This window comes from Mesorhizobium sp. M0522 (assembly GCF_040321085.1).
Classification (GTDB): Bacteria; Pseudomonadota; Alphaproteobacteria; order Rhizobiales; family Rhizobiaceae; genus Mesorhizobium.
Genome location: NZ_JAMYQW010000002.1, coordinates 56,241 through 113,711, shown reverse-complemented (window position 1 = coordinate 113,711; position 57,471 = coordinate 56,241). Strand labels below are relative to the sequence as shown.

General features: G+C 63.6%; 50 protein-coding genes and 1 pseudogene (2 of these 51 running past the window's edge). 18 read left to right on the top strand and 33 right to left on the bottom strand.

Annotated features, from left to right (window positions below; all coding sequences use genetic code 11):
• On the top strand, positions 1-919 hold the 3' portion of the coding sequence (locus NKI58_RS03300; protein ID WP_352697114.1) for a lipopolysaccharide biosynthesis protein. 545 nt of this gene lie to the left of the window's left edge; only the last 919 of its 1,464 coding nucleotides appear in the window; its start codon lies beyond the left edge, outside the window; its stop codon occupies positions 917-919.
• 222 nt (positions 920-1,141) lie between these two features.
• On the opposite strand, the pseudogene NKI58_RS03295 reads toward NKI58_RS03300, so the two are convergent.
• A pseudogene (locus tag NKI58_RS03295) lies at positions 1,142-2,194 on the bottom strand (polysaccharide pyruvyl transferase family protein); the annotation flags it as partial.
• A 301-nt stretch (positions 2,195-2,495) separates the two neighbouring features.
• Between NKI58_RS03295 and NKI58_RS03290 the strand changes: the two are divergent.
• The 6 genes from NKI58_RS03290 to NKI58_RS03265 all read left to right on the top strand — a co-directional run bounded on the left by NKI58_RS03290 (position 2,496) and on the right by NKI58_RS03265 (position 10,104).
• A complete protein-coding gene (locus NKI58_RS03290; protein WP_352645380.1) occupies positions 2,496-3,668 on the top strand; it encodes a glycosyltransferase family protein in 1,173 nt (390 codons plus the stop codon).
• 11 nt (positions 3,669-3,679) lie between these two features.
• Positions 3,680-4,672 (top strand): glycosyltransferase family 2 protein, encoded by a 993-nt coding sequence (locus tag NKI58_RS03285; RefSeq protein ID WP_023676317.1) that lies wholly within the window; start codon positions 3,680-3,682, stop codon positions 4,670-4,672.
• Positions 4,672-5,622 carry a glycosyltransferase family 2 protein gene (locus NKI58_RS03280; RefSeq protein ID WP_352782159.1) on the top strand — a complete coding sequence of 317 codons (951 nt, stop codon included), beginning with the start codon at positions 4,672-4,674 and terminating at the stop codon, positions 5,620-5,622. The genes NKI58_RS03285 and NKI58_RS03280 overlap by 1 nt, the downstream gene beginning before the upstream one ends.
• Positions 5,612-6,562, top strand: coding sequence for a glycosyltransferase family 2 protein (locus NKI58_RS03275; protein ID WP_352681431.1), 951 nt, complete (start codon positions 5,612-5,614; stop codon positions 6,560-6,562). The genes NKI58_RS03280 and NKI58_RS03275 overlap by 11 nt, the downstream gene beginning before the upstream one ends.
• A 75-nt stretch (positions 6,563-6,637) precedes the next feature.
• Positions 6,638-7,534: a UTP--glucose-1-phosphate uridylyltransferase GalU gene (galU, locus tag NKI58_RS03270; protein ID WP_352568344.1), complete on the top strand. Its 897-nt coding sequence runs from the start codon at positions 6,638-6,640 to the stop codon at positions 7,532-7,534.
• Between the two features lie 149 nt (positions 7,535-7,683).
• A complete protein-coding gene (locus NKI58_RS03265; RefSeq protein ID WP_352703237.1) occupies positions 7,684-10,104 on the top strand; it encodes a polysaccharide biosynthesis tyrosine autokinase in 2,421 nt (806 codons plus the stop codon).
• 15 nt (positions 10,105-10,119) lie between these two features.
• Here NKI58_RS03265 and NKI58_RS03260 read toward each other — a convergent pair whose 3' ends face one another.
• Both NKI58_RS03260 and NKI58_RS03255 read right to left on the bottom strand, forming a co-directional pair.
• On the bottom strand, positions 10,120-10,821 hold the full coding sequence (locus NKI58_RS03260) for a metallophosphoesterase family protein (protein ID WP_352697111.1): 702 nt from the start codon (positions 10,819-10,821) through the stop codon (positions 10,120-10,122).
• 193 nt (positions 10,822-11,014) lie between these two features.
• Positions 11,015-12,922 (bottom strand): propionyl-CoA synthetase, encoded by a 1,908-nt coding sequence (locus tag NKI58_RS03255; protein WP_352703240.1) that lies wholly within the window; start codon positions 12,920-12,922, stop codon positions 11,015-11,017.
• A 170-nt stretch (positions 12,923-13,092) separates the two neighbouring features.
• Between NKI58_RS03255 and NKI58_RS03250 the strand changes: the two genes are divergently transcribed.
• On the top strand, positions 13,093-13,884 hold the full coding sequence (locus NKI58_RS03250; RefSeq protein WP_352703242.1) for a DUF2259 domain-containing protein: 792 nt from the start codon (positions 13,093-13,095) through the stop codon (positions 13,882-13,884).
• A gap of 283 nt (positions 13,885-14,167) precedes the next feature.
• Here NKI58_RS03250 and dhaK read toward each other — a convergent pair whose 3' ends face one another.
• The 14 genes from dhaK to NKI58_RS03180 all read right to left on the bottom strand — a co-directional run bounded on the left by dhaK (position 14,168) and on the right by NKI58_RS03180 (position 26,874).
• Positions 14,168-15,154, bottom strand: a complete 987-nt coding sequence (gene dhaK / locus NKI58_RS03245; RefSeq protein WP_352454687.1) for a dihydroxyacetone kinase subunit DhaK — start codon at positions 15,152-15,154, stop codon at positions 14,168-14,170.
• 26 nt (positions 15,155-15,180) lie between these two features.
• Complete coding sequence (locus NKI58_RS03240) at positions 15,181-15,603, bottom strand: hypothetical protein (RefSeq protein ID WP_023676327.1); 423 nt, start codon at positions 15,601-15,603, stop codon at positions 15,181-15,183.
• Between the two features lie 8 nt (positions 15,604-15,611).
• Complete coding sequence (gene ptsP / locus NKI58_RS03235) at positions 15,612-17,228, bottom strand: phosphoenolpyruvate--protein phosphotransferase (RefSeq protein WP_352703244.1); 1,617 nt, start codon at positions 17,226-17,228, stop codon at positions 15,612-15,614.
• Complete coding sequence (locus tag NKI58_RS03230) at positions 17,212-17,514, bottom strand: HPr family phosphocarrier protein (RefSeq protein ID WP_023676329.1); 303 nt, start codon at positions 17,512-17,514, stop codon at positions 17,212-17,214. The genes ptsP and NKI58_RS03230 overlap by 17 nt, the downstream gene beginning before the upstream one ends.
• Positions 17,515-17,536: 22 nt before the next feature.
• Positions 17,537-17,926 (bottom strand): dihydroxyacetone kinase phosphoryl donor subunit DhaM, encoded by a 390-nt coding sequence (gene dhaM / locus NKI58_RS03225; RefSeq protein WP_352703246.1) that lies wholly within the window; start codon positions 17,924-17,926, stop codon positions 17,537-17,539.
• A complete protein-coding gene (gene dhaL, locus NKI58_RS03220; protein ID WP_352703249.1) occupies positions 17,923-18,525 on the bottom strand; it encodes a dihydroxyacetone kinase subunit DhaL in 603 nt (200 codons plus the stop codon). The genes dhaM and dhaL overlap by 4 nt, the downstream gene beginning before the upstream one ends.
• Positions 18,526-18,606: 81 nt before the next feature.
• Positions 18,607-20,250, bottom strand: coding sequence for a dihydroxyacetone kinase subunit DhaK (locus tag NKI58_RS03215; protein WP_352703251.1), 1,644 nt, complete (start codon positions 20,248-20,250; stop codon positions 18,607-18,609).
• 67 nt (positions 20,251-20,317) lie between these two features.
• Positions 20,318-21,331: an ABC transporter ATP-binding protein gene (locus NKI58_RS03210; protein WP_023676332.1), complete on the bottom strand. Its 1,014-nt coding sequence runs from the start codon at positions 21,329-21,331 to the stop codon at positions 20,318-20,320.
• The gene (locus NKI58_RS03205; protein WP_023676333.1) at positions 21,324-22,436 is read right to left on the bottom strand and encodes an ABC transporter ATP-binding protein; all 1,113 of its coding nucleotides are present in this window, start codon (positions 22,434-22,436) and stop codon (positions 21,324-21,326) included. The genes NKI58_RS03210 and NKI58_RS03205 overlap by 8 nt, the downstream gene beginning before the upstream one ends.
• 3 nt (positions 22,437-22,439) lie before the next feature.
• Positions 22,440-22,640, bottom strand: coding sequence for a hypothetical protein (locus NKI58_RS03200; RefSeq protein WP_023676334.1), 201 nt, complete (start codon positions 22,638-22,640; stop codon positions 22,440-22,442).
• Positions 22,637-23,587: a carbohydrate ABC transporter permease gene (locus tag NKI58_RS03195; RefSeq protein ID WP_023676335.1), complete on the bottom strand. Its 951-nt coding sequence runs from the start codon at positions 23,585-23,587 to the stop codon at positions 22,637-22,639. The genes NKI58_RS03200 and NKI58_RS03195 overlap by 4 nt, the downstream gene beginning before the upstream one ends.
• Positions 23,584-24,531: a carbohydrate ABC transporter permease gene (locus NKI58_RS03190; RefSeq protein ID WP_031211681.1), complete on the bottom strand. Its 948-nt coding sequence runs from the start codon at positions 24,529-24,531 to the stop codon at positions 23,584-23,586. Before NKI58_RS03190 ends, NKI58_RS03195 begins: the two co-directional genes overlap by 4 nt.
• Before the next feature lie 109 nt (positions 24,532-24,640).
• Positions 24,641-25,972 (bottom strand): ABC transporter substrate-binding protein, encoded by a 1,332-nt coding sequence (locus NKI58_RS03185; RefSeq protein WP_352454682.1) that lies wholly within the window; start codon positions 25,970-25,972, stop codon positions 24,641-24,643.
• Positions 25,973-26,184: 212 nt separating this feature from the next.
• Positions 26,185-26,874: a PIG-L deacetylase family protein gene (locus NKI58_RS03180; RefSeq protein WP_352591132.1), complete on the bottom strand. Its 690-nt coding sequence runs from the start codon at positions 26,872-26,874 to the stop codon at positions 26,185-26,187.
• Between the two features lie 27 nt (positions 26,875-26,901).
• On the opposite strand from NKI58_RS03180, the gene NKI58_RS03175 reads away from it, so the two are divergent.
• The 5 genes from NKI58_RS03175 (at position 26,902) to nhaA (ending at position 33,813) form a co-directional block, all read left to right on the top strand.
• Entirely contained in the window at positions 26,902-27,792 is an 891-nt protein-coding gene (locus NKI58_RS03175) for a DMT family transporter (protein WP_352703255.1), read from the top strand.
• Positions 27,793-27,867: 75 nt separating this feature from the next.
• Positions 27,868-30,486, top strand: coding sequence for an ATP-dependent helicase HrpB (hrpB, locus tag NKI58_RS03170; RefSeq protein WP_352703257.1), 2,619 nt, complete (start codon positions 27,868-27,870; stop codon positions 30,484-30,486).
• 89 nt (positions 30,487-30,575) lie between these two features.
• Positions 30,576-31,901, top strand: a complete 1,326-nt coding sequence (locus NKI58_RS03165) for an ActS/PrrB/RegB family redox-sensitive histidine kinase (protein WP_352448476.1) — start codon at positions 30,576-30,578, stop codon at positions 31,899-31,901.
• Between the two features lie 63 nt (positions 31,902-31,964).
• Positions 31,965-32,528, top strand: a complete 564-nt coding sequence (locus NKI58_RS03160) for an ActR/PrrA/RegA family redox response regulator transcription factor (RefSeq protein WP_023676342.1) — start codon at positions 31,965-31,967, stop codon at positions 32,526-32,528.
• Between the two features lie 91 nt (positions 32,529-32,619).
• Positions 32,620-33,813, top strand: coding sequence for a Na+/H+ antiporter NhaA (gene nhaA, locus NKI58_RS03155; RefSeq protein WP_352703259.1), 1,194 nt, complete (start codon positions 32,620-32,622; stop codon positions 33,811-33,813).
• Positions 33,814-33,830: 17 nt separating this feature from the next.
• Here the strand turns inward: nhaA and NKI58_RS03150 are convergent, their stop codons facing one another.
• The 7 genes from NKI58_RS03150 to NKI58_RS03120 all read right to left on the bottom strand — a co-directional run bounded on the left by NKI58_RS03150 (position 33,831) and on the right by NKI58_RS03120 (position 41,467).
• Entirely contained in the window at positions 33,831-35,258 is a 1,428-nt protein-coding gene (locus tag NKI58_RS03150; protein WP_352568331.1) for a gamma-aminobutyraldehyde dehydrogenase, read from the bottom strand.
• Positions 35,259-35,283: 25 nt separating this feature from the next.
• Positions 35,284-36,099 (bottom strand): ABC transporter permease, encoded by an 816-nt coding sequence (locus tag NKI58_RS03145; RefSeq protein ID WP_023676345.1) that lies wholly within the window; start codon positions 36,097-36,099, stop codon positions 35,284-35,286.
• On the bottom strand, positions 36,089-37,039 hold the full coding sequence (locus NKI58_RS03140; RefSeq protein WP_352454675.1) for an ABC transporter permease: 951 nt from the start codon (positions 37,037-37,039) through the stop codon (positions 36,089-36,091). The genes NKI58_RS03145 and NKI58_RS03140 overlap by 11 nt, the downstream gene beginning before the upstream one ends.
• A 14-nt stretch (positions 37,040-37,053) precedes the next feature.
• Positions 37,054-38,049: an ABC transporter ATP-binding protein gene (locus NKI58_RS03135; protein ID WP_352703261.1), complete on the bottom strand. Its 996-nt coding sequence runs from the start codon at positions 38,047-38,049 to the stop codon at positions 37,054-37,056.
• A 189-nt stretch (positions 38,050-38,238) separates the two neighbouring features.
• Positions 38,239-39,393 (bottom strand): ABC transporter substrate-binding protein, encoded by a 1,155-nt coding sequence (locus tag NKI58_RS03130; RefSeq protein WP_352703263.1) that lies wholly within the window; start codon positions 39,391-39,393, stop codon positions 38,239-38,241.
• Between the two features lie 292 nt (positions 39,394-39,685).
• A complete protein-coding gene (locus NKI58_RS03125) occupies positions 39,686-40,612 on the bottom strand; it encodes a LysR family transcriptional regulator (protein ID WP_023676350.1) in 927 nt (308 codons plus the stop codon).
• A 78-nt stretch (positions 40,613-40,690) separates the two neighbouring features.
• Entirely contained in the window at positions 40,691-41,467 is a 777-nt protein-coding gene (locus NKI58_RS03120; RefSeq protein WP_352782157.1) for a DeoR/GlpR family DNA-binding transcription regulator, read from the bottom strand.
• Between the two features lie 435 nt (positions 41,468-41,902).
• On the opposite strand from NKI58_RS03120, the gene NKI58_RS03115 reads away from it, so the two are divergent.
• A complete protein-coding gene (locus NKI58_RS03115; RefSeq protein WP_352591294.1) occupies positions 41,903-42,787 on the top strand; it encodes a phosphotransferase in 885 nt (294 codons plus the stop codon).
• Complete coding sequence (locus NKI58_RS03110; protein ID WP_352703265.1) at positions 42,784-45,237, top strand: GcvT family protein; 2,454 nt, start codon at positions 42,784-42,786, stop codon at positions 45,235-45,237. Before NKI58_RS03115 ends, NKI58_RS03110 begins: the two co-directional genes overlap by 4 nt.
• An 18-nt stretch (positions 45,238-45,255) precedes the next feature.
• On the opposite strand, the gene NKI58_RS03105 is transcribed toward NKI58_RS03110, so the two are convergent.
• Entirely contained in the window at positions 45,256-45,888 is a 633-nt protein-coding gene (locus tag NKI58_RS03105) for a class I SAM-dependent DNA methyltransferase (RefSeq protein ID WP_352568327.1), read from the bottom strand.
• A 103-nt stretch (positions 45,889-45,991) separates the two neighbouring features.
• Between NKI58_RS03105 and NKI58_RS03100 the strand changes: the two genes are divergently transcribed.
• On the top strand, positions 45,992-46,894 hold the full coding sequence (locus NKI58_RS03100; RefSeq protein ID WP_352568326.1) for a phosphotransferase: 903 nt from the start codon (positions 45,992-45,994) through the stop codon (positions 46,892-46,894).
• On the opposite strand, the gene NKI58_RS03095 is transcribed toward NKI58_RS03100, so the two are convergent.
• From NKI58_RS03095 to ilvD, 3 genes are all read right to left on the bottom strand, one after another.
• Positions 46,891-47,811, bottom strand: a complete 921-nt coding sequence (locus NKI58_RS03095; RefSeq protein ID WP_352782155.1) for a DMT family transporter — start codon at positions 47,809-47,811, stop codon at positions 46,891-46,893. The genes NKI58_RS03100 and NKI58_RS03095 overlap by 4 nt on opposite strands.
• 115 nt (positions 47,812-47,926) lie before the next feature.
• A complete protein-coding gene (locus NKI58_RS03090) occupies positions 47,927-49,201 on the bottom strand; it encodes an amidohydrolase family protein (RefSeq protein ID WP_352469954.1) in 1,275 nt (424 codons plus the stop codon).
• 231 nt (positions 49,202-49,432) lie between these two features.
• Positions 49,433-51,277 carry a dihydroxy-acid dehydratase gene (gene ilvD / locus NKI58_RS03085; protein ID WP_352784022.1) on the bottom strand — a complete coding sequence of 615 codons (1,845 nt, stop codon included), beginning with the start codon at positions 51,275-51,277 and terminating at the stop codon, positions 49,433-49,435.
• A gap of 281 nt (positions 51,278-51,558) precedes the next feature.
• Here ilvD and NKI58_RS03080 point away from each other — a divergent pair, with 281 nt between their 5' ends.
• Positions 51,559-52,032, top strand: coding sequence for a VOC family protein (locus tag NKI58_RS03080; RefSeq protein ID WP_352784025.1), 474 nt, complete (start codon positions 51,559-51,561; stop codon positions 52,030-52,032).
• Between the two features lie 166 nt (positions 52,033-52,198).
• Here NKI58_RS03080 and NKI58_RS03075 read toward each other — a convergent pair whose 3' ends face one another.
• The 4 genes from NKI58_RS03075 to NKI58_RS03060 all read right to left on the bottom strand — a co-directional run bounded on the left by NKI58_RS03075 (position 52,199) and on the right by NKI58_RS03060 (position 56,031).
• Positions 52,199-53,797: a peptide chain release factor 3 gene (locus NKI58_RS03075; RefSeq protein ID WP_502897037.1), complete on the bottom strand. Its 1,599-nt coding sequence runs from the start codon at positions 53,795-53,797 to the stop codon at positions 52,199-52,201.
• Between the two features lie 83 nt (positions 53,798-53,880).
• Complete coding sequence (locus NKI58_RS03070; RefSeq protein WP_352458662.1) at positions 53,881-54,243, bottom strand: hypothetical protein; 363 nt, start codon at positions 54,241-54,243, stop codon at positions 53,881-53,883.
• A 266-nt stretch (positions 54,244-54,509) separates the two neighbouring features.
• Positions 54,510-55,436, bottom strand: coding sequence for a haloalkane dehalogenase (locus tag NKI58_RS03065; protein ID WP_352784030.1), 927 nt, complete (start codon positions 55,434-55,436; stop codon positions 54,510-54,512).
• Positions 55,437-55,440: 4 nt separating this feature from the next.
• Complete coding sequence (locus NKI58_RS03060; protein WP_352784034.1) at positions 55,441-56,031, bottom strand: TetR/AcrR family transcriptional regulator; 591 nt, start codon at positions 56,029-56,031, stop codon at positions 55,441-55,443.
• A gap of 117 nt (positions 56,032-56,148) precedes the next feature.
• Here NKI58_RS03060 and NKI58_RS03055 point away from each other — a divergent pair, with 117 nt between their 5' ends.
• Positions 56,149-57,225, top strand: a complete 1,077-nt coding sequence (locus NKI58_RS03055; protein ID WP_352784042.1) for an NAD(P)/FAD-dependent oxidoreductase — start codon at positions 56,149-56,151, stop codon at positions 57,223-57,225.
• On the opposite strand, the gene NKI58_RS03050 is transcribed toward NKI58_RS03055, so the two are convergent.
• On the bottom strand, positions 57,219-57,471 hold the 3' portion of the coding sequence (locus NKI58_RS03050) for an amidase family protein (RefSeq protein ID WP_352826582.1). It continues 158 nt past the right edge of the window; the window shows 253 of its 411 coding nt (coding positions 159-411); its start codon lies off the right edge, out of view; its stop codon occupies positions 57,219-57,221. The two genes, NKI58_RS03055 and NKI58_RS03050, sit on opposite strands and share 7 nt — an antisense overlap.

Here is a 57,471-nt window from a genome sequence, read left to right as displayed (position 1 = left end):
TGCGGTATCGGCTGTTGTCGCGCTGGCCGCGGCATGGCAGGTGGCGCGCTGGACGCCGTCGCGGCCGGACCTGAAGGTCGATACCGACATATTGTCCTTCGGCGCCAATCTGACCGGCTTCAATCTGGCCAACTTCTTCTCGCGCAATCTCGACAACATCCTGATCGGAAAATATTCGGGCGCGATCGAGCTCGGCTATTATGACCGCGCCTACAAGCTCCTGCTGTTTCCGCTGCAGAACATCAACCAGCCGCTGACACGCGTGATGGTGCCGCTGCTGAGCCGCATCCATGAGGACAAGGCGCGGTTTCGCGACATCTATGTGCGAACCAATTGGATGCTGGCGGCCATCACTATGCCCGGCATCGCGGCGCTGACGCTGACGTCGGACCAGGTCGTCGGGCTTCTCTTCGGCGAGCGCTGGACAGCGGTGGCGCCGATCTTCGCCTGGCTGGGCATCGCCAGCCTGATCCAGTCCGTCTCGAGCACCACCGGCTGGATCTTCATCTGCCAGGGCAAGACCAAGACCATGTTCCACTGGGGCATCTACTCGTCGCTGACGACGGTCGCCGCCTTCATCATCGGCCTGCACTGGGGCGCCGTCGGTGTCGCGGCGGCCTATGCGATCAGCGGCTATGTGCTGCGCGTCCCGGTGCTTGCCGTTCTTGTCCACCGGGTCGGCCCGGTGACCGCAGCCGACTTCCTGGTCATGCAGGGACTTTTCATCGCGTCGTCGCTGCTTGCCTGGTCCGTCTACCGCGAGTTGCCGGCATCGCTGACCGGCCAGTCAGACCTGCTCGCGGTGGTCCTGGCGGTTGCCCTCAATTATTCGATCGGCCTGGTCCTCATGCTTGCCCTTCGCCAGTCGCGCAGCGCCCTGTTCACCACGCTTTCCAGCGCCATGCGCAACGCCCGCTAGGCCGGCAATCACCGGCCTCAAAAGCTCACCTGCCGACATCGCCGACGCATGCTCCTCAAGCACTGCCTGAAGGCTCGTCCTGCGATAGAGGTCGAGATTGGCGGTAAGTCTGCCGAGCTTCTCGCTCGCTTCCTCGGGCGTCACCGTGTCGATGTCGAGCAGCAGGTCGGCGACGCCGATCCGCTTGGCGAGTTCCTTGGTCTTGAATTCATAGGCGATCGGCAGCACCGGCGTGCCGACGCAGAGCGACATGATCATCATGTGCATGCGCGTTGCGACAACGAAGTCGAAGCCTTTCACCAGTGCCATCAGTTGCTCCGGCGTGTGGAACGAAGCGTCCACGCTGACATGCTTGGCGATCTCCGGATCGAGTTCGGCAACGATAGCCCGCGCCGTCTTGGAATCATCATGGGCGTATTCCGGCACGCCCTGGCAGGTGGAGACGAAGGTGACCTCCTTGGCGTGGTCCCTGACCAGGATGGTCGCGATCGCGCGGATCGAGTCGATGTAGCGGCGCATGCCGCCCTCGCCGTCGCTGACATAGTTCCAGTGACGGACGGAAATGGCGACGCGGCCGGTGACGGTCGCCGACTGGCCGGAGGCCAGAATTTTTCCGATCCTGTCGGTGTCGGCCAGGGCAAAGACGGCGTCGGCCACGACGTGGCATTTGCCGGGGTCTTTCACCATGTCCACAATGTGGCCTCGCGAACGTTCGTCGCGCAGCAGGATGAGCGGGCTCCGATCGAAGATTGGGCTCAACTCCTGGCGATTGTAACTTTTGTTGAACGGGCCGAGCGATTGCGTGAAGAAGACGGGGTCCTTGCCCAGAATCGCGTCGATCCGGAATTGATTGAGTCGCCGTTCCAGATTGTAAGTCTCGACAAGATAGGTTCCGCCTGTCGTGACCACGAGGTCGGCGTCTTTGTAGATCTCGAGACCACGGCGATTGCTTGAGCTGAACAAACGCCCGAGAACGCCGCGGATGCCGAACCGCCGCAGGGCATTGAGGACGAGCCGATTGTAGATCGGCTTGAACAGGTTCTTCAGCCCGCTGCCATATTTGTAGCGGAACAGCGATTCCGACAGCAGCTTGTGGAATTCGAGATCAGGATACTCTTTCTTCGTGTAGAGCCTCGCCGCCACCTCCGGCTGGCTGTCGAAGACGTAGAACTGGATATCGTCTTGCACGATCGTCTTGAAAACATGGCGGATCGCCAGGAGAATCGCTGCATCCCCGGTATTCAGGCAGACGGTGTTTTCAACCGCGATCTTCATGGAATGACCTCATTTCGTGAGTAGTCCCGTGCTTCCATCGACGGGTGCGAAGGGCGGATTGCAGGCGGGTTGGCCGAAAATGCTGCACGCCAAGGATGGTCCTCGCGTCGTGATTATTGGCGCGCAGCCCGATGGCAGGCCAACGCGCGGTCCATGTGGCCCAAGCAGAGCGAGATTAACCCATCGATTTTGCAGTGCAACAAAAAACGGGGATCTTTGCTACGCTGCAACCAAAAATGTTGCGATGCAGCAAGAGCTGTACTAGCATTGTTGCGGGCGGGCCAACAGCGGTCGAGTTTTCATGCTGCATGTCTTGTACTTGGTACACGACGTCTCCGACCCGGCAGTGCGCCGGCGGATCATAATGCTCAAGGCAGGCGGCGCCCAGGTTACGCTGGCGGGCTTTCGTCGTACGGCAAGCGCAGTTGCTGATGTCGAGGGCTTGCAGCCGATCGATCTCGGCCCGACTCGTGATGGCCGATTCGCCCAACGTCTGGCCGCGATCATGAAGGCAGTCGTCTCGACCGGCTCGAAGCTGGGCTCAATGCCACGGCCCGACCTCATTATCGCGCGCAATCTGGAAATGCTGGCGCTTGCCCGCCGCGCCAGGTCGGCTTTCCAGGCAACGGTGCCGATCGTCTACGAGTGCCTGGATATCCATCGCCTGCTGCTTCGCGACGATCCGCTGGGCTGGGCGATGCGCGGCGCAGAACGCTTCCTGGCCAGGGATGTGAAGCTTCTGGTGACCAGCTCTCCGGCCTTCATCGCCAACTATTTCAAGCCGTTCGGACAGATTGCCGCCCCGGTCGAACTGCTCGAAAACAAGTATTTCGAGCCAGCCGCGGCCTCGCTGGATGACCGCGCGGCGCCGGAGAACCCCGTAGCGCCGCCTTGGCGGATCGGCTGGTTCGGGGCGCTCCGCTGCCGCCGTTCCCTGGAGCTTCTGGCCGAATTTTCGCGCCGCCTCGACGGCCGCTTTGAAATCGTCCTCAGGGGCCGCCCGGCGCTGTCCGAATTTCCCGATTTCCACGGTTTTGTCGAATCGGAACCCTGGCTCTCGTTTGGCGGGCCCTACCGCAATCCCGAGGACATGGCGGCGATCTACCGCGAGGTTCACTTTTCCTGGGCCATCGACTTTTTTGAGCAGGGCCTGAACTCCGAATGGCTGCTGCCCAACCGGCTCTATGAGGGCTGCCGCTTCGGAGCCGTGCCGATTTCGATGGGAGCCACCGAAACCGGCCGGTTCCTCGACCGGCAAGGCATAGGGGTTCTTTTGCCAGAAGCCACGCCCGAGGCGCTCGAAGCCGCCGTCGGCACGATGGAGCAGCATCGGTTCGAGACATTGAGGGCGCGTGTTCTCGCCCGCAATCCGCGCACCTGGAGCTACGACCGCGCCGATTGCCGGGCGCTCGTCGAAAAGCTCCGCGGGCTGACTGCGGCTCCCGGTCCATATGCTGCCGAAGCATTGGCATAGAAGGACTGCCGATGACGCAAACCGAAATTCCATCCTGCATGATCGTGGTTCCGTGCCTGAACGAAGCGGCCCATATCGGCGCGTTGCTTCGAGAGCTCCGCCCTGCGGCCGAGAGGCTGGACGCCGTGATCATCGTTGCCGATGGCGGCAGCACGGACGGCACCAGGACGATCGTCGCGGACATCGCCGCAAAAGATCAGCGGGTGATCCTGCTGCACAATGAAAAGCGCTTGCAGAGCGCGGCAATCAATCTCGCCGTCGCCAGGTTCGGGGAAGGCGTCGACTATCTCATTCGCATCGACGCGCATGGCGGCTATCCTGCGGATTATTGCGACCGGCTGGTCGAAGAAGCGCAGGCCACCGGTGCGGATTCGGTCGTCGTCTCGATGCTGACCAGTGGCAGCGGCATGGTTCAGAAAGCAGCGGCAGCGGCGCAGAACTCCAGGCTCGGCACCGGCGGCTCCAAGCACCGGCATCTTTCGGCGGGAGAATGGGTCGATCATGGCCACCACGCACTGATACGGATATCGGCCTTCACCGCGGTCGGCGGCTATGACGAAACCTTCAGCCACAATGAGGATGCCGAACTCGACTATCGGCTCCGCCAGGCCGGCTACCGTATCTGGATGACCGGCAAGACGCAAATGGTCTACTACCCGCGCTCCTCGCTGAAGGGCCTCTATTTTCAATATCTCGGCTATGGCCGTGGCCGGGCGAAGAACGTTCTCAAGCACCGCATGATCCCGAAGATCCGGCAGATGGTGCCGCTTCTGGTGTTCCCCGTGGTTCTTCTCGCCGCCTTTTCCTTCGTCCACTGGCTGGCGGCCGTGCCGCTTTTGCTATGGGCGTCGGTCTGCCTCGGCTACGGCTTTTGGACCGCCGTCAGCCAGCGCAAAGCCGACATTGCGCTTGCCGGGGTCTCGGCAATGATCATGCATTTCGGCTGGTCGGTCGGTTTCTGGCTGCAACTGCTCGCACCGCGACCGCAGCGCGGGGTAGCGTGATGGACCCGGTCAGGAAAAATCGAAGCATCGATATCTGCGTCTGCACATTCCGCCGGCCGGAGCTTGCCGACACGCTTCGCTCCATAGCGGCCATGGACATGCCCGCGGGGTTCGACGTCGGTATCGTCATCGCCGACAACGACGATACGCCGACGGCCGAAACGCTGGTCGCCAAGCTGGCGGGGGAGTTGAAGCTGCCGGTGACCTACCGGCACGCCCCGGCCCGCAACATCTCGATCGCGCGCAACGCTTGCCTCGATACCAGTGCGGCGGATTTCGTCGCCTTTATCGACGACGACGAGACGGCCACCGCTGGCTGGCTTGCCGAACTGGTGGCGACGGCGGAAGCAACAGGTGCTGCGACGGTGCTTGGGCCGGTGCAAGCCCGTTACCTGCCGGATGCGCCCGCCTGGATGCGCAAAGGCGATTTCCACTCGACCTTGCCGGTCTGGGTGAGCGGCGAAATCCGCACCGGCTACACCTGCAACGTCCTGCTCAGGATTGGCGCTGAGAGCCTGCGCGGCCGGCGCTTCAGCCTGGCACGTGGCCAGACCGGCGGCGAAGATACGGAATTCTTCGACCAGATGGTCAAGGCCGGCGGCCGCATCGCCTTTTCGCCGGAGGCTTGGGTCGACGAAGCGGTGCCACCTGCCAGGGCGGCATTCGACTGGCTCGGCCGCCGCCGGTTCCGCGTCGGGCAGACGCACGGTCATCTTCTGGGGCGCAACGCACACGGCCTTGCCCGGCTCAAGCAGGTCGGCATTGCCGCGGCAAAGGCCGCCTACAGTTTCCTGTCGGCAATTCCGGTCGCCATCGACCCCGTACGCCGGAACCGCAGCCTGCTTCGCGGCATTATGCATGTCGGCGTCGTCAGCGGCCTCGTCGGGGTTCGTGAAATCCGCCAATACGGCCTGTCTTCGCCGGAGCAAGGGGGCAAGCGTGCAGCCTGACGTGAGCTTCGTGATTGCCGCCTACAATGCCGAGGCGACCATCGATCGGGCGATTGCCAGCGCCGTCGCCCAGCGCAATATCAGCGTCGAGGTCATCGTCGTCGACGACAAGTCGCGCGACCGGACGCTCGACCTGGCGAGATCCTACCCCGAAGACATCGTACGCGTTGTCGCGCTCGAGCAAAACCGTGGCCCCGGCGGCGCCAGGAATGCGGGCCTTGAGCTTGCCCGCGGCAGGTGGGTCGCGGTCCTAGATTCGGACGACGCGGTCTATCCCGGGCGAATCTGCACCATGATCGAACGCGCGGAGAAAGCGGGCGCCGAGATCGCGGTCGATAATCTGCAGGTCGTTCGCGAGGATGGCGTTGCCGAAGAGACGATGTTCCCGGCCGACTATCTGGAAGGGCTCGGTTCAATCTCGCTGGCGGATTTCATCGGCGGCAATGTCCTCTTCGAATCGAGGTTCAATCTCGGCTACCTCAAGCCGATCTTCCAGCGCCGGTTCCTGAACGAGAACGGGCTGCGTTACGATGAAAGCCTGATCATTGGCGAAGACTATATCCTCCTGGCCAGTGCTCTGGCCAAGGGGGGCAAATGCGTGGTCGAGCCGACGACGGGCTATATCTACCACATTCGCACCGGCTCCATCTCCCGGGTGCTCGAACTTCATCACGTCGAGGCGATGCGCAGGGCCGATGCCACCTTCGCCGCGACCCATTCCATGGATGCTGCGGCCGAGGCGGCGTTCGCCAGGCGCGCTCGCAGCCTGCGCCGGGCGGCATCATTCCTGTCGCTGGTCCAGCACATCAAGGCGCGATCCCCGCTCAAGGCGATATGGACGGCGCTCAGCGATCCGGCGGCGGTTCGGCATATGAGCATGCCGATCGCCGTCCGGCTGCGAAGGGTAGCGGCACAGTTTGCCGTGGTGGCGGGGAGGTGAAGGGCTGCAGGTGAATGAAGACAGTTTCGCCGCCTGCGACAGGGTTGAAATCGATCTCCTCAGAAGGAACATGCAATGAAAAAAGTCAGGAAGGCAGTCATACCGGTGGCGGGGCTCGGAACGCGGTTCCTGCCGGCGACCAAGTCCATGCCGAAGGAAATGCTGCCGGTGGTCGACAGGCCTGTCGTGCAATATGCGGTTGACGAGGCGTTCGAGGCCGGCATCGAGCACATCGTCTTCGTCACCGGCCGCAACAAGGCGGTGATCGAGGACTATTTCGACCTACATCCTGAACTGACCGGAACCCTGGAGCAGAGCGGCAAGAAGGCGCAACTCGAATCGCTTGAAAGCCTGCTTCCCGTCGCCGGCGCGACGAGCTTCATCCGCCAGCAGTCGCCGCAAGGCCTCGGCCATGCCGTCTGGTGCGCGCGCGAAGTCATCGGTGACGAGCCCTTCGCATTGCTTTTGCCGGACATGGTGTCCTTCGGCGGGCGCGGGTGTCTCGCCGAGGTCGCCGATCTTTATGCGCAGACTGGCGCAAACGTTATCGCCGTCGAGCGTTGCGATCCGACCGAGACCAGCAAATACGGCATTGTCGGGCGCGGCGCTGATGTCGGCACGGGCTTCGAGGTGACGGCCATGGTCGAAAAGCCGGCTCCTGCCAACGCGCCATCGAACTTCTACATCAACGGCCGCTACATCCTGCAGCCCGAGATATTCTCGTTGCTGGCCAGCCAGCAGCGCGGCGCCGGCAACGAGATACAACTGACCGACGCAATGGTGCGTCTCGCACAGACCCAGGCCTTCTTCGCCCAGCCTTTCGACGGCCGCATGTTCGACTGCGGTTCGAAGGAGGGCTTCATTCAGGCCAATGTCGCTTTCGCGCTGGCGCGGGAGGACATGAAGGGCCCGATCTTCGAGATGCTGCAGGAATTCGTCCGGTCGCATCAGCGTCGGGAAGAAGCCGCATAATGTCCATTTTTTCGAGGCATTGTGGGTGCGGCTGATGACGCAGGACAGGCCGTTGCGCCGCGCGCGACGCGCACTGTCCGGCGCAAGGTTTGCACCCTATGTCCCGACCTTCGAGGCGGTAGCGCCTGCAAACTAGAATTGGACCGAAGATGAACTATGCCAATTTTCCTGTCGACAAGAGGACGCCATTGCCGGCTTCTAATGCGGCAAACGCCGAAGATTTCATCGACATCGAGCGCCTGCTTGGCATGGCCGCGCGGCAGGCGAAAGTGGTTGCCGCCTGCGCCGTCATCGGTCTCTTTCTCGGCGTGCTCTATTTGCAGACGACGCCTCCTACCTATGTGGCGACGAGCAGCGTGCTGATCGACGAAGGATTGAACAAGGTCGTCGACGACATTTCGGCGGCGTCGGTCAGCATGCAGACCGACTCCGCCGTTCTGAGCCAGATCGAAATACTACAGTCGGCCAGGCTGGCTGGGGTGGTCGTCGACAAGCTGAAGCTCGATCAGAACGACGCTTTCATGAACCCTCCGACATCGGCCCTGTCGAAGGTTGCTGGCTTTGTGCGCGGTATCGTCCAGTCTGTCCGCCCCAAGCGCGCCGCTAGCACAACCGATGTCACTCAGCTTGATGCTGCGACGCGTGACGCGATCACCGCATCCTCATCGCCCCGTGACTACGCAATCTTCAAACTGCAGACCCAACTCGATGCCGAGCGGATCGGCCGGAGCTTTGTCATCAGCATCTCCTTTCAGGCGACCGATCCGGCGCTTGCGACCGCCATCACCAAGGCCTATGCCGATGCCTATCTAGCCGATCAACTTGATGCCAGCTTCGACGCGACCGAGCGGGCGGCGGTCTGGCTGCAAGGCCGGCTGACCGAGCTTCGTGAGAGCTCCCAGGCGGCTGCACTGGCGGTCGAAAAGTTCAGGGCCGAACACGGATTGGCCGTCAATGACGGCCAGCTGATCAGCGACAAGCAATTGTCCGATCTCAACACCCAGCTGATCGTCGCGCAGGCCGATACCGCACGTGCCGGCGCCCGCTATCAGCAGTACAAGTCGATCGTCGAAAGCGGCTCGGACAATGCGTTCAAGGACGCTGCGATATCGAACGACCAACCGAGCAGCTCGGTCATCACGACGCTGAAGAACCGCTATCTCACCGTATCCAAGCGGCAGCAGGATGTCGAAGCCAATTTCGGCCCGCAACATCCGCAGGCCGTCGCGCTCGCCAAGGAGAAGGTCGACATATCGGCGCAGATTTTCGGCGAGCTGAAGCAACTGACCGAAAGCTACCGCAACGAATACGAGGTCGCTCTGGCGCGCGAAACCGCGCTCCGCGCAAATGTCGCCTTGGCGGCTGGCAAGAGCTCCATCGACAACCAGTCGCAGGTCAAGCTGCGTGAGCTGGACCAAAAGGCGACGGCGCTGTCGACGCTCTACCAGACGTTCCTGAACCGCTATGAGGAGGCCGCCCAGCAGCAATCCTTCCCGGTCGGCAAGATCCGGGTCATCTCGGACGCGACGATGCCGCAGTCGGCCGCAACCCCGCGCACAGCCATCGTGCTGGGGCTTTCGCTGGCGCTTGGCATGATGCTGGGGGCAGGGGTTGGTGGCCTGAATGAATTCAGGGAACGCTTCTTCAGGACCGGCGAGGATGTCCGCGACCGTGTGGGCCTCAAATTCCTCGGCTACCTGCCGGTCATCGGCAAGGCTGGCAAGGATGACCAGCGCAATGGCGGTCAGCCTGACGTCAAAGTCGTTGAATCCAAGACCGCCAAGTCCTCCAAATCCCAGCCCTCCAGAACATTGTCGGCAGCCGAAAAACGTGCGCGGATGCGGGTAACCGTCGATGCCCCGGCATCGATGTTCTCCGAGACGCTGCGCAACGCCAAGATCGCCTTCGACGTCGTGATGGAAGGCCAGGGCAGCCGGGTCATCGGCGTGGTCTCGGTGCTTCCCGGCGAGGGCAAGTCGACCGTGGCGGCCAATCTTGCCGGGCTGCTTGCCGTCAACGGATCGAAAACGCTGCTGATCGATGGCGACCTGCGCAATCCCGGCCTCAGCCGCAGCCTCGGTATGGAGGCCGAGCAGGGCCTGATGGAAGCTGTGGTGAGCGGGCAGACATGGCAGTCGGTCGGCAAGATCGACCGGCAGACCAAGCTGGCTATCATCCCGGCCGTCCTGCGTGGCCAGTTTTCGCATACCAGCGAGCTTCTGTCTTCAGCCGGCATGCGGCGTTTCATCGATAACGCCAAGGAAACCTTCGAATACATCATCGTCGATCTGCCGCCGCTCGGGCCTGTCGTCGACGCCAAGGCCTTCGCTCCGCTTGTCGACGGCTTCGTGCTGGTCACCGAGTGGGGACGCACGCCGCGTGCGATGGTGCAATCCATGCTCAGCTCGGAGCCCTACATCGCCAAGAAGATCATTGGCGCGGTGCTGAACAAGGTCGAACTGAAGAAGCTGGCCAAATATGGCGCGATCGGCGGCTCGGAAAAATTCTTCGACAAATATTCGAGCTACTATCTGGAAAAATCGGAAGCGCGCACCAAGGCAGCCGCCTGAGCGACGACATCGCGCTCAGGAAAATATCAACCTGGCGCGGTTGTCGACGATCCTGAGGGCGGTCAGCTGGCCGGTTTGGAAGGCGCCGGTGTCTATGCCAAGCCGGCGTCCCTCGAGCTTCGGAGTGTCGACCGGCGTATGTCCGTGCACGACATAGCGGTCGAGAAGATGCGCTGCTTCGAAGAACTCCGAGCGGATGTTGAGCAGGTCGTCCTCGTCTTGTGCGGCTAGGTCGATGCCCGGCCTGATGCCGGCATGAACGAATACGAATTTCGCCGAACAGACCATGACCGGCAGCGCACGCATGAAACTGACGTGGTCGGCGGGGATGATCTCCCGAATGCGCCTGTCGACCTCCTCGTTTGAACCGTAGAGATCGGCCATGCGCTCCGGGTCGACGCCGTAGGAAAACAGCGTTTGCAGGCCGCCTATTGCCAGCCACGACTCTCTCGAAATGATCCCGTCGAGATAGTTCAGCATCACGACTTCGTGGTTACCGGCAAGGCAGATGCGCTGGAAGCCTTGGAGTGGCGGCGCCAGCAGATGATCGAGCACGCGCGCCGACTGGGGGCCACGATCGACGTAGTCGCCAAGCATGATTATGAGCTTGCGCCCTTCGAAGGGCGCCGAATCGAGCAGGATCTTCTGCTCCAGGGCGCGGAGTTCCTTGTAGCAGCCATGCACGTCGCCGATCGCATAGACGACTGCGCCCCGCATATCGATCTCCAGCCGCTGGCGTGCCGCGGCCTGGGGCTTTCTCGATCGCTGGAACAGGGTCACGTATGGCGTCTCGCATGGCTGTGGGTGCGTCTCGATTCCGAAACAACATGACGACACCGCGCGTGGATACCACGTCCGGCGCCGGTCGTTCCATACCGGAGCTTCGGACGCAACTCGGCTTCGGCGCCCCTTACAGGCCGATGCCGCGCCGGTTCAGCGCGGCGGTGATCTCGTCGAGGATGGCCGGGTCGTCGATCGTTGCCGGCATGGCCCATTCCTCCTTGTCGGCGATCTTCTGCATGGTGCCGCGCAGGATCTTGCCGGAGCGCGTCTTCGGCAGGCGCTTGATCGTCACCACAGTCTTGAAGGCAGCGACCGGGCCGATCCGTTCGCGCACCAGGGTGACAACCTCATTTTCGATGATGCCGGCGTCGCGGTCGACGCCGGCATTCAGCACGACGAAGCCGAGTGGAACCTGGCCTTTCATAGCATCGGCAATACCGACGACGGCGCATTCGGCGACGTCGGGATGCGCGGCCAGAACCTCCTCCATGGCGCCGGTCGATAGCCGGTGGCCGGCGACATTGATGATGTCGTCGGTTCGAGCCATGACATAGAGATAGCCGTCCTCGTCCATCATACCGGCATCCGCGGTTTTGTAGAAGCCGGGGAACTCGTCGAGATAGGCTTGGCGAAACCGCTCGTCGGCATTCCACAGCGTCGGCAGGCAGCCGGGGGGCAACGGCAATCTCACCACGACATTGCCAAGTGTACCACGCTTGACCTCATGCCCGGCATCGTCGAGCACGCGGATGTCATAACCGGGCATCGGCACGCCGGGCGAGCCGTATTTGACCGGCAGCAGGCCCAGTCCGGCGGGGTTGATGGTCATCGGCGAGCCGGTCTCGGTCTGCCACCAATGGTCGATCACCGGCACGGTCAATTTCTGCTCCGCCCATTTGATGGTTTCCGGATCGGCGCGCTCGCCGGCGAGGAACAGCGTCCGGAATTTGGACAGGTCGTATTTCGGGACGAATTCGCCCTTCGGGTCCTGTCCTTTGATGGCGCGAAAGGCGGTTGGCGCGGTGAACAGCGCGACGACGCCATGCTCGGCGATCACACGCCAATAGGTGCCGGCATCGGGCGTGCCGACCGGCTTGCCCTCGAACAGGATCGTTGTGCAGCCATGCAGCAGCGGGCCGTAGACGATATAGGAATGGCCGACCACCCAGCCGACGTCGGAAGCCGCCCAGAACACTTCGCCCGGTTTGACGCCGAACTCGTTTTCCATCGACCATTTCAGCGCGACCATATGGCCGCCATTGTCACGCACGATTCCCTTCGGCTGGCCGGTCGTGCCCGACGTGTAGATGATGTAGAGCGGATCGGTGGCAAGCACCGGAACACAGTCGACATTGGCACCCGCGGCCCGCTCCCGCGCCACGGCGTCGGCATAGTCGATATCGTGGTTTTCCCTGAGTTCGCAGCGCAGTTGGTCGCGCTGCAGGATAAGGCAGCTTTCCGGCTTGTGCCGCGACATCTCGATCGCCTTGTCGAGCAGCGGCTTATAGGCAACCACGCGCCCTGGCTCCAGGCCGCAGGAAGCGGAGATGATCAGCTTCGGCTTGGCGTCGTCGATGCGGGTGGCGAGCTCATGCGAGGCAAAGCCGCCGAAGACCACCGAATGCACGGCGCCGATCCGCGCACAGGCAAGCATGGCGAAGGCTGCTTCCGGTACCATCGGCATGTAGATGATGACGCGATCGCCTTTTTGGATGCCACGATTCTTGAGCACCGAGGTCAGCGCGACCACCTCGCGCTTCAACTCGGCATACGTGAATTTCCTGATTGTGCCCGAAATCGCGCTGTCATGGATCAACGCGATCTGGTCGGCACGGCCGCCCGCCACATGACGATCGACGGCATTGAAGCAGGTGTTGCACGAGGCGCCAATGAACCACCTGCCATAGACGCCGGCATTGGCGTCGAACACCGTCTCGAAGGGCGAGAACCAGTCGATTGCGCCGGCGGCATCGGCCCAGAATTTTTCCGGGTCGCGTTTCCAGCCGTCATAGACCTCGTGGTAGCGTGACGCCATCCAGCTTCCTCCCCAGGAATGTTTGCTGTCCTTGAAATAGCGTATGCTGGTTTGTGTAACCATGTATTTGTGCGTTTCGTTTGCTGTCGTTCTAACTTGGCCGCAAGTGCGGGTCATGGTGGTCTGGGGGCCGGTATCGTTCGAATTTTCGGCATTAGGGGCAGGGCGAGATGAAATTGCGATATGAGCTTGGGTTTGCCGCGGTTGCGACGCTGGCGGTGGTGCTCGCTTCAGCTGCTCAGGCAGGCGACGCGGCGGCCCGGCGCGTCATCGGCTTTTCGCCAGACGGCAACTACTTCGCCTTCGAACAGTACGGCACGCTCGATGCCGGTGCTTCGGATTCGGGCTGGTCGGAGATCGACATCATCGACACGCGGACCGATGAGTTCGTCGGCGGCAAGCCGATCGTCATCGCCGACGAGACGGAGGATTCGACATTGACGCTTGCGCAGGCGAGGGCACAGGCCGCCGAACTGGCGGCGCCCTTGCTGGCCAAATATGCCATCGCGCCGCGCGGCGAGCGGACTGCCTTGGACAGGTTCACCTTTCCCGACGACATGGTCGCCTACAATGACATTGCGCGCCTCGAGCAGGTTTCGCAAAAATGGCTTTCGCCGGCCTATGACGAGCTTGGCACCATCCAGCTCGAGCAGATCCGTGCCGACAGCACGGCGGATTGTTCAGCGAGTTTCGACGCGACGCAGCAAGGCGAAACGACCGGCAAGGCGCTCGGCTTTCGCCTGACGCTGCGGGGTCAGGATGGCAAGCCGATCAAGCTGCTGCATGAGGACAAGGCGGTGCCCGGTTCGAGGAATTGCCCGACTTCCTACAGCCTGTCGGAATCTTACGCATTCACCCCGGATGGAAAACCGGGCGTGCTTGCGGTGCTCGTGCAGCGCTTCAGCCAGGGATTTGAAGGGCGCGACCGCCGTTTCATCGCCGTGACTGGCCAGGCGCACTGAGGCAACGCGTGAGACGTAGTCCGCTACCCGAGTTTGTTGTCCCTAAAGCGGGAGGGCAGCGAGCATAAGTCCGACCCCGCCGACGATCAGCAAGGCGGCTGCCAGCACCTTTCCATGGCGCTCGAAACCCGTCGGCGCCCGATCCCAATTGTAACGCATGCTCGAACTCCCCAAACCCGCAGATTCTTTATCTTGCGCAGGGTGAGGAGGGCAACTGTCTGGCGATGCGCGGCGTTGCCGATACCGGTCTTGTCACCGACTATTTCTGGGGCATTCTCCGCTGCTACATGCCCCAGCGCAGCGCGGCCGTATGTACCGGTGCATCCCACCAAACAGCCGCCTCGTCGTCGAGCATGCTCAGCGTGATCGAACAGCCGGCCATGTCGAGCGAGGTCACATAGGACCCGACCAGCGACCGGATCACCGTCACGCCGTGCTTCTCGAAGATTTTGCGGGCGCTGTTGTACATCAGATAAAGCTCCATCAACGGTGTGCCGCCAAAGCCGTTGACGAAGAGTAGCGCCTGGCCTCTGGCACCGTCGCCCAGGTCACCCAGGATTGCGGTACAGATCTCCTCGGCGATAGCATCGGCGCTTTTCAATGTGTCGCGCCGCCTCCCAGGCTCGCCGTGGATGCCGACCCCGAACTCCATCTCGCCGTCGCCGATATCGAAGGTCGGCTTGCCCGCCGCCGGCACGGTGCAACTGGTCAGCGCCACGCCCATCGAGCGCGTCGCGCCGTTGACGCGCTCGCCGAGCGCCTTCAACGGCTCCAGTGCCATGCCTTGTTCGGCCGCCGCGCCGACGATTTTCTCGACCACCAGCGTGCCGGCGACGCCGCGCCGGCCGGTGGTGTAGGACGAGTTTTCGACCGCAACGTCGTCATTGGTCACGATTTGCATCACGCCTTCCGACATTTCAGCGGCCATGTCGAAATTCATCACGTCGCCCTCGTAGTTCTTGACGATGAACAGGCAGCCGGCGCCCGTATTGACGACTTCGGCCGCCGCCATCATCTGGTCAGGCGTTGGCGAGGTGAATACCTGGCCGGGGCAGGCCGCATCCAGCATGCCGTGCCCGACGAACCCGCCATGTAGCGGCTCGTGACCCGAGCCGCCGCCGGAGATCAGCGCCACCTTGCCCGGTGTGAGCAGCTTGCGGCGGACAAATTTGTGTTCCTCGCCAAGCGCCAGGATATCGGCATGCGCGGCAACGAAGCCGTCGAGGCTCTCGGTCAGCACCGTATCGACCGAATTCAAAAATTTCTTCATGGCCGTCCTCCCGAAATAGCCCAGCGTCAGCTGCCCTTGCCGGCGATGCTGGTGATCTTCTGGATGAAATCGTTGACCGCCCGGTCGAGCGCCGCGTTCTGCTTGTCGTCGCCGAAATCGGGAACGATCAGCGAGACATGGCGTGTCTTGCGCAAGCCTGCGGCCAGCGACATCTTTCCCGGATGCGCCCGATGGTAGGCCTCAAGGAAATGATCGCGTTCGGCCGGGCTGAAATGGCAGACGGAGAAGATAGCCGGCAAATGCTTCGACGGGATCGGCGTCGAATAGGCCGGGCTGGAAATCTGCGTGACGAAGCTGCGATGCTTGCCCAGCGCATCAGCGAGGCGCTGGCGCATGCCGGACGGGCGCTGGTCGATCACCTGCGACAGGATCGTCTTGTAGGCGCGGATCGCCTCTTCGGGGCCGGATTGCGACGCCTTGTCTGCCATACCGGGGCCTAGATCGAAACGTCCGCGATGGCCGCCTTGGCCATCGCGAGTTGGGCGGGAGCGACGGAGAGGTCACGCAGGCCGGTTTCGAGCAGCGCCGGGATCGAGGCGGGGTCGCCGCCGGCATCGCCACACAGGCTGACCGGGATATTATGCTCGCGGCCGAAGGCGGCAACCGAGGCGATCAGCCGGAGCACGGCTGGGTGCCTGACGGAATTCAGATGTGCGACCGACGCATTGTCGCGCGCGGCGGCCATCACGTATTGGGTCAAATCATTCGAGCCGATCGAGAAGAAGGCGGCCTTGGCGAATGCCTCCGGTGCGATGGCCACCGACGGCACCTCGACCATGATGCCAAGCGGCGGCATTTTGTGCGCGATGCCGCGCGCCAAAAGGTCAGCCTGCTCCTCAGCGAACAGCGCGGTGGCGTGTTCATACTCTTCCGGAACGGCGATCATCGGGAACATCACCTTCAGATTGCCGTGCATGGCAGCACGTAGCAAAGCGCGGATCTGCACACGAAAGACCGCCGGACGCATCAGTGACAGCCTGATCCCGCGCAGGCCAAGGAATGGATTACCTTCCTCGACGGTCAGGCCCGGCACAGGTTTATCGCCGCCCGCATCGACAGTACGGATCGTCACCGGCCTGTCGCCTGCCCATTCCAGCACCGTACGGTAGGCGCGATATTGCGTCTCCTCGTCCGGCAGCGTCTTGCCGAACAGGAATTCGGTCCGCATCAGCCCGACACCGTCGCACGCCGCAGCATCGATGCGGTCGACATCGGACGGATCGGCAATATTCACCTGCACGTGGACCGCTATGCCGGTCTTCGTTGCTGCCGGCCTTGTCAAATAGGCTGCCGCATTGTCGCGATGCGCCGCGAAAGACGACGACGATCGCCGGAATGCCTCGATCTCCGCTTTCGAAGGCGCCAACACGATGCCGCCATGTTCGGCATCGAGCAGTGCGATTCCGACAAGCTGAGCCGGCGAAGCACCGGGCCCGGCTACCCCACGCGCTACGAGCCCCAACCCCACCACCATTGGCACGCCGCGTGAGCGTGCCAGCATTGCGACATGACTTGCGGCACTTCCGGCCGTAAGTGCTATGCCGCCGCCGGCACTCCAGTCGGTTTCGAGGAAGCGCGTCGGTGCGATATCCTCGCCGTAGAAGATCGCACCTGCCGGCGCGGCAATGTCGCCGCCCCCGGCAAGCGCGCGTAGCACCTGGTCGCGTATGTCGCGCATGTCGGCCGCGCGCGCCCGGAAATAGTCCTGCTCGGATGTTTCATAGCCGGCTATCTCGGCGTCGAGCCCTTTTCGCCAAGCCACATCAGCAGCCATGCCCTCGGCAATTCGCGCAAAGGCCGGGCCGGTCAGCGCGTCGTCCTCCAGCATGGCGAGCTGGAATTCGAGGATCCCGGCCGCCTCGCTGTCGCTGGTTTCGATCAATGTCGCGAGCCGGCCTGCGGCAATGGAGATGGCGGCCTCAAGCGCCGCCTTCTCGTCCGCGGCAGTCGCCTTGCGGACATAACGCACAGCAGCCTGGCCCAGATCGAACAGCGGCCCCTCGGCATAGCCGGCCGATGCCGAAATGCCCTGCAGCCTAAGCGGTTCGGGCATGGTCCTTGCCTTCGTCGAAATCGCGCCGCACCAGCTCGACCAGTGCGCCGACCGCCTCGCCGGCGCCGTCCCCTTTGGCTCTGATATGCAGGACAGTGCCTTTCGGCGCTTTCGCCGCCATCACCTTGACGATGCTCTTGGCGTCGAACCATGGCCCGTTGGCGGCGAGCGCAATCTCGACGTCGGCCGAAAACGTCTTGGCAAGCTTGGTGAACTTCACCGAAGGACGCGCATGCAGTCCCACCTCATGGGTGATCAGGACGCTGGCTTCGGCTGCTGCGGACATGCTTGTCAAAATTCCCGTTCGTTCACGACGGCGACAATTCGTGCGCCGTCGCCACCACTTCCCTGAGCGAGGCGCCGCCGGAAGCCTCGGTCGCCGCCATCACCGCGCCTTCGACGATCGGCGCATTGCAGACGATGATCTTCTGGGCGCGTGGTTCGCCGATCATCTCGACCGCTATCTCGCTATTGGTCTCGGCACCGCCGAGATCGACGAGGATCGCGACCCCCGCCTCCGACCAGGCCTTGTCGATGGCGCCCATGATCGCCTCGACATTGGTTCCCAGCCCGCCATGGCCGTTTCCGCCGCACCATGCAAGCGGCACTTCGTTGCCGACCATCTGCCGCACCATGTCGGCGGTGCCTTCGGCGACCAGCGGCGAATGCGATACGATGACGATGCCGACATTGCTCATGCGCGCCTCTCGATTGCCTCGGCTACGGCCCGCACCAGAAGCGCAGTCGAGCGTGCGCCGGCATCCATATGACCGACCGAACGGTCGCCAAGGAATGAGGCGCGCCCACGCAGCGCCTTCATCGGCACGGTCGCGTCGGCCGCGTTGTCGGCGATCTCGACGATGTCCGCTGCCGTCTTTCCCTGCAGCAGGGCCTCATGCACCGGCTGCAGCACGTCGAGCATGGTTTTTTGCCCGGCCTGCGACTTGCCTCTGGCGGCAACCGCTTCGATCGCCTTGCCGAAGGCCGCCGCCAGGTCGGCGCGACCCGGCGCGGCGGAAATCTCCTTGCCGAGCGCCATGAACAGCGTGCCGAACAAGGGACCGGAGGCTCCGCCGACGGTCATCACCAGTTTGGTGCCGATCGCCTTCAGCGCCTCGGGCAACGGCTTTGCCGCAAACGCGCCGGCCTCGGCCCGCACTGCCTCGAAGCCGCGTTTCATGTTGAGCCCATGGTCGCCGTCGCCGATGGCCTGGTCGAGACTGGTCAGCTCTTCGGCATGTGCGGCGATCGCGTTTGCCGCCGCCTCGATCAGCCTGGAAATATCCGCTGCCGCCATATCACCCATGCTCCTGGCCCCTGCGCTGCCGGCAGTACGAGAAAATTGCATATCCGGCAATTGAAGCATTCTTTTCCCCAGTCAAGCGGGTTCGAGCAACGCAGCGAGGGCAGTGAAGACCTCGGCGACGGCAAAGGCGCCGGGGTCGACCACGCCGTCGAGCTGGCTGCCAATATAGGCGGACCGCCCGGCCTTGGCCTTGCGCATGGCAGCGGTGGCCTCGGCTCCGCGTTGCGCCGCGACTGCCGCATCTTCCAGACTCCCCCTATCCAGCGCCCTCAAGGCGGGTTCCAGGGCATCGATCATCGTGCGATCGCCGACCCTCGCTCCACCATAGAAGGACATCCGATCGAGGCCGGCGAGAAGCGCCTTGGGAAGCGTTTCGCCAGACTCCAGCGCCTGCGCGGCGGCGGTGAAGAAGATCGACAACAGCACGCCGCTAGAGCCGCCCATGCTGGCGCTCAGGATGTCGCCGACGGCGGCGAGCGTTGCGGCAGGGTCAGCGAGCGGCAGTGTCGCAATGCGGCCAAGCACGCTGCGCGCACCGGCCGCCACAGTCGATCCGGTGTCACCGTCTCCCGCCTTGGCATCCAGTCCGTTCAACGCGCCTTCAAGCGAGATCAGCCGTTCGCAGACCGCGACAACCAACCGGTCGGTGCGTGCGTCCTGGCTGGCTTTCGACGCGTTGTTCGGGCCGGCGGCTTTGGCCATCGGCACGACGCTGGCTTGGCGAACGGCTCTTGCCGGCAGCCAGGCGTGAGGGCCTACCGGCGCCCGCAACGCCGCTTCGCGCGACGCATCGAGCCGGATCAGCGACAGGGAAAAGCCGTTCATGTTGAGCGCGGTCATAAGCTGCCCGGGCCCGATTGTCAGCGTCACCTTTTGTGCCAGCGGTGAAGCCAATACCGCATTGGCGACAAGCAACATTTCCAGCGGTGGCACCGAACCGAGATTATTGATCAGCAAGGCGTAGTCGCTGACCGGATCGAGCCGCGCGGCAAGGCGCTCCGACATGATCGCAACCAGCCTTTCGGCACTTTGCACCGCAATCCGCTCAACGCCCGGTTCGCCATGGATGCCGAGGCCGAGTTCAGCGTCGTTGGCGCCAAATCTTTCGTCATGGCTCTGGCCGGGGATCGAGCACGATGACAGCGATATGCCGAGTGAAATGATATCCGCCGCGGCCGCCCGCGCCGCAGCGGCAACCGTCGCCAGATCGTTGCCGGCTTCCGACAGGTGGCCGGCGATCTTGTGCACGAACAAGGTGCCGGCAACGCCACGCGGCTGGGCAATATCAGGCAGGGCAATGTCGTCCGCGACGATCACCATCTCGACGCGGAAGCCTTCGGCGCGCGCCTTCTCGGCGGCCAAGCCGAAGTTGAGGCGATCGCCGGTATAGTTCTTGACGATCAGCAGGCACCCGGTGGGACCGGTCACCGCGCGGATGGCGGCCAATACCGCTTCCACGCTCGGCGAAGCAAAGATATCGCCCGAAACCGCCGCCGTCAGCATGCCAATGCCGACAAAGCCGGCATGGGCAGGTTCGTGCCCGGCCCCGCCGCCGGAAATGACCGCGACCTTGGTCTTATCCCAGTCCGCGCGGAGAATGACCTTGATCTGGGGATAGCCGTCGAGGCGAGCGAGATCGCCGGCGCCGGTCGTACCGAGGAAGCCGTCCAGGGCCTCAGTTACGATCGTATCCCTGCGATTGAAAAAATGCTTCATCGAATTGGTCCAGTCCGGTGCCCGAAATTGCCGGTTGAAAGGTGCCAGGAAAACACTCGCGCAGCGCTCACATCAGCCGTCGCCCATCGGGGCCGAAATACAGCGGCGAGCGATAGCGGATCATGATCTTGTCGCCCTGCGCCAGGTCGGTGTCGGGGTCGGTTAGCGTCACCAGCTTCCTGGTCCCCACCGTCACATGCAGATGGTTCTGGTCGCCGAGATGCTCGACCCAATCGACGACGCCGTCGGCATGGCCGTTCGCCGCCTTCTCGATCGAAAGATGTTCGGTACGAGCACCGATCGTCTTTGTTCCCGCCGGCGCGCCACCATCCGGCAGCAGTCCGACCGGCAACAAATTGATTGCCGGTTGGCCGAGCCTTGCGGCGACGTGAAGGTTTGCCGGCTCAGAATAGATCGTGCGCGGGGAACCGATCTGCACCAGCACGCCGTCGGCGAGAATGCCGATGCGGTCGGCCATGGTCATCGCTTCGATCTGGTCGTGCGTGACGTAGAGCATTGTGGCGCCGAGTTCCGCCTGGATGCGCTTCAGCTCGAGCCTGAGATCAGCGCGCAGCTTGGCGTCGAGCGACGACAGCGGCTCGTCCATCAGGTAGATCGACGGCTTGCGCACCAAAGCGCGGCCGATGGCGACGCGCTGCATCTCGCCGCCAGAGAGTTTGGTCGAGCGATTATTCAGCTTGTGGTGGATGCGCACCATCTTGGCCACGTCCTCGACGCGGCGGCGGATCTGATCCTCCGGCATTTTCCGTGCTGGCGAGCGCAGCGGAAAGGCGAGGTTGTCGTAAACCGACAGATGCGGATAGAGCGAATATTGCTGGAACACGAAAGCGGTGTCCCGCTCGGCCGGCGACAGCGTCGTCGTGTCGTGGCCGGCAATATGGATCGAGCCCGCTTCCGGACGCTCCAGCCCGGCGATCAGCCTGAGCGTCGTCGTCTTGCCGGCGCCGGTCGGCCCGAGCAGCACGACGAATTCCCCGTCGGCGATATGCAGGTCGAGATTGTCGACGGCGACATGCTCGCCAAAAGCCTTGGTCACGCTTTTGATGTGAACGTCAGCCATGATGTGCTCGCCCCTGGGAGGCCGAGTCATGGATTTCGGTGCGCACCGCACGGCCGGATCCTTTTGCGAACAGCGACAGCCGCGCGCTGCTCAGCGCCAGGCCCACATGATCGCCCGGATTGAGCCGGATTTCGGCCGGCACCCTGGCCTTGATGATGCCGTCTGCTGTCTCCACCGCCACGATCTGAGTGGTGCCGAGATATTCCGTGCCGTAAATAGCACCGCGCAGCTTCGAAGCGTCGTCGAAGCGGATGTGCTCCGGTCGGATGCCAAGCGCCATCTCGGCCGGCGCGACGTCCTCGCGGATCTCCGGCACGGCCACCTTCGCGCCTTGCACAACAATTTCCCTGGCGCCCTTTGAAAGCCCGCCGCCGAAGCCGAGGAAATTCATCGGCGGCGAGCCGATGAAGTCGGCGACGAACATCGTCGCCGGCCGGTCGTAGATCTCGCGCGGCGTGCCGAACTGCTCGATGACGCCGTGGTTCATCACCGCGATCTTGTCGGCCATCGACATCGCTTCCATCTGGTCATGCGTGACATAGACGGTGGTGGCGTGGATGCGGTTGTGCAGTTCTCGCAATTCATGGACCATCAGGTCGCGGAATTCGGTGTCGAGCGTGCCGAGCGGCTCATCCATCAGGAAACATTTTGGCCGCCGTACGATGGCGCGGCCGAGCGCCACGCGCTGGCGATCGCCGCCGGCAAGCCCGGAGACCGATTTGTTGAGCAGATGGTCGATCCGCAAAAGCTTCGCCGTCTCCTCCACTCGGCTCCGGATTTCAGCGCCTGGCATGCCTTGCGCCAGCAGTGGAAAGCCGATGTTCTTCCGCACATTCATGTGCGGATAGAGCGCGAACAGCTGGAAGACGAAGGCGATGTCGCGCTCGCGGGCACGCCGCATGGTGACGTCCTCGCCGCCAAGCAGGATCTTGCCGCCGGTCGGTAGTTCGAGCCCGGCGATCATGCGCAACGTCGTCGTCTTGCCGCAGCCGGACGGCCCCAGCATGACGAAGAATTCGCCGTCCTCGACGACGAAGTTGGAATCCTGCACGGCGACGAAATCGCCGAATGCCTTCCTCAGATGTTCGACCCTGATCTCGGCCATCGTCTACTCCGGAAATTTCGAGACGATGATGAACATCGCCGTGCCCGCAAGCATGGTGATGAAGGAATAGGTGTAGAGCACCAGTGCGAAGGGCTGGAACAGCATCAGGAAGCCGATGGCGATGATCGCGGTGGCGACGTTTTCCATCAGCCCGCGCCTGGCCCAGACGGGCCAGCGCGATTTGCGTTTTGCGGTCATGCTCATTTACGCACCGCGCCAAAGGTGATGCCGCGCAGCAATTGCTTGCGAAGCAGGATGGTGAAGACCAGGATCGGCACCAGGAAGATCGTCGTGCCGGCCGCGACCGCCGGCCAGTCCTGACCGCCTTCGCCGATGATGGTCGGGATGAAGGGCGGCGCGGTCTGCGCCGTGCCCGAGGTCAGTAGCGCAGCGAAGGCATATTCGTTCCAGGCAAAGATCAGGCAGAAGATGGCGGTTGCGGCAATACCGGTGGTCGCCTGCGGCAGTACCGTGCGCCAGAACGCCTGCAGCCTGGTGTAGCCGTCGATCATCGCCGCTTCTTCATATTCGCGCGGGATCTCGTCGATGAAGCCTTTCAGCAGCCACACCGCCAAGGACACGTTGACCGCCGTATAAAGCAGGATCATGCCGAGAGCCGTGTCCGACAGGCCAAGCTCCCGGTACATCAGGTAGATCGGGATGGCGACGGCGATCGGCGGCATCATCCGCGTCGACAGGATGAAGAACAGAAGGTCGTCGGCGAGCGGCACCTTGAAGCGCGAAAAACCATAGGCCGACAGCGTGCCGAGGAACACCGCGCAAAACGTCGAGCCGAACGCGATGATCAGCGAATTGACGAAGCGCGGCATGAAGTTGGACGGGCCGGCGATCACCATGTTGCGCTTGCGCACCGTCTCGTCGCACAGGCCCGTCGCCGGTCCCAGCGAGTTGATGTATTCCGGTGTTTGCCGAGTCCGGGTCGAGAACAGGTTGCAGTAGCCCTCGAGGCTGGGCTGGAACAGGATCTTCGGCGGATAGGCGATCGAATCCGGCGGCGTCTTGAAGCTTGTGGCGAAGATCCACAGCAGCGGCACGATCGAGATCAGCGCGTAGGCGACGATGATCGTGCCGGCGACGCGCTTCGACGTGGCCGACGGCGCGACAACGGAATGGGCTGACGTCAGGCTCATCTCTGCTTCACCTTGTTGAGCGCCTTGACGTAGATGTTTGCGAGGCCAAACACTGCGACGAACAGGATGATGGCGAAGGCCGAGGAATAGCCCGTCCGCCAGCTTTCGAAGGCCTGCCGCTTCAGCGTGATCGAGGCCACTTCGGTGGTCGATCCCGGCCCGCCGCCGGTGAGCAAATTGACCATGTCGAACATCTTGAAGTTCTCGATGCCGCGAAACAGCACCGCCAGCATGATGAAGGGCAGCGCCATCGGCAGCGTGATCGACCAGAACTGCCGCCAGTTGGAGGCGCGGTCGACCTCGGCCGCTTCGTAGATGTATTCGGGGATCGAGCGCAGGCCGGCGAGGCAGATCAGCATCACGTAAGGCGTCCACATCCAGGTGTCGACGATGATGATCGACCATGGCGCCAGTGACACGTTGGAGAGCATGCTGATTTCGGTTGCCGGAATGCCGGTGACGAACGAAACGGCGTAGGCGAACAGCCCGATCTGCGGCTCGTAGAGGAAGCGCCAGAAATTACCGACCACCGCCGGCGACAGCATCATCGGCACCAGGATGATTGTCGTCCAGAAGGCGTGGCCGCGAAACTTGCGGTCGATCAGCCAAGCCAGCGTGAAGCCGATCAGCGTCTGCAGCAGGATGGTCCAGAACACGAAATGCGCCGTCGTCTGCATGGCGATCCAGATGTCCTGGTCGGCGAGGATGCGCTTGTAGTTTGCCAGCCCAAGGTTCTTCACAACCTCGTTGGGCCGATTGGCGCGAAAATTGGTGAAGGACAGATAGATTGCCCAGAACAGCGGAAAGATGTTGATAGCTAAAAGCAACAGGATCGTCGGCGAGATGAACAGCCAGGCGAGGCCCTTGTCGCTGATGCCCCGGACCTTGCGGGCCAACGGCTCGGGCGTAGCCCGGGCAACGCTGTCCGCCGTCCGATTGAGCATGGTCAGTCCTGCTTCGGTCACTTGCTCGTCTCGACAATGGAATTTATCTGAACTGTGTCCCGTGCCAAGTGGCACGGGACGGTTCGGTCATGGGCTCGGGAGGAGCCGTTTACATCTTGCCATCGTCCTGGAAGACCTCGGTCCAGTCCTTGACGAGGCCGTCGAGCGCATCCTTGGCCGAGCCTTGCCCGGCAACGACATAGTCGTGGAAGCGCTTCTGCGATGCCTGCAACAGCGGGGCATAGCTCGGCTCGGCCCAGAAGTCCTTCACGATGGCCATCGAGTCGAGGAAGGTCTGCGCGTAGGGCTGGCTGGCCGGGAAGGCCGGGTCCTTGACGACCGCGTTGAGGCAGGAATAGCCGCCGAGCGACCACCATTTGGACTGCACGTCCTTGTTGGCGAACCATTTGATGTATTTGAGCGCGGCTTCCTGCTTGTCGGAATAGGAGACCACCGAGATGCCCTGGCCGCCGAGCTGGGCGAACTGGTCCCCGTCCGGACCTTTGGGATTGACGAAATAGCCGATCTTGTCGCCGCCGACATTCTCGTCCTTCTGCAGGCCTGGCCAGGTGAAGGCGAAGTTCATGTGCATCGCCACCTGGCCGGATTTGAACGCATCGACGCCTTCGCCCATGTAGCTGTTCGAGGCGCCGGGAGGGGTGCAGCAATCGTAGAGGGCTTTGTAGAACTCCAGGCCCTTCACCGATTTATCGGAGTTGACGAAGCCTTCCATCTCGTAGGGCTTTTTCGGGTTTTCGTACTGGAAGCCGAAGCTGTAGAGCACGTCCATGGCGCCCATGGTGATGCCTTCCGAGCCGCGCTCGGTGTAGATCGACGCGCCATAGACGGTCTTGCCGTCGATGTCGCGCTTCTGGAAGAATTCGGCGATCTGCTTCAATTGGTCGAAGGTCGTCGGCGGGCCGAGATCCCAGCCGTACTTTTCCTTGAATTCCTTCTGCAGCTCCGGCTTGGAGAACCAGTCCTTGCGGTAAGTCCAACCGACGACGTCACCCATGGCCGGCAGCGCCCAGTAATTCGGCGAGTTCTTCGGCCATTCCGAATAGCCGACGACGGTCGCCGGCACGAAATCGTCCATGCTGATCTTCTCCTTGTCGAAGAAGTCGTTCAGCTTGACGTAATGGCCGTTCTCGGCGGCACCGCCGATCCACTGGCTGTCGCCGATGATGAGGTCGCACAGCTTGCCGTGCGAATTCAGCTCGTTGAGAAAGCGATCGGCATAGTTGGTCCACGGCACGAATTCGAATTTCATGCCGATGCCGGTTTCCTTGGTGAAGTCCTTGGACAATTCCACAAGCGCGTTGGCCGGGTCCCAGGCTGCCCAGCAAAGCGTCAGATCTTCTGCCTGCGCGACATTCGAAACGGCTGTCGACGCAAAGAGTGTCGATGCCAGTCCCAACGCCAATTTCAAGGTCGATTTCATGCCTTCCTCCCATTTGCGAAACGCGTCCGGATGACGGTTTCAAGAGCCCGCTAAACCCCTCCTCGGGGGCCTAAACACAACGACGCGGCGCCGCACCGGATGTTTAGTAATTTGTTTAGTGATGCAATTTTTACTAAACAAGGCAAGCGAATTCGTTGCTGCATCGCAGCATGCTGGATAGGAAAGCAACGTGAGAAGTTGCGGCGACCTGCCTAGGTCACCGTCTTGTTGCTGACGGCCACCGGACGGATCACTGGGGCCGGCGGCAGCAGCGCGCGGATATCGGCGAAGGGGAAGACTGGCTCGAAGCGGAAGGCCTCGGCGAACGATCCGGCTGGGCCGTTGCACTGGCCGGCGCGAAAGGCGTTCTGCGTGCGCGCCGCGTCGACGAAACGCTCGGGATCCTGCGACTGGTGCGCCCGGATCGCCTCCGCCTTGAGATCGAAATGCCTGGAGGTATCGACGTAGTGCGTTGGCGAAAACCCGGTGCCGCCGAACGTGTCGGCATGTAGCACCGGCACCGAGAATGACGCTGCGATGCGCACGCCATCCGACAGCGCGCGGTGGTCGCCATGATAGTCGTTCGGCGCATGCGTTATCACCAGATCCGGCCCTATCTCGCCGATCAGTGCTTTGAGCGCCCCGATCAGCGCGGCATCCGCGACCAGCCCGCCATCGGGAAAGTCGAGGAAGCGCGGCGTCACGCCAAGCAGGCCGGCCGCCGCCGTCGCCTCCTTGCGGCGCGTGCGGGCAAGTGCGGCCGGATCGCCATAGCCGCCCCTGGTGCCATCCGTGGCTATGGCAAAAAAGAGTTCTGCGCCTTGCGCGGCATAGGCCGCCATCGTACCGAACATGAAGATCTCGATGTCGTCCGAATGCGCGCCAAGCGCCAATATCTTCACTCTCATCTCTCCCGGAAATGGAAAAACGTGCCCAACGGAATTCTGCTCGCGCTCATCGCCTATGCAAGCTATTCGTGCAGCGACGCTGTTGTCAAAAGCCTGGGCGGGCAGTTCAACGTCTTCGAGATCGGCTTCTTCTCGACATTGTTTGCCGGCTGCTTTCTGCTCTTTACCAGGCCGGCAGGCGAGCGCTGGCTCGATTTCTGGCGCACCAACCGGCCCTGGGCGGTACAGGCCCGGGCCTGGGCCGGCATCGCCTCGGGCGTGCTCAGCGTCTATGCCTTCACCACCATCCCGCTGGCGGAAGTCTATGCGCTCATCTTTCTGGCGCCGCTGTTCGTCACTATCCTGGCCACGCTGGTCCTCAAGGAAAAGGTCGGCCCATGGCGGTGGCTGGCGGTCGTCGCCGGCTTTGCCGGAGTCATGCTGGTCGTCAGGCCTGGTTTTCGCGAGTTGCAGCTTGGCCATCTGGCGGCGTTCATCATCGCCTTCCTGGCCGCCACCAATGTCATCCTGATGCGTTCGCTCGCCGCGCAGGAAAAGCGCACAACGATGCTCGGCGTGCTGATCGGCTACGGCCTGCTCTTCAACGGCGTCGGTGCGGCGGCTACCTCGTTCTCGCTGCCGGATGGCAGGCAATGGGCCTGGCTGGTGCTGGCCGGCGCCTTTACCGCCGGCGGCCAGCTGCTGCATCTGCTGGCGGTCAAACACGCGCCGGCCAACCGCATCGCGCCGACGCATTACTCGCAGATCGTCTGGGCGGTGGTTCTAGGTGCGCTGTTCTTCAGGGAATATCCGGATTTTCTGTCGCTGGTCGGCTTGGCCGTGGTCGGCGGTTCCGGCCTGCTAACGATGGTGCGCGAGGAGGTGCGGCTCGGCACGGTGCGCTGGAACCCGTTTTTGCGGACCAGGCTTTGAGTCGGCGCCGAGGTTGCGCCGCGACCGCCACCGCTGATATGCGGTCGCTGCCAACTGGCTGCACAGCATAGCACAATGACGACAAAACCCTTGCCGGACCTGCCGGTCTCCGTTGTCTTGCCGGCGCTCAATGAAACGCTGAGCCATGGTAACAGCGCCGTGCTGGTGGCGCCGCCCGGTGCCGGCAAGACGACGCTGGTTCCACTGGCGCTGCTCGACGCTGAATGGCTCGGCGGCGGAAAGATCATCCTGCTCGAGCCTCGCCGCCTCGCCGCCCGCGCTGCCGCCCGCCGCATGGCCGAATTGCTCGGCCAAGAGCCCGGCGAAACCGTCGGCTATGCCATGCGCATGGAAAACCGCAGTTCCGCAAAGACCAGGATTCTCGTCGTCACCGAAGGCGTGCTGTCCCGCATGATCCTCGACGACCCGGAACTGCCTGGTGTCGCGGCGGTGCTATTCGACGAGTTCCACGAACGCTCGCTCGACGGCGATTTCGGGTTGGCGCTGGCGCTCGACGTGCAGGGTGCGCTGAGGCCCGAACTCAGATTGCTGGTGATGTCGGCAACGCTCGACGGCGCGCGTGTCGCAAAATTGCTGTCCGGCGCGCCGGTGATCGAGAGCGCAGGCCGCGCCTTCCCGGTCGACATCCGCTATGACGAGCGGCCGGCCGGCGTCACCATCGAGGACGCCATGGCCAAGGCGATCCGCTCGGCGCTTGCCGGGGAGGAGGGCAGCGTGCTCGCTTTCCTGCCCGGCCAGCGCGAGATCGAGCGCACCGCCGAGCGGCTGGCGGGCAAGGTCGGCGCCGATACCGACATCGTCCCGCTCTATGGTATGCTCGACAACAAGGCGCAGGACGCGGCGATCAAGCCGGCGCCGTTCGGCCGCCGCAAGGTCGTGCTGGCGACGTCGATCGCCGAAACCTCCATCACCATCGACGGCGTGCGCGTCGTCATCGATTCCGGCCTGTCGCGGCTGCCGCGCTATGAGCCAGCGAGCGGCCTGACGCGGCTGGAGACGGTACGTGCTTCCCGCGCTTCCGCCGACCAGCGCGCCGGCCGTGCCGGGCGCACGCAGCCGGGCGTCGCCATCCGGTTGTGGCGGGCCGAGCAGACGGCGGCCCTGCCGGCCTTCACGCCGCCGGAAATCCTCGAGGCCGATCTTTCCGGCCTGTTGCTCGATAGCGCGGCGTTCGGCGTCGCCGATCCGACCAGCCTGTCCTTCCTCGACCCCCCGCCGGCTTCGGCGCTCACCGAGGCGAGGGTACTGCTACGTGCGCTCGATGCTGTCGATGCGGCAGGACGCCTGACGGATGCCGGTGCCGCGATGCGCAGGCTGGCGCTACCGGTGCGGCTCGCCCACATGGTCGCCGAGGCGGCAAGGACCGGAGAGGCGCTCGAGGCGGCGATGCTCGCCGTATTATTGACCGAGCGTGGCCTTGGCGGCGATGGTGCCGATCTCGAACGGCGGCTGCTGCGCTTTCGCGCCGAAAGATCGCCGCGCGCCACCGCCGCCCGGCAGCTGGCTGAGAGGCTGGCAAAGCAGGCTTCACCCTCCCCCTTGAGGGGAGGGTCGGCGAGCGAGCCGAGCGCAGCGAGACGAGGGAGACGGGGCGGGGTCGTCGATGGCGTGCCCGAACCGACCCCACCCCGATCCGCCACGCGGATCGACGCGCCGGGGCGAGCCACGGGTCTCGCCCGTCCTTCCGACCCCCTCAAGGGGGAGGGCAGCACAGCCGGCGCTCTCCTCATCCATGCCTGGCCGGATCGGGTCGCCAAAGCGCGCGGCGAGCGTGGCCGCTTCGTGCTTGCCAACGGCTCGGGCGCCATGCTCGACCCCTCCGATCCGCTGGCCGGCGAGACCTGGCTCGTCGTCGCCGACCTGCAGGGCAAGGCGCAGAACGCCCGCATCACCGCAGCGGCAGCCATCGATGAGGCCGACATCCGCACTGCCCTGGCGGAAAAGATCGAGACCCGCCGCGAGGTGAGCTTCGACCGCGACAGGCGCGCGGTGCGGGTGCGCGAAACGGTTCGCCTCGGCGCCATCACGCTGTCCGAACGCATGCTGCCGGCGCCGACCGGTGCCGACGCGGATCGCGCCATCCTCGACGCCTTGCGCGAACACGGCCTAGCCCTGTTGCCGTGGAACAGGGAGGCGGAGACGTTGCGGCAGCGGCTCGGCTGGCTGCATCGCGGCCTCGGCGCGCCATGGCCCGATGTCTCCGACGCCGCGCTCGTCGAGCGCCTCGACGACTGGCTGCTGCCGTTCCTTTCCGGCGCGGCATCCTTTGCGGCAATCGATCCCAGCGTGCTTTCGCAAGGCCTGATGACGCTGGTGCCGCACGAATTGCAGCGCAAGATCGACACATTGGCGCCGACCCATTTCGACGCGCCGTCGGGCAGCCGGCTGCCGATCCGCTATGACGGCGAATGGCCGGTGCTGGCGATCCGCGTGCAGGAACTGTTCGGCTTCGACCGGCATCCGGCGATCGCCAACGGCACTGTGCCGCTGACGCTCGAATTGCTGTCGCCGGCTCACCGGCCGATCCAGACGACGCGCGACCTGCCCGGCTTCTGGCGCGGCTCCTGGGCCGATGTGCGGGCAGAGATGCGCGGCCGCTATCCCAGGCATGTCTGGCCGGAGAACCCGCTTCTCGCCGCCGCCACCAGCCGCGCCAAGCCGCGCGGTACCTGATGCTTCCAGACTGTCATTCCGAACCGAGGGCCGGCTTCGGCGGTTTTCGGAAAAGACCTCCGGCTGTTTCCCCTCTATAATCACTTGCCATGATAAACATCCTGCACGCACCCGACTTCCAGCAAAGCCAGCGGCTGCGCCTCAACACGCTGATCAGGTTGCGCTGGCTTGCCATCGTCGGCCAGAGCCTGACCGTGCTTGTCGTCGCTTACGGGCTGAAATTTCCGCTGCCGGTCAGCATGTGTTTTGCGCTGATCGCCTGTTCGGCCTGGATGAACCTTTTGCTGACCTTCCGCTATCCGGCGGCGCATCGGCTTACCCCGTTCTCGGCCTTCGCCATCCTGACCTTCGACAGCCTGCAGCTTGCCGGCCTGCTCTACATGACCGGCGGACTCACCAATCCGTTTTCGCTGCTGATGACCGTGCCCGTCGTCGTCTCGGCGACGTCGCTGCCGCTGCGGCTGACCGCCATGCTCGGCGCGCTGGTGATCGTGGCGGCGACGCTGCTGGTCTTTTACCACCTGCCGCTGCCATGGCATGAGGGCGCGCCATTGGCGATGCCGTTCATCTATGTCGCAGGCATGTGGATGGCGGTGTTCTGCTCCATCGCCTTTACCGCGATCTATGCCTTCCGGGTGGCCGAGGAGGCGCGGCTGCTTGCCAACGCGCTTGCCGCCACGGAATTGGTGTTGCAGCGAGAGCAGCATCTCTCTGCCCTCGACGGCCTCGCCGCGGCCGCCGCGCACGAGCTCGGCACACCGCTCGCCACCATCACACTGGTCGCCAAGGAAATGGAGAAGGCGCTTGGCGAAGATCCGAAATACGGCGAGGACGTGAAGCTGCTGCGTTCGCAGAGCGAGCGCTGCCGCGAAATCCTGAAGCGCCTGACCAGCCTGTCCTCCGAGAGCGAGGTGCACCTCTCGCGCCTGCCGCTGACCTCGCTGGTCGAGGAGGTGACGGCGCCGCACCGCGATTTCGGCATTTCGATCAAGCTTCGGCCGGGCGAGCGCATCGGCCCGGAACCGGTGGGCCGGCGCAATCCCGGCGTCATTTACGGCCTCGGCAATCTGGTCGAGAACGCGGTCGACTTCGCCCGCAACAGCGTGACAGTGCGCTGGAACTGGAATGAAGCCGCCGTCAGCTTCTCGATCATCGACGACGGGCCGGGCTTTCCACCGGAGATCATCGACCGTATCGGCGAACCCTATATGTCGACACGACAAGGCACCGAAGCCGGCGGCGGCCTCGGCCTCGGCCTATTCATCGCCAAGACCTTGCTCGAACGCTCCGGCGCGACGCTCGATTTCCGCAATTCAAGCGAGCCCGGCGAGGGCGCTATCGTGCAGATATCGTGGCCGCGCAGCGTCTTCCTCAATCCCGAGCAGGCTTCGGCCACCATGTTCGACACGGCCTAAATTGGACAATAGCGTTGCGAAACTATATTTGCGTAAAAATCAGGCAGCAGGATTTTCAGCACGATGAGTACTGACGAAACGATTGGCGCAATGGTCGAAGGCGAGGATACCTCGCTGCTGATCGTAGACGACGACAAGCCGTTCCTGACGCGGCTTGCCCGCGCCATGGAAACCAGGGGTTTCGTGGTCGAGACGGCGGAGAGCGTCGAGGAGGCGGTTGCCAAAGCGCGCGCCAATCCGCCGGCCTATGCGGTGGTCGACATGCGGCTGGCCGACGGCAACGGCCTCGACGTCGTCGCCGCGATTCGCGAGAAGCGCGACGATGCCCGCGCCATCATCCTCACCGGCTACGGCAACATCGCCACTGCGGTGACGGCGGTAAAGCTCGGCGCCATCGACTATCTGTCGAAGCCGGCCGATGCCGACGATATTTTTGCCGCCCTGACCCGCACCGCGGGCGAACGCGCAGCGCCGCCAGAAAATCCGATGTCGGCCGATCGCGTGCGCTGGGAACACATCCAGCGCGTCTACGAAATGTGCGACCGCAACGTCTCGGAAACCGCACGCCGCCTGAACATGCATCGCCGCACGCTGCAACGCATCCTCGCCAAGCGCGCGCCGCGCTAAAGGGCTCTCATTACAGGCTTGCCCGGCCAGCGCTGTTTGCGCATCATCGCTTGGCGGTGTCGGACCTTGCTACTGATACGACGGAGGCGACATGCAGGACGAAAAGCGGCTGGTCTCCATGCTGCGCGAATTCCTCGACAGCGAGGCGGCCGGCGGCCTCGTCCTGATGGCTGCGGCGGCCTTGGCCCTGATCGTCGCCAATTCGCCGCTGGGCGAGGCTTATTTCTCCGCCCTCCATGCCTATCTCGGACCGCTCAGCGTCTCGCACTGGATCAATGACGGCCTGATGGCGGTGTTCTTCCTGCTGGTCGGCCTCGAGATCAAGCGCGAAATGCTTGACGGCCAGCTGTCGACCTGGCCGCGCCGCGTGCTGCCCGGCATCGCCGCCGCCGGCGGCATGGCAGCGCCGGCACTGGTCTACGTCGCCATCAACCACAACAATCCAGCCGCTCTGTCTGGCTGGGCGATCCCAACCGCCACCGATATCGCCTTTGCGCTCGGCGTGCTGTCGCTGCTCGGCAGGCGCGTCCCGGGCTCGCTGAAGATATTCCTCACCGCGCTCGCCATCATCGACGATCTCGGCGCGGTGCTCATCATCGCGGTGTTCTATACCAGCGGCCTCTCGCTCGCCTATCTCGGCGCCGCCTTCGCCGTGATCGCGCTGCTGGTGGTGCTCAACCGCATGCGGGTGCTGACGCTGCTGCCGTACATCTTGCTCGGCATCGTTCTGTGGGTTTTGGTGCTCAAATCGGGCGTCCATGCGACGCTCGCCGGCGTCGCGCTGGCCCTCACCATACCGCTGAAGATATCGCCGGGCAGCGGCCATGATCTCGACCATTCGCCGCTGCACCGGCTCGAACACGGCCTGCACAAAGTCGTCGCCTTTTTCGTCATCCCGATTTTCGGCTTTGCCAACGCCGGCGTCTCGCTCGCCGGTCTCAGCGCTGCCGCCCTGGCCGAGCCGCTGACGCTCGGCGTCGCCGCCGGCCTCGTCTTGGGCAAGCTGGTCGGCGTGTTCGGGTCTTCCGCGCTTGCCATCCGGCTTGGCTTCGCCGATCTGCCGGTCAATGCCGGCTGGCTGCACATGGTCGGCATTTCGCTGCTCTGTGGCATCGGTTTTACCATGAGCCTGTTCATCGGCCTGCTCGCCTTCGCCAGCGACGCCGCCCTGCAGGACGCGGTCAAGGTCGGCATCCTCGCTGGCTCCTTTATCGCCGCGCTCCTAGGCGCCGCTGTGCTGCTGGTGGCGCCGGCCGGAGGCGAGGCGGAGGAGGCGGAAGAATAGGCGTCTCCTCGCGGGCGCTACCCGTGAGCGACCATGACGTGGCGGACGGCCGTATAGTCCTCCAGCGCGTAGAGCGACATGTCCTTGCCGTAGCCGGATTGTTTCAACCCGCCATGCGGCATCTCGTTGGTCAGCATGAAATGGGTATTGATCCAGGTGCAGCCATATTGCAGCCGGGCCGCCGTCGCCATGGCGCGCGAAACATCCTTGGTCCACACCGACGACGCCAGGCCATAGTCAGAGTCATTGGCCCAGTCCACCGCTTCGTCGACTTCGGAAAAGCGGGTGACCGAGACCACCGGACCGAACACTTCGCGGCGCACGATCTCGTCCTCCTGCAGCGCGCCGGCGACGACGGTCGGCTGGTAGAAGAAGCCGGAGCCCTCGCCCGGCTTGCCGCCCGTGGTGATCTCGATGTGCTTGAGCTCAGAGGCGCGCTCGACGAAGCTCGAGACGCGGTCGCGCTGGCGACGCGAGATCAGCGGGCCGATCTCGTTTTCGGTATCGTCAGGACGATCATACTTGATGGTCGAGACGGCAGCGGAGAGGTCGGCGACGAGCTTGTCGTAGATCTTCTTGCCAGCGTAGATGCGGCAGGCGGCGGTGCAGTCCTGGCCGGCATTGTAATAGCCGAAGGCGCGCAGGCCGTTGACCACCGCGCCGAGATCGGCGTCGTCGAAGACGATGACCGGCGCCTTGCCGCCGAGCTCGAGATGCGTGCGCTTGACCGATTTGGCGGCAGCCTGCAGCACCTTCTTGCCGGTGGCGACGTCGCCGGTGATCGAGATCATGTTGACCTTCGGGTGGTTGATCAGCGTGTTGCCGACGCTGTCGCCGCGACCGAGCACGACGTTGACGACGCCTTCCGGCAGGATCTCGGCAAGGATTTTCGCCAGCTTCAGCGCGGTCAGCGGCGTCTGTTCCGACGGCTTGAAGACGACGGTGTTGCCGCCGGCAATCGCCGGCGCCAGCTTCCAGGCCATCATCATCAGCGGATAGTTCCACGGCGCGATCGACGCGACAACGCCGATGGCGTCGCGGCGGACCATCGAGGTGTGGCCGGGAATGTATTCGCCGGCGACCTGGCCGGGCATCGAGCGGACCGCGCCGGCAAAGAAACGGTAGCAGTCGACGATCGCCGGGATCTCGTCATTGAGCACGGCATTGATCGGCTTGCCACAGTTCAGCGCCTCGAGCGCCGCGAAATCCTGTGCAGCAGCCTCGATGCGATCGGCGATCTTCAGGAGATAGCCGGCGCGCTGCGCCGGTGTTGTGCGGGACCAGGTGACGAAGGCTTTTTCGGCAGCAAGCACGGCCGCCTCGATCTGCGCTGGGCTGGCCTCAGGCAGATTGAGGATGGTCGCCCCGGTCTTCGGGTTGAGGATCGGCTCCTCGGTCTCGGTGCCTTTTTCGAATTTCGAGCCGATCAGCATCTGCGTGTCCATGGAAGTCTCTCCCTTATGAACGAGATCATTTGCCCGAACCGGCGATCTGGTCGCCGTCGCGGGTCAGGTAATAGGCAGCGAGGATGGGGAGCAGCGTCACCAGCACTACCACCATCGCCACGACATTGGTGACCGGACGCTGGCGCGGACGGATCAATTCTTCGAGCATCCAGATCGGCACCGTCTGCTGCTGGCCGGCGGTGAAGGTGGTGACGATGACCTCGTCGAAGGACAGCGCAAAGGCAAGCATGCCGCCGGCCAGCAGCGCGGTTGCGATGTTGGGCAGCACGACATGCCGAAAGGTCTGGAAACCATCGGCGCCGAGATCCATCGACGCCTCGATCATCGAGCCGGACGTGCGGCGGAAACGGGCGACCGCATTGTTGTAGACGACGACCACGCAGAAAGTGGCGTGGCCGAGCACGATCGTCCAGAACGAGAACGGGATTTCGGCCAGCGCGAAGGCCGAGCGCAGCGCGATGCCGGTGATGATGCCGGGCAGCGCGATCGGCAGGATGACCAGCAGCGAGATGGTTTCGCGGCCGAAGAATTTTGTGCGGGACACGGCGGCTGCGCACAGCGTGCCGAGGATCAGAGCGATGGCAGTCGAGATCGCCGCGACCCGCACAGACAATGACAGCGCCTGCCAGACGTCGGGGCGGTTCCAGGTGACGGCGAACCATTGCGTGGTCAAGCCCGGCGGCGGCCAGACGAAGCTCTTCTCCTCGGTGGTGAAGGCATAGACGAAGATCAGCAGGATCGGCAGGTGCAGAAAGAGCAGGCCGCCGGTGGCAGCGAGCTTCAGGCCGATCGGCGCGGATGGGCCACGGTCAGAGCGCATCGAAAGCCCCCATGCGCTTGGCGCCCCAGAGATAGAAGCCCATGATAACGATGGGCACCACGGTAAAGGCGGCGGCGAGCGGGATGTTGCCGGCGGTGCCTTGCTGCGAATAGACGGCCTGGCCGATGAACAGCCGCGAGGTGCCGATGATCTGAGGAATGATGTAGTCGCCGAGCGTCAGCGAGAAGGTGAAGATCGAGCCGGCAACGATGCCGGGCAGCGCCAGTGGGAACAGCACGTTGCCGAAGGTCTGGCCGGGCGAGGCGCCGAGATCGGACGAAGCCTCGACCAAATTGCCCGGCACGCGCTCGAGTGCGGCCTGCACCGGCAGGATCATGAATGGCAGCCAGACATAGACGAAGACGATGAAGGTGCCGGTTGAGGAGACCGACAATGAGTTGCCGCCGACGATCGGCAGCGATAGCCAGGCATCAAGCAGCCAGAGAAGATGCAATTTGGCCAGCAGCCATGTCAGGATGCCTTCCTTGGCCAGGATCAGCTTCCAGGCATAGATCTTGACCAGGTAGCTCGACCACAGCGGCAGCATGACGCCGAGATAAAACAGCGCCTTCCAACGGCCGCGCGCATAGCGCGCCGCGTAATAGGCGATGGGAAAGGCGATGACCGCCGCAGCCAGCGTCACCAGCGCCGCCATCGTCACCGTGCGCAGGATGATGTCGAGATTGGCGGCCTGCAGCAGGTCGCCATAAGTCTTCAGCGTGAACTCGCGGTTGATGAGGCCGGAGAACTCATCGATCGAAAAGAAGCTCTGCAAAAGCAGCGCAAACAGCGAGCCGATATAGACGATGCCGAGCCAAAGAACCGGGGGTAGCAGCATCAGGAGCAGCAAGAATTGCGGCCGGCGCCAGAAGAGATCGGAGAGCCCGCCGCGTACGCCGCCACTACCCGGCAGGATGGCGGGGGCCGTGGCCCGCGGCATGGCAGCGTCCAGGCTCATCCTAGCTCGTCCATCAGATGCAAATGCTCGCGGTTGAAGGTGAGCACCACCGCCTCGCCTTCCCGGGGCAAGGCAGCACCCGCCGGCACAATGGCATGCAGCCGCAAGCCCTCTGCATCGAGAGCAAGTCTTGTCGTGGCGCCGAGATAGTTGGTCGAGACCAGGCGGGCGGCAACCCCTTCGCCGTTGGCCCGGCCAATACGGATGGATTCGGGCCGCAGGCTGCCCCAGCGACGCTGGCCGGCATAGCGCTGGACGAAATCCGGCGGCAGCACGTTGGACGAGCCGACGAAATCGGCGACGAAGCGGGTCTTGGGGCGCTGGTAGATGTCTTCCGGCGTGCCGATCTGCATGATCTTGCCGTCATTGAAGACGGCCACGCGGTCGGCCATCGACAGCGCTTCGCCCTGGTCGTGGGTGACGAACACGAAGGTGATGCCGAGCGCCTTCTGCAGCGATTTCAACTCCTCCTGCATGTTTTCGCGAAGCTTGAGGTCGAGGGCGCCGAGCGGCTCGTCGAGCAACAGCACCTTGGGCTGGTTGACCAGCGCACGGGCGAGCGCGACGCGCTGGCGCTGGCCGCCGGAAAGCTGGCCAGGGCGACGGGCGCCGTAGCCGGGAAGCCGCACCAGCGCCAGCGCTTCTTCCGCCGCCTTTTGCCGCTCCGGTCTGCCGACGCCCTTGACCATCAGCCCATAGGCGACGTTGTCGAGCACGTTGAGATGCGGGAACAGCGCATAATCCTGGAACACGGTGTTGACGTTGCGGCGATAGGGCGGCACGCCCTCGGCGCGTTCGCCGAAGATCGAGATCGAGCCCGCCGTCGGCTGCTCGAAACCGGCGATGAGGCGCAGGCACGTCGTCTTGCCCGAGCCGGAAGGCCCGAGCATGGCGAAGAACTCGCCCGGCACGATGTCGAGATCGACCGCGTCGACGGCACGCACGCTGCCGAAATGGCGAGAGACGTTTTGGAAGGAAACGGCGGAGGTCATGGGGCTGTCCTGATCTGTCAGGCTCATCAAATTTCAGGCGGTAGCGCTGCCTCTCATCCGCCTGCCGGCACCTTCTCCTCGTATAGTGGACGGGGAGAAGGGAGGCGCTCCAACGCTGGCGACCCCCCGTTCTTCACGAGGAGAGGGTAAGGGTGAGGGGCAGCGCCGAGCTTCGTAGGTGAGGCGAACTCACCGCCCGCCGATGACGCCGATATAGTCCGACACCCAGCGGTAATAGGGCACGCACTGGTCGTTCTGGGTGGCGCATTTCGAGACCGGCGTCTTCCAGAACTTGATCTTGTCGAAATTGTCGTACCCGTTGGTCTTGCACCCTTCTTCGCCGAGCAGTTCGTTGCCCTTGCAGGCGGCGGGCACCACCGGCAGCGAGCCGAACCAGGCGGAGACGTCGCCCTGCACTTTTGGCGACAGCGAATGCTCCATCCACATGTAGGCGCAGTTCGGGTGGGCAGCATCGGCCTCCATCATCGTGGTATCGGCCCAGCCGGTGACGCCCTCCTCGGGGATAGTCGAGGCGACCGGCTTCTTGGCCGCGATCAGCGTGTTGACCTGGTAGGGCCAAGAACCGGAGGCGACGACGCCTTCGTTCTGGAAATCGTCGACCTGGATGGCGGCGTCGTGCCAATAGCGTCCGACCAGCGTACGCTGGACCCGCAACAGGTCGAGCGCCGCCTTGTACTGATCCTCGGTCAGTTCGTACGGATCCTTGATGCCGAGCTCCGGCTTGTGAGCCATCAGGTAATTGGCGGCGTCGGCGATGTGGATCGGCCCGTCATAGGCCTGGACGCGGCCCTTGTTCGACTTGCCGTCGGGAAGCTTCAATTCCTCGAAGACCACGTTCCAGCTCTTCGGCGCCTCCTTGAACACTTCGGTGTTGTACATCAGCACGTTCGGCCCCCACTGATAGGGGACGCCGTAATGGACTCCGCCGACGGTGAACCAGGGCGCATCCTTCAGCCGGTCGTCGACCGTCTTCCAGCTCGGGATGAGGTCGGTGTTGATCGGCTGGACGCGCTTGCCGGCGACCAGACGCAGCGAGGCATCGCCCGAGGCGGTGACCAGGTCGAAACCGCCCTCGTTCATCAGCGAGACCATCTCGTCGGAGGTGTTAGCGGTCTTGACGTTGACCTTGCAGCCGGTTTCCTTCTCGAAGGACGTGACCCAATCATAGCCCTTGTCGGTTTCGCCGCGCTCGATATAGCCCGGCCAGGCGACGATATTGACCTCGCCTTCGCCTTTGCCGAGCTCCTTGACCTGGGCGATGGCCTGGCCGGAGAAGCTCAGCGCGACCGTCAAGGCAGTGCATGATTTCAGCAATGAATTCATCGTCGATCTCCCATTTTTTGCATGACCTCGAAACCGGAAGAAGATCATGCGCCCGTTCAAAAACGTTGGATGCGCGGCTCTGAAGGGCCGTGCTCCTCGCATCGGCCCGAAAATCGGAATCGATTTTCGGAAAGCCCGATGCGAAAATTGAAAGTCTTAGAGCCTACTATGTGCGTCCAATTGGATGCACGTCGCTCTAACAGCAGCTTTGTTCCCTGACCGAAAAGTGCTGCGAAATTTCCGGTTTCGCAAATTCATTTATCAGAAACCCGATATCGATTTTTCCGATACATCAGCGGCCGATCTTCTCGGGCCGTTGGCGCACCATGCGCTGCGACTGGGCAAGTCCGATGAAGTCGCGAGCCGCCTGCGGCAGGCCGGAGCCGCGCCGCCAGACCATGCCGACCTGGACGACTGGTAACGACCCCGAAATATCGCGCGATTCGATGCGGTCGCCTTCCAGCGACCATGGCCGGTAGACGAGGTCGGGCAGCAGCGCCACGCCGGCGCCGGTAGCGACGAGGCTGCGCACCGCTTCGACCGAGCGGGTGCGGAAGGCGACATGCGGCTTGGCGCCGATTGCCGTCAGCAGCTTTCCGGTATTCTCCTCGATCTCGTCGACGGTCAGCATGATCAGCGGTTCCGAGGCGATGTCGCCGATGCCGATAATGTCGGCACCGGCCAAGGGATGGCCGAGCGGCAGCCACAGCCGGTAGGCCGAGACTTCGAGGATTTCGGACTGCAGTGCCGTGCGGTCGCGCAGGTTCGAGGTGACCATGACGGCAATGTCGAGCTTGCCGCCAATTAACAGGTGCTCGAGATAGTCGCCATTGTCCTCGATCGCCGAGACCTCGACACCCGGATAGGCGCGGCGGTAGCGGGCAAGAAGATCGGAAAGCACATAGCCGGCGACCAGCGAGGTGACGCCAAGTTGCAGCCGCCCGCTTGCCGCGGCCTGTTCGCCGAAGAAGGCGCGGCGCGCATCGGAAACGTCGGCCAGGATCTTTCTCGCATGGCGCAGGAACTGGTGGCCTTTGTGGGTGATGTTCAAGCCGCGCGGGTGGCGCTCGAACAGCTCGACGCCGAGATCGTGCTCCAGCTCCTTGATCGCCTCGGTGACCGAGGATTGCGAGATCGACAGGTTCTGGGCGGCGCCCGACACTGTGCCCTGCTCGGCGACGGCGATGAAGAACTGCAATTGGCGGATGGTGAAAGCCATGGCCGGACTAAACACGGCAGAGGCGGCGCTGGGAAGTGGGTGCTGGCGCAGATCTCCCGATAGAGCTCCCGATAGAGCTCAGCCCTCGCTTCCGCCATCGGCAATGCTGAGCCGTGCGCCGGCCTGGGCAAGGGCGGCGGCGATGTCGTGCGGCGGCGGACGGTCGGTCGCGAGTTCGGAAAAGCCGCCGAAGCCGCAGACCTGAACAAGGCCCTGGCGGCCGAATTTGCTATGGTCGGTGACGACAAGCGAACGCTGGCCGCGCGACAGCACCATGCGGGCGAATTCGGCCTCTTCCAGATCATAGTCCATGACGCCGGTGACGGCATCGACCGCACCGGTCGATATCACTGCATGGCTGACGGAAAAGCGGCTGACGAATTCGATGGCCGAGACGCCGAAGGCAGCACCGGAATCGCTGCGCAGCTCGCCGCCGGCCATGTAGACCTTATTGCCGTTGACGGTGGCCAATGTGCGGGCGATGTCGGAGGAGTTGGTGACGACCGTCAGCCGCCGGTGGCCGAGCAGTTCCCGGGCCAGGAAAGAGGTGGTGGTGCCGGTGTCGAGCATGATCGATTCGCCGTCGCGGATGGTGGCGGCGACCATGCGCGCTATTGCCCCCTTGGCATCGGCGTTCTCGCGCATGCGCCGCTCGAACGGCGCTTCGCCGGCAATCGACGGCAGGCCGACGGCGCCGTGCATCTTGAGGATGGAACCGTCGCTGGTCAGTGGCTTGACGTCGCGGCGTACTGTCTCCAGCGAGACGCCCAGCCGGTCGGCCAGGCTCGCAATGGTCACGGTGCCTTCCTCCTTGAGGAGGCGCAGGATTTCGCCATGCCGCTTCGAGTGGACCATCGGTTCCATCCGGTCGGATTGTTGCACCGCTGACCGTTTCTACGGCATAAATGCCACTAACTCCAAGGAATTTAGCAAAATTCGGGCAAAAAACCAGAAAATACCACAATTTCGCGTTGACAACACCTCCAGCGTGGCGCGACATTATCGCTGTGACAGGCTCGGAACGGAGGACGACGGCTGAGCCGCACGAAAAATCGCTTGCCCGAACGCCCGGGAGATCGTCGGGTGCAAGGGTACCGAAATTCAGGATCCGCGGGGGCGGATGCCGGCGTCGAAGAACCCGGCACAAAGGGGCTCGTCGGTGCGGTGCGGGATACCGATCCCGAGATCTGCACCGACGAGATCTTCGCGTTGCCTCCATTCCTCCGTCCGATTGTCATCGCTGGCCAGCCGTGACATGCGTGGAAAATTGACCCAATGTTGGACGAGATCGTGACTGTCGAAGACCGCATCCGTGCGCTGCCTTGCTGGACCGGCAGCATCGACATCGCGCCGCTGCCGGGCGGGCTGAGCAATGCGAATTATTTGGTCAAGGACGCGGCCGGGCGGCACGTCGTGCGGCTCGGCCAGGACTATCCGTTCCACCATGTCTTTCGCGAGCGCGAGATGATGACGGCGCGGGCAGCGCACGCGGCAGGCTTCGCTCCGGCCGTCCACTACACTGGACCCGGCGTCATGGTGACGGAGTATCTCGGCGCCAAGGCCTATGTCGCGCAGGACGTGCGCGCCGATCTCGGCCGCGTTGCCGCGTTGCTGCGCGGTTTCCACCGGGAGATGCCCGGTCATGTCTCCGGCGCCGGCTTCATGTTCTGGGTATTCCATGTCATTCGCGACTATGCGCGCACGCTGGAGGAAGGCCGCAGCCGCAAGCTGGGCGAACTGCCGCGCCTGCTGACGCTGGCGAACGAGCTCGAGCGCGCGCAAAAGCTGCTGCCGATCGTCTTCGGCCATAATGACCTCTTGCCGGCTAACATAATCGACGACGGTCACAGGCTGTGGCTCATCGATTTCGAATATGCAGGCTTCAACACCGCGATGTTCGACCTTGCCGGCGCGGCGTCGAATGCAGGCATGAGCGACGAGGAGTCCTTCGCCTTCCTGACCGCCTATTTCATGAAGGAGCCGGACCCGGCGATACGGCGCTCGCATGCCGCCATGCAATGCGCGTCGCTGCTGCGTGAGGCGATGTGGGGCATGGTTTCCGAGCTTTACCTCGACGCGCCCGGTGTCGACTACGCCGCCTACGCCGACGAAAACCTGGCGCGGCTCGAAGCCGCCCTGGAAAACTACAGGACAAAATACGGGACGCGGACATGACCTTGCCCGCCCAGGCCGGCATCGTCGTCATCGGCGGTGGCATCATCGGCTGTTCGACGGCCTATCATCTGGCGCGCGACCACAAGGCCGAAATCGTGCTGCTCGAACAGGGCAAACTGACCTCGGGTTCGACCTGGCATGCTGCCGGGCTGGTCGGCCAGCTACGCTCGTCGGCGTCGATCACGCGCGTGCTCAAATATTCGGTCGATCTCTACAAGGGGCTGGAAGCCGAAACCGGCCTGGCCACCGGCTGGAAGATGACAGGCTGCCTGCGCCTCGCCACCAAGGCCGACCGCTGGACCGAGTATAAGAGGCTGGCGACGACGGCAAAGAGCTTCGGCATGGATATGCATTTGCTGTCGCCGGCCGAGGTCAAGGAAATGTGGCCGCTGCTGGAAACCGGCGACCTCGTCGGCGCTTCCTGGCTGCCGAGCGACGGTCAGGCAAGCCCTTCCGATATCACCCAGTCGCTGGCCAAGGGCGCGCGCATGCATGGCGCAAAATTGTTCGAGGAGGTGCGGGTCACCGGCTTCGAAATGACGAACGGCCGGATCGTCAAGGTAAGGACGAACAAGGGCGATATCGCCTGCGACAAGGTGGTGAACTGCGCCGGGCAATGGGCGCGGCAGGTGGGTGCGCTGGCCGGCATCAACGTGCCGCTGCAGCCCGTGAAGCACCAATACATCATCACCGAAAGGATCGACGGCTTGGCGGGTGACGCGCCGACGATCCGCGACCCCGACCGCCGCACCTATTTCAAGGAGGAGGTCGGCGGGTTGGTGATGGGAGGCTATGAGCCGAACCCGCAGGCCTGGACGACCGATCTGCCCGGTGGTGATGTGCCGGACGATTGGGAGTTCCGGCTGTTCGACGATGATTACGATCATTTCGAGCAGCATATGGGCCAGGCGATCGAGCGTGTCCCGGCGCTCGCCAATGTCGGCGTCAAGCAGATGATCAATGGACCGGAGAGCTTCACGCCGGACGGCAATTTCATCCTCGGCGTGGCGCCGGAATGCCCGAATATGTTCGTCGGCGCCGGTTTCAACGCCTTCGGCATTGCATCCGGCGGCGGCGCCGGCTGGGTGCTGGCGCAATGGGTGGTCGACGGCGAGGCGCCGCTCGATTTGTGGGTGGTCGACATCCGCCGCTTCTCCAATCTGCACCGCGACCGGCAATGGGTCCGCGACCGCACGCTTGAAGCCTATGGCAAGCACTACACGATCGGCTTTCCGCATGAGGAATATGTCAGCGGCCGGCCGCGCATCGTTTCTCCACTCTATGAACGGCTGAAAGAACATCGCGCCGTGTTCGGCTCGAAGCTCGGCTGGGAGCGGCCGAACTGGTTCGCGCCGGAAGGGTTCGAGCCTAAAGACGTCTATTCGATGGGCCGGCAGAACTGGTTTTCGCCGGTCGGCGACGAACACCGCCACGTGCGCGAAAAGATCGGCATCTTCGACCAGTCATCCTTCGCCAAATACGAAATGACGGGCGCGGACGCGCTGAAGGCGCTGGACTGGATCTGCGCCAATGACGTCGCCAAACCGGTCGGCCGGCTGACCTACACGCAGCTCCTCAACACGCGCGGCGGCATCGCGGCCGATTTGACCGTGGCGCGGCTCGGTGAGGAGAAATTCTACATCGTCACCGGCACCGGGTTCCGCACGCATGATTTCTCCTGGATTGCCGATCATATCGGCAGGGAGTTCGACGTGACGCTGACCGACGTCACGGAGGATTTTGGCACGCTGTCGCTGATGGGGCCGCGCGCCCGCGACGTGCTGTCCGATGTGACCGACGCGGATGTGTCGAATACAGCTTTCCCGTTCGGCCATGTTCGCGAGATCGCCATTGCCGGCCACATCGTGCGGGCACTGCGCGTCACCTATGTCGGTGAGCTCGGCTGGGAATTGCATGCGCCGATCGCGGCGACGGGCGAGGTTTTCGATGCGCTGATGGCGGCGGGCGAGACCTACGACATCCGCCCGGTCGGCTACCGGGCGCTGGAATCACTGCGGCTGGAAAAAGGCTACCGCGCCTGGGGCTCCGACATCACGCCCAACGACACGCCGCAGGAGGCCGGCCTCGGCTGGGCGGTGAAGCTCAGAAAAAACACCGATTTCCTCGGCCGGCGGGCCTTGGAGAAGGTCGACGGTTCGCCGCCCAGGAAACGTTTTGCCGGCTTCACGGTCGACGATCCGGACATCGTCCTGCTCGGGCGCGAGACCATCCTGCGCAACGGCGAGGCGGTCGGTTATCTCACCAGCGGCGGCTATGGCTACACCATCGGCAAGAACATCGGCTACGGCTATGTGCGCAATGCCGATGGCGTCAACGATGATTTCCTCACTTCCGGCAACTACGAGCTGGTGGTGGCAATGGAACGGACGCCGGCTAAGATACACCTCGAGCCGCTTTACGATCCGGCAGGAGCAAAGGTGAAGGCGTAGAGCCTTCCGGTTTCAGCCTCAGTTCACGATGAGCACCAGCCCCCGGCTCGGCACGGTATCGGCCTCGCCTGGCATCGAAACATAGGGCAGCGTCTCTTCGGCGCGCGTGACGGTGGCTTGCGCCTCGAGCTCGGCGATCCGCGCGGCAAACCCGGCATCCCACAGCGTGTTCTTCACCGTCAGCACGATCACCCCACCCGGCCGGCAGATGCGGATCAGCTCGTCCAGCCCCTCGGCTCCGACATGGCCCGAAGTGAAGACGCCGGCGGAGATGATCCCGGCATAGGCATCGTCCACGAACGGCAGCGGTCCGCCAAGCGCCAGGCAGTGAAGCGCCGAATAGACGCCCTTGCGCGCCGCCTGGGCCAGCATGCCTTCCGAGATGTCGAGCGCCTCGACCTGCGGATAACCGGTGATGGCAAGCCATTCGCCGATAAGCCCGGTGCCTGCCCCGGCATCGAGGAGAGGTGCGGCGCCGCGCGGCAGATGGCGGGCCAGCAAGGCAAGGCAGATGGTGGGATGGCGATAGCCAGCCGCCGACATGTCGGCGTCATAGGTGCCTGCCCAACTGTCGTAGAGCGCCGCGACGTCTTCCGGCCGCTTCGCCGCATAGGCTGCGGCGAGTGCGCTCTGCTGATTGCTGTCCGTCATCGCTTTCCGTCGCCTGGTATCGATCCGCAACGCGATCATAGCCAAACGGCGAAAACTGTGGAACCGTCGTCGTCCCAATAACACGGGGAAAGGAGCGAAATCCATGGCGGACGACCGGGCGCGCGCCGCACTTGCGGCTATTCCGGTGCTGGCCGGCTACGAGGGGCCGCTGGAACGGCTTGGCGGCCTCACCAATCTCGTCTTCAGAGCGGGAGATTTCTGCCTGCGTATCCCCGGCAAGGGTACCGAGGAATACATCAACCGCGCCAACGAGGCAGTGGCGGCGCGGGAAGCGGCGAAGGCCGGCGTCAGTCCCGATGTGCTGCATGTCGATGCCGAGACCGGCGTGTTGGTGACCCGCTTCGTTGCCGGTGCCGAGACGATGTCACCGGAAAAGTTCAAGACTCGGCCGGGCAGTCCGGCACGCGCCGGCAAGGCCTTTCGCAAACTGCACACATCCGGCGCGGTGTTCCCCTTCCGCTTCGAGCTGTTTGCGATGATCGACGATTATCTGAAAGTGCTGTCGACCAAGGACGTCGCCCTGCCTGCCGGCTACCACGATGTGGTCCGCGAGGCGGAGGCAGTGCGCTCAGCACTTGCGGCTCAACCTCTGCCGATCGTCGCCTGCCACTGCGACCCGCTATGCGAAAACTTTCTCGATACTGGGGACAGGATGTGGATCGTCGACTGGGAATATTCCGGCATGAACGATCCGCTCTGGGATATCGGCGACCTCAGCGTCGAAGGGCAATTCGACGCCGCGCAGGACGAGGAGATGACGCTGGCCTATTTCGGCGGCGAGCCGAGACCGGCGGAGCGCGCCCGCATCGTCATTTATAAGGCGATGTGCGACCTGCTGTGGACGCTGTGGGGACTGATCCAGCTTGCCAACAAAAATCCGGCCGACGACTTTCGCGCCTATGCCGACGGCCGGTTTGCGCGCTGCAAGGCGCTGATGGAGACGCCGGAATTTTCGCGGCATCTTGCGGCGATGCGCCGGGGTTAGTTCACGCCCTTTGGCACGTTTTCGGGCGGTACCGTGTCGACCACCTTCTGGCGGTGGAAGATGAACAGGCCGGCCAGCACGACGATGGCCGAGCCGACCAGGATACGCGGCCCAGGCACATCGCCGAAGAAGGCCAGGCCGAAGACCACTGCCCACAAAAGCAGGCTGTAATGCAGCGGCGCCAAGGTCGAGGCAGGGGCAAGCTTCAACGCCCGGGTGATCATCAGGTGCGCGCCGCAGGAGACGACGCCAAGAAGCAGCATGGCGCCGAAATCGAGCGATGACGGCGTCTTCCAACTGCCTATGGTCAACGCAGCGCCGACCAGCAGCGTGCCGATGCTCTGCCAGGTGACCAGCGAAGTGTCGCTGGTGCCGCGCAGCCGCCGGTTGAGGATGATGGCGAAGGCAAATGAAATGCTGCCGGCGAGCGCGAACATCGAGGACAGCGAGAACGCGGCCGAGGATGGCTTCAGCATGATCAGCACGCCGCAGAAGCCGACCAGGATCGCCGCCCAGCGGCGCCAGCCGACCCTTTCGCCGAGCAGGAAATGCGACAGCGCCGCCACGTAGATCGGCCCGGCCATGTAAAAGCTCATCACATCGGCGAGCGGCAGATAGACGACCGCCGCGTAGAACAGCGCCGTGTCGAGCGTCGTCATCACCACGCGCAGCAGCTGCAGCTCCGGCCGCTCCATGCGAAACAGCTTGGCCGGGCCCTGATGTGCAATCATCGGCCCGAGTATGAAAAACGCGCCGATCGAGCGGATCAGCACGACCTGGCCGACGGAAAAACTGGCGACCAGCCACTTGCCCATCGCGTCGTTCAGCGCAAACAGGAAGTCGCCGGCGAGCATCAGCAGGATGCCGGCCAGCAGCACGTTCATGATCGTTGAGTACTGGGCTGCGGGCCGCGCCATTCCGTTACCGGTTCCTCGCCGTGGGGTACGGTGACCCGCGTCGTAGTCGCAAGCTGCAGCCATGACGAGGCGAAAATCGAGAATTCGGTAAGACCAGCGCCGGAAATCGGCTGGACTAAGCGTGGCGCCGGTTCACCGTGCCCGGCCTTCCGGCGATCGAAAGCCGCGTGTCCTGCCGGCTGCGCTCGGCCACCACCTTGCCCCTGGCGATGACGCAGAGACGCTCTGGGCGCAGGCGCAGCGCCTCGACTGGGTTGCCGGCATCGAGAACGACCAGGCTGGCGCGCTTGCCGACCGCCAGGCCAAGGTGGTCGAGGCCCATGATGGCGGCATTGACGTTGGTGACCATGTCGAAGCAGCGCGCCATCTCGGCCGGGCTCGACATCTGCGCGACATGCAGGCCCATGAAGGCGACGTCGAGCATGTCTGCGGTGCCCAGCGAATACCAGGGGTCGAGCACGCAATCCTGGCCCCAGCCGACGCGGATGCCTTGCGCCAGCATCTCCTTGACCCGCGTCAGTCCGCGGCGCTTGGGAAAGGTGTCGTGGCGGCCCTGCAGCATGATGTTGATCAGCGGATTGGGGATCGCCGAAACGCCGGCCTCGGCAATCAGCGGCAATAGCTTCGAAACGTAGTAATTATCCATCGAATGCATCGATGTCAGGTGCGAGCCGGCCACTCTGCCCTGCAACCCGAGCCGCTGCGTCTCATAAGCAAGCTGCTCGATGTGGCGCGACAGCGGATCGTCGGTCTCGTCGCAATGCAAGTCGACCATCAGGCCGCGCTTCGCCGCGATTTCGCAGAGCTCGGTGACGGAGCGCGTGCCGTCGGCCATTGTGCGCTCGAAATGCGGAATGCCGCCGACGACATCGACGCCTATGTCGAGCGCCCGGATGGTGTTGTCGCGCGCCGTCGGCGAGCGGTAAAACCCGTCCTGCGGGAAGGCGACCAGCTGCAGGTCGATATAGGGGCCAACCGTCTTCTTCACGTCGAGCAGCGCCTCGACCGCCAGCAGGCGGTCGTCGCAAACATCGACATGGGTGCGGATGGCGAGCAGGCCCATCGACACCGCCCAGTCGCAATAGGCGAGCGCACGGTCGCGCACCGCTTCGTGGGTCAGAAGCGGCTTCAACTCGCCCCAAAGCGAGATGCCTTCGAGCAGCGTGCCCGAGACATTGATGCGCGGAATGCCGAGCGAAAGCGTGGCGTCCATATGGAAATGCGGATCGACGAAGGGCGGCGAGACCAGATTGCCATGGGCATCGATCGCCGTGCCGGCGCTGACGTTCAGCTCGGGCTCTATCGCTGCGATCGTTTCGCCGACGATGCCGATATCGGCGATCCTGCCGTCGGGCAGCGTCCCGCCGCGCACCACAAGGTCAAAATCCATCTAGCGCCACCTCGTTCAAAAAAGCCGTTTCTTCCCATGCAGCGTGCTGCCGCAAGGCGGAACCTTCAGGCGCGGCCCTTCCCTTCTCCCCTTGTGGGAGAAGGTAGCCGCGAAGCGGCCGGATGAGGGGTGTTCCAGCTTGGCGCCGACGACACTCCGTCCAGCACCCCTCAACCGTCTTGGCGCTGCGCGCCAATCCACCTTCTCCCACAAGGGGAGAAGGAAAAGCCACTATTCCGGCACGTACCGCACCGCCCCCTTGGCGGCACTTGTCGCCATCGCCGCATAGGCGCGCAAGGCCGTCGTCACCTTGCGCTTGCGCTTTTCTTCGGGCTTCCAGGCAGCCGTTCCCCTGGCCTCCATCGCGGCGCGACGGGCGATGAGTTCGGCGTCGTCGACAGCAAGCCTGATGGTGCGGTTGGGGATATCGATATCGATCGTGTCGCCTTCCCTGACCAGCCCGATCAGACCGCCTTCCGCGGCTTCCGGCGAGACATGGCCGATCGACAGGCCGGAGGTGCCGCCGGAAAAACGACCGTCGGTGATCAGTGCGCAGGCTTTGCCGAGGCCTTTCGATTTCAAATAGCTGGTCGGGTAGAGCATTTCCTGCATGCCGGGTCCGCCGCGTGGCCCTTCATAGCGAATGACGACGACATCGCCGGCCTTGATCTCGTTCGACAGGATCGCCTTGACGCTGGCGTCCTGGCTTTCGAACACTCTTGCCGGACCGGTGAATTTCAGGATCGATTCATCGACGCCCGCCGTCTTCACGATGCAGCCATCGAGTGCCAGATTGCCTTTCAGCACGGCAAGGCCGCCATCCCTGGAGAAAGGATGTTCGGCCGAGCGGATGACGCCCTTCTCGCGGTCGAGATCGAGATCGTCCCAGCGGCGGTCCTGGCTGAACGCGACTTGCGTCGGCACGCCGCCGGGTGCCGCCAGGAAGAAATCGCGGACATTCTGGCTGGTGGTGCGCGAAATATCCCAATGATCTAGCGCTTCGCCGAGGCTTGCGGTGTGCACCGTCGGCAGGTCGCGGTTGATCAGCCCGGCGCTATCCAACTGGCCGAGGATGGCCATGATGCCGCCGGCGCGGTGGACATCCTCCATATGGACGTCTGCCTTGGCCGGGGCCACCTTGCACAGCACTGGCACCCGCCGCGACAGCCGGTCGATGTCCTCCATGGTGAAGTCGACCTCGCCCTCATGTGCCGCGGCAAGGATGTGCAGCACGGTGTTGGTCGAGCCGCCCATGGCGATGTCGAGCGTCATGGCGTTCTCGAAGGCGCCCTTCGAGGCGATGCTGCGCGGCAGCGCGGTGTCGTCGTCCTGCTCGTAATAGCGCTGGGCAAGATCGACGATCAGGTGGCCGGCCTCGACGAACAGGCGCTTGCGGTCGGCATGCGTCGCCAGCGTCGAACCATTGCCGGGCAAGGACAGGCCGAGCGCCTCGGTCAGGCAGTTCATCGAATTGGCGGTGAACATGCCCGAACACGAGCCGCAGGTCGGACAGGCCGATCGCTCGATGATCTTGACGTCCTCGTCGGACACCTTGTCGTCAGCGGCCGCGACCATGGCGTCGACCAGGTCAAGCGCCTGGCTCTTCCCGGCGAGCACCACCTTGCCGGCCTCCATCGGTCCGCCGGAGACGAAGACAGTCGGGATGTTGAGGCGCAGCGACGCCATCAGCATGCCCGGCGTGATCTTGTCGCAATTCGAGATGCAGACCATGGCGTCGGCGCAATGCGCGTTGACCATGTATTCGACCGAGTCGGCGATCAATTCGCGCGACGGCAGCGAATAGAGCATGCCGTCATGGCCCATGGCGATGCCGTCATCGACGGCGATGGTGTTGAATTCCTTGGCGACGCCGCCGGCCTTTTCGATCTCACGGGCAACCAGCTGGCCGAGATCCTTCAAATGGACATGGCCCGGCACGAATTGGGTGAAGGAATTGACCACGGCAATGATCGGCTTGCCGAAATCCGAATCCTTCATGCCGGTGGCGCGCCACAGGCCGCGGGCGCCGGCCATGTTGCGGCCATGGGTGGTGGTGCGGGAACGGTAGGCGGGCATTGAACTGTCCTTGCTGTCTGCGTCGCGCCCAAAGGTGCGGAAAACCGGAATTGAGCCGCAGGCCTTATAGACGGCACACTCTGGTCTGGCCACAATTTTGCGCTGCGCCAGGGTGCGGAACGAGCGGCCAGCCAAAGACGCAGCCGCCGTAAAAAAGTCAGAAGTGCTGTCGGATCGTGTTTTGCTCGAGCGTCCTTGAGCAGACGGCGCGACCGGGCATCAATTGCCAGCCGGCCGTTTTGCGAGTGAAACAAGCCAAAACCAGCCTGAGGAGCAAGAGAATGCAAAAGATCACCCCCTGCCTGTGGTTCGACGACCAGGCCGAGGAGGCCATGAACCATTACATCTCCATCTTCAAGAATTCGAAGGTGCTGAGCGTGATGCGCTGGCCCAAGGGCAGCGGCGATAATGAGGGCAAGGTGCTGATGGTCTCATTCGAGCTCGACGGCGTTCAGTTCCAGGCGCTCAACGGCGGCCCGCAATTCAAGTTCACCCAGGCAGTCTCGCTCTCCATCGACTGCAAGACGCAGGAAGAGGTCGACTATTTCTGGGACAGGCTCATCGCGGGCGGTGGCCAGCCCAGCCAGTGCAGCTGGCTGAAGGACAAATTCGGCCTCTCCTGGCAGGTCGTTCCCGAGCAGTTGCCCAGGCTGCTGCTGGACCCCGATAGGGAAAAGGCCGGCCGCGTGATGCAGGCGATGATGCAGATGAGCAAGATCGACATCGCCAAGATCGAAGAGGCAGCGAAAGGGTGAACGAACGCGATCTTTCCTTCTCCCCCTGTGGGAGAAGGTGGATCGGCGCGAAGCGCCGAGACGGTTGAGGGGTGCTGGACGGAATGAGACGTTGGTGTTTCCTGGAACACCCCTCATCCGTCGCCTTCGGCGACACCTTCTCCCACAGGAGAAGGGAAGGGGCGCATCAAGCCGCTCTGTCGCGGACCTGATAATCCTTGACCGCGGTGAAGCGGATAGCCTTCCAGCGCTCGGCCTCGTAGTTGAGCGAGAAGGCGTGCTGGGCGAGGAACACCGGATCATTGTCGAGGTCGCGGGCGATATCGCCGCGATGTGCCTCGATGAAGCGCTGGAGTTCGGCCTTGTCGTCGGCCGATATCCAGCGGCAGACGGAAAAGCGCGACATCTCGAAATCGACCGGCAGTGTGTATTCGAAGTTTAGCCGCTCCTTCAAGACGTCGAGCTGCAGGGCGCCGACGACGCCGACGATGGCTGGCGAGCCGTCCTCCGGCGAGAACAATTGCACGACGCCTTCCTCGGCCATCTGGTGCAGTGCTTCCCTGAGCTTCTTGGCTTTCATGGCATCGCCGAGGCGAACGCGGCGCAGGATTTCAGGCGCGAAATTCGGCACGCCGCGAAACAGGATCTCCTCGCCCTCGGTCAGCGTGTCGCCGATGCGCAGCGTGCCGTGGTTGGGGATGCCGACGACATCGCCGGCGAACGCCTCGTCGGCCGTGACGCGGGTACGGGCGAAGAAGAATTGCGGTGCCGACAGGCTCATCGGTTTTCCCGTGCGCACCAGCTTGGCCTTCATGCCGCGCTCGAGCTTGCCGGAGCAGACGCGGACGAAAGCGATGCGGTCGCGATGGTTGGGGTCCATATTGGCCTGGATCTTGAAGACGAAGGAGGTCATCTTGTCCTCGGTCGCCTCGACCTTGCGGCTGTCGGCCTCCTGCGCGCGCGGCGGCGGCCCGTAGGCGCCGAGCGCCTCGATCAGGTCGCGCACGCCGTAATTGCGCAGCGCCGAACCGAAATAGACCGGCGTCAAATGGCCCTCGCGGAAGGCATCGAGGTCGAGCGGGCGACAGGCCTCGCGCGCCAGCTCCAGCTCCTCGATGAAGGCCTCCCGCTCGTTCTCCGGCAACAGGCCGGCGACGCGGTTGGAATCGGGTCCATTGACCGGCGTGCGCTCCTTTTCGGCGTCGCCCTTGCGCACCGCGTTCAGCGCCAGATGGTAGGTCCCGGAAAAGGTCTTGCCGCGGCCGATCGGCCAGGTAATCGGCGCTGTATCCAGTGCCAGCTTCTGCTCGATCTCATCGAGGATGTCGAATGGGTCTCGGCTTTCGCGGTCCATTTTGTTGACGAAGGTGATGATTGGGATGTCGCGCAGCCGGCAGACCTCGAACAGTTTCAGCGTGCGCGGCTCGATGCCCTTGGCGGCGTCGATCACCATGACCGCGCTGTCGACCGCCGACAGCGTGCGATAGGTGTCGTCGGCGAAATCCTCGTGGCCGGGCGTGTCGAGCAGGTTGAAGACGGTGTCCTCGTATTCGAAGGTCATCACCGAGGTGACCACCGAAATGCCGCGCTCGCGTTCGATCTTCATCCAGTCCGAGCGGGTCTGGATGCGGTCCTTCTTGGCCTTGACCTCGCCGGCAAGCTGGATGGCGCCGCCGAACAAAAGCAGTTTTTCGGTGAGCGTCGTCTTGCCGGCGTCGGGGTGGGCAATGATCGCGAAAGTGCGGCGGCGCGATACCGCTTGTTCGATGTCTTCAGCCAATTTCATGGAATCCTGTCTGTGGCGCGGGCTTCTAGCAGCGCTTTTCCGGCCTGTCGAACGGAAACACCGCTGATACCCCGGCAGCAGGTTCAGTCTCTGACGATAGCCGCCTGCGTGACCGAGCCAGCGTCATCCAGGCGCATAACCAGCCATTCAGAGTCGATCGAAAAAAATCCTCTTTCCGAACCAAGAATATAAACCAGACTCCAGTCCTCGAAATAGTCCGTCTTCGGCGGCTCGCCGAGCATGGCAACGACTTCTGCCCGCGATTTCCCAACCAACGCCCCGGTCAGCACCAAACCGTCAGCAATGCGATGGCGCTTATGCAAAGGATCCAGCCAGTTGTCGTCCTGCCACCAAGATCGAACGATCGGCAGCGGGCCGAAGAAGACGGCATAGACAATGGCGGCTCCGGCTGCAGCAAAAACCAGCCCTTTTATCCAGCGGCGCAAATGACCCTCATGTGATTGAGCTGAACGTTTCCAGTGAGGCGATCGTCATCGACCCGCTTCGAGAGCGGTCCCGGCAACGCTCTTGGCAAGTCTGCAGCATGGTGGCAATGAGGGCAAGAAGTCCTGGGCGTTTGAAGGTACACGGCCGCGAGCAAGAACATCATCGTCATTGGATCCGGCATCATTGGCGCCTCCATCGCTTGGCACCGGCAGAGCTAAGCTGTCGACCTCCCCGGCTGCCGCAGCCGCCGGTTCACGTCCCGACGTCAGGCCGGTTCGGCGGCATGGCTCTCGAAGGCCACCTCCGGAATCCACTCGGCAATTGCGGCGCCGATCCTGTCGGCATGGTCCTCCTGCAGATAATGCGCGCCGGGTCCGAGATCGATCAACCGGCAGTTCTTCAGGCCGGCCGCGAATTCCCGTGCCGCCTGCGGCGAGACGAGGGCCCCCGGATCGCCTGAGAAAAGCAGCTTCGGGTAGGAGGAGAGCCGGAGCGCCCGATGGTCGTGCTCGCTGATGGCAGCGACATCGGCGGGCTGGCCTTCAATCGGCAGGTCGCGCGGCAGCCGCAGGATCGGCTTGCGCGATTGCGGCGTCGGGAACGGTGCCCGGTAGGAGGCCATTTCCTCATCGCTCATCGTGCGCAGCACCGCAGCCGGCAGCACCTTTTCGACGAAGACGTTATCTTCCAGGACAAGCTTCTCACCGCCGCCAGGCGTGCGCATTGCCTTGAACAATTCGCGCGCCTGCGGACGCTGGTGGAAATCGTCCCAGCTCTCGAAGGGACGGATGAATTCCATGAAGGCGAGGCCGAGGATCCGCTGCGGCCGCCGTGCGGCGAGATGGAAGGCGAGCGCGGTGCCCCAGTCCTGCGCGACGACAACCATGTCGGTGATGCCAAGCGTCTCGATGAAGGCGTCGAGATAGCGGACGTGGTCGAAGAAGCGATAGTCGATGTCCGGCTTGCCGGATTGGCCATAGCCGATCAGGTCGGGCGCAATGCAGCGGCCGAACGGCGCCACATGCGGGATGATGTCGCGCCAGATGTAGGACGACGTCGGGTTGCCGTGCAGGAAGAGCACCGTCGGGCCAGCCGTGCCTGCCTCGACATAGGAGATGGTGGAATCGAGTACCGCGACTTGCGAGCGCGGCACCGTTGTGCGGGATTGCTGCTTTTCGAGTTTCGGGTTCATCGGATCAGCTCCTTTTTGCGAAGACTGTTTCGAAGACGATGTTCTTGAAACGCTCGAGCGGTTCGGGACTGCGCTCCACCTTCATGCGCAGCATCGCGCCTTGCCAGGAACTCAACAGGAAATCGGCGAGGTCCTCGGCATCGAACGCGTCGGTGATGTCGCCAGCCGCCTGGCCCTCGGCGATGCATTCGGCAAAGGGCTTACGCCAGCGTTCGAAAATGGCGACGAGTTGCAGCCTCAGCGCCTCGCTATGAGCCGCCGTCTCGAGGCTGAGATTGCCGATCATGCAGCCCCGTGCCCAATCATGCGCCTCCAGCTTCGACGTGATGATTTCGAGATAGCGGCGCAAGCGCCCGACCGGGGGCGTGCCGTCCCGAGCAAGGGCCTGCTCCGCCAAACCGCTCACATAGGCGAAATAGCGGTCCAGCACCTCGCCGGTGAACGCCTCCTTGGATGCAAAATGATTGGTGAAGGACCCCGGGCGGGCATCGGCCGCGGCGACGATGTCGCGTACGCCGGCGGACGAATAGCCGGAATTCCAGATGGTTTTGAAACCGGCGTCGAGAAGTTTTTCGCGAAGTGAATGTCTAGCCATCGCGATACAATACGTACGTACGTATTAAAGTCAAGAGGCATATTTGATACCGCGCGCTCTTGGCAGAACCCACGGGCAATGGCATCGCAGTGGTGGCGTTGGAACGAGGAGTGAAGCATGACAGCGGCGAAAGAAGTGATCGTCATCGGCGCCGGCATCATCGGCGCCTCCATCGCCTGGCACCTGACCAGGGCCGGAGCAAAGGTGACGGTCGTTGCCGGCAGCGGCGCCGGCGGCGTCGCGACACCGAATTCCTTTGCCTGGATCAATGCCAGCTGGGGTAATCCGGAGGTCTATTTCCGCCTGCGCATTCGGTCGATGGCCGAATGGACGCGGCTGGCGAACGAGGTGCCCGGCATCCCGTTGCAGTGGTGCGGTGGCCTATGCTGGGACCTGCCACGTCCCGAACTTGAGGCCTATGCGGCCGAGCACTCCGCATGGGGCTACGGCATCGAGCGTGTCGACCGTGCCGGAGCGGCGCGCATCGAGCCCAATCTGGCCGAGCTTCCCGATTTCGCCCTTTATGTCGCCGAGGAAGGCGTTGCCGAGCCGGTCGCGGCCACGCAAGCACTGCTGGCCGACGCCGAACGGCGCGGCGCGCGAATTGTAGCCGGGACGACCGTCACCGCTCTGGTGCAAGCCAACGGCAGGATTGCCGGCGTCGATACATCCGGCGGGCGGATTGCTGCCGACGAGGTGGTGATCGCGGCCGGAGCCGGCTCTCCGGCACTAGCGGCAACAGCCGGGATAGAACTGCCGATCGAGACGCCACCCGGCCTGATCGTGCATTCGCGCCCCTACGAAAAGCTGCTCAACGGCCTGGTGATCGGCGACCGCCTGCATATGCGCCAGACGGCGGAAGGCCGCATCATCGCCGGCTCGGATTTCGGCGGCGCCGATCCCGGCATGGATGCTGCGGCCACCGCGGGCGACCTGTTTGCGGCGATGAAGGCGATGCTGCGCGGCGCGGATGAGCTGGAACTCGATTTCCACACCATTGGCTACCGGCCGACGCCGGTCGATGGCTTTCCGATCATTGGCCGCGCCGAAGGCACGAGCGGCGTCTACGTCGCGGTCATGCATTCCGGCATCACGCTGGCGCCGGCCGTCGGCCTGTTCGCCGTCCGCGAAATCCTCGACGGCGAGCGCGATCCGCTGCTTGATCCCTACGGGCTGGCGCGGTTTACTCAATAACCGGGCGGGCGGCGAAAGCCGCCGGCCAGCGGGTCGATTGCCCTGGCGATCCCGAGCAGGCGCGACTCCGACCAGCGTTTGCCGACAAGCTGTAGTCCGATGGGCAGGCCATTGCTGTCCTGTCCGCAGGGCAGCGACAGGGCGGGGTGGCCGCTGTAGTTGAACACCGCGCCATAGGCCGGCAGCATCCAGTAGCTTTGCTCGCTACCGTCGACCCCGATCGGCGTTCCTGGCTCGCAATGCGGA

Bases quoted from the DNA above. Each gene is read 5' to 3' on its own strand.
- NKI58_RS03060 (WP_352784034.1), bottom strand. From the start codon at position 56,031: ATGGCTAGACATTCACTTCGCGAAAAACTTCTCGACGCCGGTTTCAAA.
- NKI58_RS03145 (WP_023676345.1), bottom strand. From the start codon at position 36,099: ATGCGCTCTGACCGTGGCCCATCCGCGCCGATCGGCCTGAAGCTCGCT.
- NKI58_RS03230 (WP_023676329.1), bottom strand. From the start codon at position 17,514: ATGTCCGCAGCAGCCGAAGCCAGCGTCCTGATCACCCATGAGGTGGGA.
- NKI58_RS03135 (WP_352703261.1), bottom strand. From the start codon at position 38,049: ATGACCTCCGCCGTTTCCTTCCAAAACGTCTCTCGCCATTTCGGCAGC.
- NKI58_RS03105 (WP_352568327.1), bottom strand. From the start codon at position 45,888: ATGACGGACAGCAATCAGCAGAGCGCACTCGCCGCAGCCTATGCGGCG.
- NKI58_RS03110 (WP_352703265.1), top strand. From the start codon at position 42,784: ATGACCTTGCCCGCCCAGGCCGGCATCGTCGTCATCGGCGGTGGCATC.
- NKI58_RS03190 (WP_031211681.1), bottom strand. From the start codon at position 24,531: ATGCTCAATCGGACGGCGGACAGCGTTGCCCGGGCTACGCCCGAGCCG.
- NKI58_RS03100 (WP_352568326.1), top strand. From the start codon at position 45,992: ATGGCGGACGACCGGGCGCGCGCCGCACTTGCGGCTATTCCGGTGCTG.
- dhaM (WP_352703246.1), bottom strand. From the start codon at position 17,926: ATGAGCAATGTCGGCATCGTCATCGTATCGCATTCGCCGCTGGTCGCC.
- NKI58_RS03265 (WP_352703237.1), top strand. From the start codon at position 7,684: ATGAACTATGCCAATTTTCCTGTCGACAAGAGGACGCCATTGCCGGCT.
- NKI58_RS03280 (WP_352782159.1), top strand. From the start codon at position 4,672: ATGGACCCGGTCAGGAAAAATCGAAGCATCGATATCTGCGTCTGCACA.
- NKI58_RS03120 (WP_352782157.1), bottom strand. From the start codon at position 41,467: ATGGTCCACTCGAAGCGGCATGGCGAAATCCTGCGCCTCCTCAAGGAG.
- ptsP (WP_352703244.1), bottom strand. From the start codon at position 17,228: ATGCCCGAACCGCTTAGGCTGCAGGGCATTTCGGCATCGGCCGGCTAT.
- NKI58_RS03215 (WP_352703251.1), bottom strand. From the start codon at position 20,250: ATGAAGCATTTTTTCAATCGCAGGGATACGATCGTAACTGAGGCCCTG.
- NKI58_RS03160 (WP_023676342.1), top strand. From the start codon at position 31,965: ATGAGTACTGACGAAACGATTGGCGCAATGGTCGAAGGCGAGGATACC.
- NKI58_RS03125 (WP_023676350.1), bottom strand. From the start codon at position 40,612: ATGGCTTTCACCATCCGCCAATTGCAGTTCTTCATCGCCGTCGCCGAG.
- NKI58_RS03285 (WP_023676317.1), top strand. From the start codon at position 3,680: ATGACGCAAACCGAAATTCCATCCTGCATGATCGTGGTTCCGTGCCTG.
- ilvD (WP_352784022.1), bottom strand. From the start codon at position 51,277: ATGCCCGCCTACCGTTCCCGCACCACCACCCATGGCCGCAACATGGCC.
- NKI58_RS03150 (WP_352568331.1), bottom strand. From the start codon at position 35,258: ATGGACACGCAGATGCTGATCGGCTCGAAATTCGAAAAAGGCACCGAG.
- NKI58_RS03195 (WP_023676335.1), bottom strand. From the start codon at position 23,587: ATGAGCCTGACGTCAGCCCATTCCGTTGTCGCGCCGTCGGCCACGTCG.
- NKI58_RS03290 (WP_352645380.1), top strand. From the start codon at position 2,496: ATGCTGCATGTCTTGTACTTGGTACACGACGTCTCCGACCCGGCAGTG.
- NKI58_RS03090 (WP_352469954.1), bottom strand. From the start codon at position 49,201: ATGGATTTTGACCTTGTGGTGCGCGGCGGGACGCTGCCCGACGGCAGG.
- NKI58_RS03055 (WP_352784042.1), top strand. From the start codon at position 56,149: ATGACAGCGGCGAAAGAAGTGATCGTCATCGGCGCCGGCATCATCGGC.
- NKI58_RS03255 (WP_352703240.1), bottom strand. From the start codon at position 12,922: ATGGCGTCACGCTACCACGAGGTCTATGACGGCTGGAAACGCGACCCG.
- dhaK (WP_352454687.1), bottom strand. From the start codon at position 15,154: ATGAAGAAATTTTTGAATTCGGTCGATACGGTGCTGACCGAGAGCCTC.
- NKI58_RS03240 (WP_023676327.1), bottom strand. From the start codon at position 15,603: ATGGCAGACAAGGCGTCGCAATCCGGCCCCGAAGAGGCGATCCGCGCC.
- NKI58_RS03095 (WP_352782155.1), bottom strand. From the start codon at position 47,811: ATGGCGCGGCCCGCAGCCCAGTACTCAACGATCATGAACGTGCTGCTG.
- NKI58_RS03080 (WP_352784025.1), top strand. From the start codon at position 51,559: ATGCAAAAGATCACCCCCTGCCTGTGGTTCGACGACCAGGCCGAGGAG.
- NKI58_RS03130 (WP_352703263.1), bottom strand. From the start codon at position 39,393: ATGAATTCATTGCTGAAATCATGCACTGCCTTGACGGTCGCGCTGAGC.
- NKI58_RS03165 (WP_352448476.1), top strand. From the start codon at position 30,576: ATGATAAACATCCTGCACGCACCCGACTTCCAGCAAAGCCAGCGGCTG.
- NKI58_RS03210 (WP_023676332.1), bottom strand. From the start codon at position 21,331: ATGGCTGACGTTCACATCAAAAGCGTGACCAAGGCTTTTGGCGAGCAT.
- NKI58_RS03250 (WP_352703242.1), top strand. From the start codon at position 13,093: ATGAAATTGCGATATGAGCTTGGGTTTGCCGCGGTTGCGACGCTGGCG.
- NKI58_RS03205 (WP_023676333.1), bottom strand. From the start codon at position 22,436: ATGGCCGAGATCAGGGTCGAACATCTGAGGAAGGCATTCGGCGATTTC.
- NKI58_RS03185 (WP_352454682.1), bottom strand. From the start codon at position 25,972: ATGAAATCGACCTTGAAATTGGCGTTGGGACTGGCATCGACACTCTTT.
- NKI58_RS03200 (WP_023676334.1), bottom strand. From the start codon at position 22,640: ATGAGCATGACCGCAAAACGCAAATCGCGCTGGCCCGTCTGGGCCAGG.
- NKI58_RS03075 (WP_502897037.1), bottom strand. From the start codon at position 53,797: ATGAAATTGGCTGAAGACATCGAACAAGCGGTATCGCGCCGCCGCACT.
- dhaL (WP_352703249.1), bottom strand. From the start codon at position 18,525: ATGGCGGCAGCGGATATTTCCAGGCTGATCGAGGCGGCGGCAAACGCG.
- hrpB (WP_352703257.1), top strand. From the start codon at position 27,868: ATGACGACAAAACCCTTGCCGGACCTGCCGGTCTCCGTTGTCTTGCCG.
- NKI58_RS03065 (WP_352784030.1), bottom strand. From the start codon at position 55,436: ATGAACCCGAAACTCGAAAAGCAGCAATCCCGCACAACGGTGCCGCGC.
- nhaA (WP_352703259.1), top strand. From the start codon at position 32,620: ATGCAGGACGAAAAGCGGCTGGTCTCCATGCTGCGCGAATTCCTCGAC.
- NKI58_RS03140 (WP_352454675.1), bottom strand. From the start codon at position 37,039: ATGCCGCGGGCCACGGCCCCCGCCATCCTGCCGGGTAGTGGCGGCGTA.
- galU (WP_352568344.1), top strand. From the start codon at position 6,638: ATGAAAAAAGTCAGGAAGGCAGTCATACCGGTGGCGGGGCTCGGAACG.
- NKI58_RS03260 (WP_352697111.1), bottom strand. From the start codon at position 10,821: ATGCGGGGCGCAGTCGTCTATGCGATCGGCGACGTGCATGGCTGCTAC.